This is a genomic window from Gilliamella apis (genome assembly GCF_002142155.1).
Lineage (GTDB): Bacteria > Pseudomonadota > Gammaproteobacteria > Enterobacterales > Orbaceae > Gilliamella > Gilliamella apis.
Genome location: NZ_NASD01000016.1, coordinates 1 through 57,671 on the forward strand (window position 1 = coordinate 1; position 57,671 = coordinate 57,671).

The following is a 57,671-nucleotide window of genomic DNA, read 5'->3' on the forward strand; positions in this document are numbered from 1 at the left end:
CAATAAGATAAGTATTAAACATTACATTTGTAATGTTTAATAATCCATCAAACTAAAATCACAAAAAATGTACATAGAATATTAATCTAAAATTGATGATATGTAATATTTTTTTATGTAAACATTTGTTAAGCAATATATTAAGCAATAATAAAAATGTTGCGAAACAGTTTTTTTGAGTGAGTTATTGTTCCGATTTTATAATTACTTACGATTCAAGCAACTTTAACAAATATTGCTTGCTAATAGCAAAGCCATTACAATGAAGCACAATTAACCATAACTCTTTTATTCCTATGATTACTTATGTTAATGCCACTTTAGATGATTTACCTTTTATTGTTGATGTTTATAATTCAACCATTGCTAGCCGTCAAATTACCGCCGACTTACAACCTGTTTCAGTCGAAAGTCGCTATGCTTGGTTTGAGCAACATAATCCGCAAAAACGTCCGCTTTGGTTAATCAAATATCAAAATCAACCTTGTGGCTGGGTCAGTTTGTCATCTTTTTATGGTCGTCCAGCTTATGATAAAACAGTTGAAATCAGTCTATATCTTCATCAAGATTTCCGAGGTAAGAAAATTGGCCAAACCACGGTGGCACAGATTGAAGCTTTTGCCAAACAAGCGGGTATTGATGCTATATTGAGCTATGTTTTTGGCCATAATATTCCAAGCATTAAGCTATTCGAAAAAATGCATTATCAACAATGGGCATTATTACCCAAAATTGCTGAACTTGATGGTATTAAACGTGATTTGGTTATTTTAGGTAAACGATTTGATTAAACTAATTATCTAATTTAATGTGAGTTTTTCAACGGAAACTTTAGCATATGTCTATCTTAAAAAATGTTCAACCGCTCTATAATCAAGCGAAAATTACCAGTATTTTGATACTGATTAATATTGCCTGTTTTTTTATTTCTCGACTACTTGATGAGCGGGGATTCTCAACATTCAGTCAGAATAGATTCCTGATTGATTGGGGTGCTGATATTGCTCAATTAACTTTTTCTGGGCAATATTGGCGCTTATTTACTAATATTTTCATGCATGTTAGCTTAACCCATCTTGCCATGAATATGTTAGCATTGTGGAGTATTGGCACTATTCTAGAACGCTTGATACCACCATTAGCATTTATTGGCATTTATCTATTATCAGGATTATTTGGTAGTTTAGCCAGTGATGTTGCCACTATTAATTATAATGTCATTAGTTGTGGCGCATCAGGTGCAATTTTAGGGATTATTACCGCATTACTTGCTTATAGCTTAATTAATCGTACTGACTTACAAGAGATGCCAATCAAATCAATCGTAGTCAGTTTATTACTGACCTTTGGTTTAGGGTTGCTACCTTCTATTGATAATATGGCGCATATTGGTGGAGCAATCACAGGGCTTATTTTAGGCGGATTAATTAGCTTTTGTTTAGAAAAATTCCGCAATCAAAAACAGATCTGCACAATATTAATTATCACGATATTAATAGTTTCATCTTTACTTTTATATTGGGGCTATCAGCATTATCAATTGATAAGTGGCTATCTATATTATTAAAAATAAGGCGCAAATCAGATATTGCGCCTTGTTTATATTCTGTTTAATTGTAAATTAATAACTACTTAACACTCTGGCCGGATCGATTTTACAAGCTCTTTGCGCTGGATAATAGCTGGCAATCAAACTTAGTAACATAGCCGTAATAAATACCAAGATGACATCCAAAAGATGAATTTCTGATGGTAAAAAATCAACAAAATAGATATTGCTGTTTAAAAATTTGTGCCCCATTATTGATTCAACCGCTGCCATAATATTGGAAAGTTGCCATGCCAAAATAGATCCAAGCAATACACCAATCACACTACCAATTAATCCAGAAAGCACACCATACCAAATAAAAATGCGTTTTATTAGACGATTAGTCGCCCCGAGTGTTTTTAAAATAGCAATATCACGTTGTTTATCTTTTACCGCAATAACCAGCGTCGACACAATATTAAAACAAGCCACACCAATAACCACAATCATCGCTAAATACATAATTTGTCTAATCATTTGAATATCACGATACATGAAGCCAAAGGTATGTTCCCAACTGTTAAAACTAAGATCTTCTTCCAGATTCAATATTGCATGACCAATAATAGCACTAGCTTGATAGACATTATCAACATTAAGCATTAATCCCGTGACACTGTCACCAATAGCAAGTAACTTTTGTGAATCAGCTAATGGTAATAATGCAACATTGTTACTTAACGTACCACTTAGATCTAAAATACCGTGTACTTGCAAACGAACACGACGAGGAGGCTTAAGTTGCTCAGGATTGTTTGATACAGGAATAAGTAAGGTAACCCACTGCCCTTCATTAACTGCTAACGATTTAGCTAATCCGGCACCTAAAATGATTTGTTGGCTATCAGCTTTAAAATCTTGCCATTTATTATTAAGTACATAGCTAGGTAAAGAACTAATTTTCTGTTCTTGTTCAGGATCAAGTCCTTGTACTTCAACAGCACCAAGCTTACTTCCATTTTCAATCAATCCGGTAAAACTAACATAAGGCGTCACCGATAAGATATTTTTGTTCTCTTGTAACTCGGTTTGTACCTGTTGCCAATTATCTAAATTGCCATATTGTGAATAAATTTGGCCATGTGGTACTACCGATAACACCCTATCGTTGAGTTCTCGTTCAAAACCATTCATGGCGCTTAAACCAATAATCAATGCGGCAATACCGATAGCAATGCTCAAAGTTGAAATAATTGATATCAACGAAACCATGCCACTTTTACGGCGACCTTTACGAAATTTAATGGCTGTAATTAATGATAAATTCATGTTTAATTATCCATTCACCCTTAATTAACAGAATTACTGGCAGATAACTGACCATCACTCATAATCAACTGTTGATCAAGTTTGTTCGCTAAAACTAAATCATGAGTTACGACTAAAAACGCTGTGCCGTGTTCACGGTTAAGTTTGATTAACAGATCAAAAATGGCATCAGCGGTTGATTTATCTAAGTTACCAGTAGGTTCATCGGCCATCACTAAAGCCGGATTATTTATCAATGCCCTGCCTATTGCCACTCGTTGACGTTCACCTCCAGATAATTCTGCAGGACGGTGATTAGCTCGTTTAACTAAATTTACCGACTCTAGCATTGCCATAGCGCGTTTTTTAGCCTCATTTGGAGAGGTACCAGCAATTAATAACGGCATCGCCACATTTTCCAATGCAGTAAAGTCTGGAAGTAGATGATGAAACTGATACACGAAACCAATTTCTTGATTACGTAAATGTGCTTTTTCTTGTTCTGATAACTGATTAAGTTGTTGTGATTTAAATATAATTTCACCTGAAGTTGGTTTGTCTAATCCACCCAATAAATGCAATAAGGTACTCTTTCCAGATCCTGAGCTACCAATAATAGCGAGTAATGATTGCGGATAAATATCAAATGAAACATTTTTTAGTACTTCAGTGACCATTTTGCCTTCTTTATAGGTTTTATAAAGATTTTTAGCCGAAAGAAGTGGCTGTAAATTATTCATAACGTAAAGCCTCCGCTGGTTGAATATTGGCTGCACGGTAGGCAGGATAAAGTGTTGAAATTAGTGATAACATAAGTAATCCGAAAATAATAAATACTATCTGTGAAGGCTCAACCAAACTAGGTAATTCAATACCAGCAAAGGATAATCCAAGTACTGACATCAATTCATTGAGATAGGAAGCCAGTAACAGTCCTATAGCACTACCAAGTAAAGTACCAATGACACCAGAACTAGCACCTTGAATAATAAAAATCAGCATAATTTTAAAACGTGACAAGCCTTGCGTTTTTAAAATCGCGACTTCTCCTTGTTTTTCCATAACCAACAAACTTAATGAAGTAATAATGTTAAAAGCTGCCACAATTACAATCAAACTGATCAATAAGCCCATTACATTTTTTTCCATCTTGATTGCTTGAAACAATTCACCACGTTTAGCTCGCCAGTCAGTAAAAACTAAATCATCGGGTAACGAACGATTAGTTACTGATGAGATGTCCAGTGGATGTGTTAAAAATAATCGCCAACCACTAATATTATTCGCTGGATAACGTAATAAATTTTTGGCATCAGATTGATTGATATAGATTAACGCTTGGTTAATATCATGATTGACCGAAAATAAACCACTTATAGTAAACAAACGTTGTGAAGGAATGCGTCCAACTGGTGTTATCTGGCTAGCATCGGTAACCATTAAGCGAATTTTGTCACCAACCAAAACACCAAGTTGATTAGCCAATGTCTGTCCCAGTATCACATTATAGCTACCCGCTTGTAATGAATCGATTGAACCTGTATAAACATAATTTTCTATTGGATCATGATCCTCTGCGGTGATACCCATTAAGGTACTAACCGTAATACTTTGTTGACTTTGTAGTACCACATCACCGGTAATTATTGGCGTAATTCGTTCAACGCCAGGGGTATTTTCAAATTGTTTAGAATGAATGACTGTTGTATTGATTCTTCCGGTTTTTGAAGTAATTTGCGCTTGGGGGAAAAACTTTAAGATACTATTTTGCATCTGATCTTCCAATCCATTCATTACCGACAAAACCACAATCAAACCGATAGAACCGAGCATGATGCCAATCATAGATAGCCAAGAAACAAAGCGACCAAACCCATCGGTTTTTTGCCCGTATACATAGCGTAAACCTATATAAAATACTAATGGACGAAATATTTTTGACATAATAGTTATAAAGTACCTAAAGTTTTCAATTAAGTTTAACCAGTTAAATTTTAACTGCTTATCATACAGGATTAAACAGTTATAGAAAACAACCATATAATTACGTTATAATCTTAGGCTAACTTTGTCGCAATTATCTATTATTCTAACATGTCAAAAAAATACAATATTTCTAACATCATTCCTAAAAAATCAGGTGAAGTAAAACAAGTCGGTCAACTTGTTGGTTCTTCCCTATCCCAATTTTGTGCACAGGCTATTGCTGCGCACGATGGTTTAGTGGTGATTGTTACCGATGACATGCAACAAACAACTCGTCTTCATGAAGAGTTGAAACAATTTTCAACTTTCCCATCGATTTTTTTCCCCGATTGGGAAACACTACCTTATGATAGTTTTTCACCGCATCAAGATATTGTTTCCGAGCGGCTATCTTGTCTTTATCAACTTGGTCATTTAACTAAAGGTGCCTTAATCCTACCAATTAATACTCTTATGCAAAAAGTATGTCCACAAAACTACTTAGGTGGGCATGTATTTATGATGAAGAAAGGCTTAGCTATAAGCCGTGAAAATCTGCGATTACAACTTGAAAATGCCGGTTATCGTTCAGTAAGTCAAGTCATGGAGCATGGTGAATATGCTACTCGCGGTGCGCTATTTGATATCTACCCAATGGGCAGTGAAAAACCATATCGTATCGACTTTTTTGATGACGAAATAGATAGTATTCGCACTTTTGATGTTGAAAGCCAGCGAACACTCGATGAAATTAATGAAATTCAACTTCTTCCAGCCCATGAGTTTCCATTTGATAAAGCATCCATTGAACTGTTTCGTAGTCAATGGCGAGAGCAATTTGAAGTAAGACTCGATCCTGAAAGTATCTATCAACAAGTCAGTAAAAATATTTTACCTACAGGTATCGAATATTGGCAGGCACTATTTTTTAACGAGCCACTCACGCCACTATTTTCTTACTTTTTATCCAATACGTTGATCATTAACACAGCCAATATTGAACAATTTGCTAATAAATATTGGCAAGATATCACGCAACGTTATGAGAGTCGCAAAGTCGATCCGATGCGACCATTGTTAACGCCAGCGGTAATCTGGTCAAAAACCGATGAGATCTTTGCCCATTTTAAACAATACCCTCGAATCACAATATCACATACTGAAATTAGTGATTCGAACAAAAGTGTTAATTTACCATTTAGTTTTTTGCCAGAGATTGCGATACAAATTCAGCAAAAACAACCTTATTTACATTTTCAGCAATTTACTCAAGATTTCCATGGTAAAATCATTTTTTCAGTTGAATCGGAAGGCCGTAAAGATGCCTTACAAGAGATCTTAGGCCGAATGCGAATACATCCGACATCCATCTCGCAACTTGATCAATTAGCCAATACCGAAAATCGCTACTTTTTAATGATCGGTGCCAGCGAACAAGGTTTTATCGATCAGCAACAAAATTTCGCTTTTATCACTGAAAACGAACTATTAGGTCGTCGGGTTATTCGGCGAAAAAAAGAGAGCAAACAGGCGATCAATACCGATAGTTTAATTCGTAGCTTAGCCGAATTAACCCCTGGCAAACCAGTGGTACATTTAGAGCATGGAGTTGGTCGATATGCGGGTTTAACAACATTAGAGACCGGTGGTATAACAGCCGAATATCTTATCTTGCTCTATGCGAATGAAACTAAACTCTATGTACCGGTTTCATCACTAAATTTAATTAGCCGTTATTCAGGTGGTGATGAAGATAATGCCCCGCTAAACAAATTAGGAACGGATACATGGAGTAAGGCACGACAAAAGGCAGCCGAAAAAGTACGAGATGTTGCCGCTGAATTACTTGATATTTATGCTGAACGAGAAAGCAAACCTGGCTTTGAATTTAAACAAGATCGTGAACAATATGAGCTGTTTTGCCAAGCTTTCCCGTATCAAGAAACTGACGACCAACAAAATGCCATTGGTGCAGTTATTGGTGATATGTGTTCACCTTACGCAATGGATCGATTAGTCTGTGGTGATGTTGGTTTTGGTAAAACCGAAGTGGCTATTCGTGCCGCATTTTTAGCAGTGATTAACCATAAACAGACCGCCGTATTAGTTCCGACCACATTACTGGCTCAGCAACATTATGAGAGTTTTTGTGATAGATTTGCCAATTGGCCAATCCGTATCGAAAGTTTGTCTCGATTTAAAACCGCTAAACAGCAGCAAGCCATTATTCAAGAACTTGCTGAAGGTAAAATCGATATTGTCATCGGTACCCATAAATTATTACAAGAAGATGTAAAATGGCAAGATTTAGGCTTATTAATTGTTGATGAAGAACATCGCTTTGGTGTTCGTCAAAAAGAACGAATCAAAGCAATGCGCGCCAATATCGATATACTCACTTTGACCGCCACCCCTATTCCGCGTACCTTAAATATGGCAATGAGTGGTATGCGTGATTTATCAATTATTGCCACACCACCTGCACGTCGATTAGCTATAAAAACCTTTGTTCGAGAATCTGATGATTTAGTTATTCGTGAAGCAATTCTACGGGAAATTCTCCGTGGTGGTCAGATTTATTATCTACACAATGATGTGTCGGACATTGAAAAAGTGGCAGAAAAACTAACGGAATTGGTACCTGAAGCTCGTGTTGCTATAGGCCATGGTCAGATGCATGAACGTGATCTTGAGCGAGTTATGAATGATTTTCATCACCAACGATTCAATTTATTAGTATGTACAACTATTGTCGAAACAGGAATCGATATTCCTAATGCCAATACGATTATTATCGATCGTGCTGATAAATTTGGTCTTGCACAATTACATCAATTGCGAGGTCGAGTTGGGCGTTCATATCATCAAGCCTATGCTTATTTATTGACACCACATCCAAAATTATTAACTAAAGATGCTAAAAAACGTCTTGACGCTATTGCTACTTTAGAAGATTTAGGTGCTGGATTTGCCTTAGCCACCCATGATCTTGAAATACGAGGTGCCGGTGAGTTACTTGGTAGTGATCAAAGTGGTCAAATTGAAACAATAGGTTTTAATTTATACATTGAATTACTTGATGATGCGGTTAAATCACTTAAAGAAGGCAAAGAGCCTACCCTCGAATCACTACTTAATAATCAACAAACTGAAGTTGAATTACGGTTACCAACACTGATTCCAGATGATTTTATTCCTGATGTAAATACCCGATTATCACTATATAAACGAATTGCGAGTATTGAAAACCTAGATGAACTTACCGATATACAAGTTGAAATGCGAGACCGTTTTGGTCAATTACCCGATCCAGTGCTATTTTTATTAGAAACGACTAAAATCCGCTATCAAGCAAGTAAATTGGGCATTACAAAAATCGAATATGGTGAAAAAGGCGGCTTTATAGAATTTGGCTCTAACAACAAAATTGCGATAGATTATTTAATCGAAACGATTCAAAAATCGCCAAAAAATTATCGCCTAGAAGGAACAAATCGATTAAAATTGCTTAAATCTGATTTACAGCGAGTTGATCGCATTGATTATATTAAAAATTTATTAGCTGATTTTGCAGAGCATCAAGAAAAATAGCTAAAAATATAACAGAATATAAAGAGTAAAAATGAAAAAGACGACACTGGCTGTTGGCGTTATCGCTATATTAGGTTTAAGTTATGTCGGTATTGTCTGGCATACAGGAAACCTAATTGAAAGCAATCTTGATAAATCATTAACGCAAGTTACTGAGCAATTTAACAATAGTCAAAATGTGTTTAAAATCAACATCAGCCATTCTAATGATGAAAAACAGCTATTTTCAACCAAAACTCATATTAATATGACCCTATCTTCCAAAGATGGCAGTTTTGCTGATGTTTTAACGCTTGCTGATAAAGATTTCACAATCCATCATGGTCCATTACCAATCGCGGGCTTAAAACAAGGCATATTTTCACCGCAAATGGCTTGGGTGGAATATGAAACTAGCGAAGAATCTAATCCATTATTATGGAAGACTAATGGTAATCGCCCCTTTATTACTGGTTATATTAGTTTAGATTATAGTAATAATATAATTATAAAACTTTTCAGCAGGAAAATAATTCATCATAGAGAAACAGATAATCATATTAAATTCGAATCCGAATTAGGCAATGGTAATTTCACATTTATTAGTAATATTGATTCGGCTATCCCTTCGATAACACTAAATTTAGATAGATTTCACACTAAAAAATCAGTTCAATATATTACATTAGATAAGCTTCACATTGATCTTGATGGCGAAAAACAGTCAAATATGATTCGTTATAATTTGAATTTAGATTCTTTAAAGACTAATTTAAAAGATATTTACTTCAATTATGAATATGACTATGACAAACCTGATAACAATACCTTTTTAATTGAAAATTTAAAAGCAAATGGGATTATTGATTACGTTAATCAAAATATAACTTTAAATACTAATCTTGATAAATTCAGCTTAATGGCTGAATCAGATGAACAACTACCCTCTACTAAATTAGACAAACTATCTATTAAGCAAAAAATCGATTTAAGTGATACTCGCGTTCTTAATGGCTCGTTCACTTGCAGTGTTGACTCAATCTTATATGGACAACAGAACTTAGGTAATGCAAATATAGATATAGATTATCAAGGTATAGATAAAGCACTGTTTGGTGATGGATTCATAAATGGAGATGCTACAGATAATCAACCTATTCACAGTAAAATTGAACTTAAACAACTAAATTGGCACAATCTTGATGGTGATATCAATATTAGTGGCATAACGACTATCAACAATTTTGATAACACCATGTTAGACGATGACAATTTAAATAGAATCAATAGTTTTAAATTAAATATTGATGCACCACTTAAAGTCTTAGCCCGTAGCTATGCTCAATTTCATCATCCAGAAAATAATGAACTAACTGAACAACAGCTTAACGAATCGAAACAAATCGTTAAAAATCTATACCAACAGATATTAAATAATTCACCACTATTCAAATATAATAAAGGTGACGAACAAGGAATATTTACTAATATTGATATCCCTAACAACAGTGGCCAAGCTAACGTTAATGGTGATATTTTTAACAAAGATGATATGCTTAGTCTATTTTAAACTAGCTTAGTCATAATTTAACTAAATAACTAAATCATATTTTAATGAAATATATTTATAAATAATTTAAAGAAAATAGAAGGTAAGAGAGTAAACATGAAGAAAAGTACACTGGCAATTGGCGTTATTGCAATATTAGGCCTTGGTTATGTTGGTATAGCTTGGCATACAGGCAATGTAATTGAAGCTGAGTTAGATAACACATTAAAAAACATAACAAAACAAGTTAATAATTTACAGAATGATGTTGAAGTACAAATCACCCATTCTAATGATGAAAAAGGTATTTTTTCAACTAAAACACATATAAAAATTATAGCTCAGCCAGATGATGAATTCGATCCTATTACACTATACGATGATGATATCATTATTCATCATGGCCCATTCCCACTAGCAGCCTTAAAACAAGGTACTTTTTCGCCACAAATGGCGTGGCTTGAGTATCAAGGTACAGAAAAATCTAACCCAATTTTATGGAAACTTGCTGGTAACCGGTCATTTGTAAATGGGCATATCAATTTGTCTTATTCTAATAATCTAACCTTTAATATGACCACCCAACCGCTTGTTTTGAGTGATGAAGATCTTATTTTCCAATTTCTTGAAGGTAAGCTTGAACTAGGCCAAATAAATTATGAGGTGTCTAGCAACCTAGACTATGAAAAACCTTCTTTTTCAATATTTATTGATAATTTAAATTATAAAAGACACGATGGTGATGAAATTAAACTAAAAAATTTAAAAGTTATTAATAAAATTGATTATCAAAATTATTTCTTCGAAGCACAAAATAGAGTTGATGATTTATTTATTAATTTAAAGGCTAATACCAACAAACCAACAATTGTGCTTAAAAATTTTGTAATGGACTATAAACTTGCCAATAAAACAACTGGCCTTGAAGGTAATATGGATATTGCAATTGATGCCTTTAATTACGGCAAGCAACAAATGGGAAATGGTACTCTTGAACTTAATGTTCAAGGATTAGATAAATCATTTTTAGACGATTATACGCAAATATCTTGGTTATTAGATTCAACTAATAACTCAAACATCACCAATACTAAAATAGACATTAAAAAATTTCATTGGCACAATGCTTCTGGTGATTTCAACTTTAGTGCATTAGTTGATATTGCTAACCTTAACCAAATGACAATTTATGATAGAGACATTGACAAAATTAACCAACTTTCAATAAATCTTGAAGCGCCATTTGCTGTAATGGCAAGATTTATGTCACAAATAGAAGCTCCTGAGTCAGAACAAATAACCGACAATCAGCTGCAAAAAACAAACAATAATTTACAATTAATGGCACAAATGGCACTGAGTACTTCGCCATTAGTCACCTTTAAAAAAGGTAATACCTCTGGTATATTTAGCGAACTTGATTACTCAAAATCAAAAGATCAAGTAACCATCAATGGCAATAAAATTAGCAAACAAGAATTTCTTAACAATTTAAACTTCTAATCTAAAAAATTCCGCCTATCATCAGGCGGAATTTCATTTAAAAACAATTTAATGAGTCAATATTTATATGAACACTAACTCTTCTGCTGTGCCTGAAAATCAATTTAAACGATCAATGAAGACTCGCCACTTAATCATGTTATCACTAGGTGGTGTTATAGGAACTGGATTATTTTTTAATACTGGTTATATCATTGCTACTGCTGGTGCTATCGGTGCAATTATTGCTTATTTAATTGGTGCAATTGTTGTCTATTTAGTTATGCTTTGCTTGGGTGAGCTGGCTGTCGCGATGCCTGAAACGGGCGCATTTCATACTTATGCATCAAAATTTATTAGTCCTGCAACGGGCTATACGGTTGCTTGGCTCTATTGGTTAACCTGGACTGTAGCATTAGGATCAAGTTTTACTGCTGCCGGTTTATGTATGCAATATTGGTTCCCACAAGTATCAGTTTGGATTTGGTGCTTAGTTTTTTGTGTAGTCATTTTCTTGTTAAATATTATTACCGCACAATTTTTTGCCGAAAGTGAATTTTGGTTTTCCATTATTAAAGTGATTACCATTATTGTATTTATTATCGCTGGTAGTGCGGCTATCTTTGGGTTTATTCCAATGAAAAATAACCTACCTGCGCCATTTTTGCATAATATTACTGAACATGGCTGGTTTCCTAATGGTATTATACCGATTGTTATGACCATGGTATCAGTGAACTTCGCATTTTCAGGAACAGAACTTATCGGTATAGCCGCTGGCGAAACCCATCAACCAGAAAGAACCATTCCCTTAGCGATTAAAACCACTATTCTAAGATTGATTATCTTTTTTGTTGGTACCATTTTTGTGTTAGCTGCCCTGCTACCAATGGAACAAGCAGGAGTTATTAAAAGTCCATTTGTCGAAGTATTTGAAAGTATCGGTATACCTTATGCTGCTGACATTATGAATTTTGTTATCTTAACTGCCATTTTATCCGCAGCTAACTCTGGATTATATGCTTCTGGTCGTATGTTGTGGTCGCTATCTAATCAGGGTACATTACCAAAATGCTTTGGTAGATTAAATCCCAAAGGTATTCCAACTACCGCTATTGCCGTTAGTATGATTGGTGGTTTATTAGCACTGTTTTCCAGTGTTATTGCACCAGATACTGTGTTTGTAGGCTTAACGGCAATTTCAGGATTTGCCGTCGTTGCTGTTTGGTTAAGTATTTGTGCCTCACATTACTTTTTTAGAAAACAATTATCTGCCTCTGAAATACAATCTCTAAAATATAAAGCACCTCTTTATCCATTAGTGCCTATTTTAGGGTTTATATTATGTTTAATTGCTTGTATTGGACTGGCTTTCGATCCTGAACAACGGATTGCCCTTTATTGTGGTATTCCATTTGTAGTGGTTTGCTATATCGCCTATCATGTTACCCGAGCTTATCAACAACGAGTAAATCGATAATGTCAAAAGAAAATCCTATATCGCAGCTATTAAACCAAAATAACTACGTAATTATTGACGGTGCTTTAGCAAGTGAGCTACAGCGCCGTGGTTGTGATCTTAATGATAGCTTATGGTCAGCTAAAGTATTAATTGAACAACCCGATCTTATTAGACAAGTTCATTATGATTATTTTAATGCCGGTGCTGATTGTGCTATTACCGCTAGTTATCAAGCGACACCATTAGGTTTTGCCCAAAAAGGGATATCACTTGCCGAATCAATAAATTTGATTAAACAAAGTGTAACATTAGCTCAACAAGCCAAACAACAATATCTAGATCAAATTAAGTCAGATAAGTTATTAGTTATCGCTGGTTCGGTGGGGCCTTATGGAGCCTATTTGGCAGACGGTTCAGAATATACAGGCAATTATCAACTCAGTGAAAATGAATTTATCGATTTTCATCAGGCCAGAATGCAAGCACTTATAGATGCAAAAGTTGATATTTTAGCTTGTGAAACCCTACCCAATTTTGTTGAAATAAAAGCGTTAGCTAAACTACTACAACAATATCCAACAATGACAGCATGGTTTTCGTTAACGTTAAAAGATGCCAATCACCTTAGTGATGGAACTCCACTTGTCGAAGTGATTGATTATCTAAATCAGATTGATCAGGTAGTTAGTATCGGTATTAATTGCATTGCCTTAGAAAAGGTCTCTCAGGCATTAACTGAATTACAAACACTCACGGCGAAACCTTTAATTGTTTATCCTAATTCAGGTGAGCAATATGATCCAACCACTAAACAATGGCACAAAGATCATCAACATAATTGTACCTTTGATAATCAATTGCCAGTTTGGATCAAGTTAGGGGCAAAATTGATTGGTGGCTGCTGTCAAACGACTCCAAATGATATTGCAAAAATTGCTCACTATTTAAAAGCAGCTAATTAAGTATAATCGATAGATTAAATTTATAGCCATAGACAAATAAATCAGCACCGTTAATTAAATCGCTAAGATTGATTAACGGTGTTTTTTATAAAATTAGGAATTTTATAACCTAAAAAACCCCTCTCCTCAATTTTTTTGCTTCAAAAAAGTGCTTTCCTCAAAATTTTTTCACCCACATTTAATAACATAACATTCATCGGACCTATCTAGCATCGGAACTACTGTAATAAGTAGAATTTTATATCAAGAATGTAAGTTTAGTTTGTATTCTATTCGATATTAGCATGACGGTTTTTCATTATTTCTGGCGTCTGTTGCAATTCGGTCATTAGACTGTAAATAATGCTGTCATAAGTGAGTAATGATAGTTGTTCAAACGTACTGCCCATCGGTTGATTTAGTTCAAGCACTTTTATTGGAATTGCCACAATATTATCCGCTAATTTGGCTAAGCTAGAGTTGCTATTGGTAGTAAATAATATTATTTTAACGCCGAGTGCTTTTGCTTGATTGGCATAAGCAATTAAGCTTTTGGTTTCACCGGAACTCGATCCTAAAATTAATAAATCACCAACATTTGCTCTTGGTTTACTAATTTCAGTTATCAAACTAACATTCAAGCCCAAATGCATTAATCGATTAGCAAATGCCCCAATCATTAATCCAGAGCGGCCTGTCCCAGCAAGAAAGATATGTTGTGCAGCAATAATGGCATTTTTAAATTGTCTGAGTTGTTCCTCATTGATAGAGCTTACTTGTGCTGATATTTCAGTTAATATTTTTGATAATACATCTTTAGTATCCATTATTATTTCCCTATTTGATTGCCGCTTTTAATCTTTCTATATTGCTTTCGAGCGGATTATTGTTAAAGATAAAGCCACCCGATACGATACTGTTGGCGCCAGCTGTAACACATAAAGATATGTTTTGATCGTTAATATTGCCATCAACCTGAATATCGTAATGGTAATTATCGATTTGCTTTAAACTTTTTAATTGTTCTATTTTTTGTAGCGTAAAAGGTAAAAAACTTTCATTTTTTTGGCCTGGATTGACCGTCATAACTAAAACCTGATCGACCTGAGGTAATAAGAGCTTCAGATTTTCAACTGGAGTACAAGGGTTTATAGCTATACCGACTTTAATATTACTATTTTTGATTTTATTAATAATATATGAATGATGCGCTGTCGCTTCATAATGAAAGGTAATAATATCAGCTTTAGCATCAATAAAATCAACTATAGCTAATTCAGGTCTTTCAACCATTAAATGGCAATCTAAAATAAAATCAGTATGCGCTTTTAGATTTTTAACAAAGCTAGCATTAAAGCCTAGATTTGGTACATAATGATTATCCATTACATCAATATGTAGTTGGCGAATACCTAAAGTTTGTAGATTTTCTAGAGTTTCTTTGATCTGATAAAGATCAGAATTAAATAGTGATGGAGACAGTATCATAATTATCTCCTTTTATTAAAGACCCATCAGCATAAAATTAACATTACGTTTCCTTTCACGTAGTGCATCCCAATCAACAAAATAAATTCGTCCTAACTGCCCTAATAACGGCTGACCATCTTTAATAATTAATACAATTGAAAAATGACCAAACAGTGATGATTTGATATGAGCATCGGTATTTAACATAACCCATTTTTCAGCTGGATAATTAGGATCACTAAGACTTAAACCAAATTCAACATGCTTTGGACCTGGTGAGTTATATTGATTTTCGCTGGTCATCCGTGGAGCAATTTTTTCTAATGTATTGTTGATATCCACTTGCAGAAATTCATCACCAAAAAAATTGGTATCATGCATGCATTCTTCAAAAAAAAGTGAACATGTTGTATGGCTAGTAGCTATCGTTAATTGACCATTTTGGATATTGGATTGCTTTACAAACTGTTTTAATTGCTCAGTAATATCGTGGTATGAATGCCTACCTGCAACTGTGTTGATTTCAATGGCGTGATGAATAATATTCATAATAGTTTATTCCTTGTTATAGCCCCATCTAATTTGTAGTTAAGCTTTACAAAATAAATGAGGCGATCATTATCAATACTTAAGATTAATTTGGATTAAATAGCTAAACGCTTTTTCAATTCAGCAAAAAATTCATTTAATCCAACACCAGTAAGTAGTGGTAATCCATTAATTACTTTCGCTTTAATTGAATCAGGTACAATAGTAGTGCTTACAACCACATCATAAGAGTCTATCTTATTAAGTTCATCAGCAATCTTAGATTGATAGATTTTTACCTGATCTGTTAATTTTTCATCACTAAGCCATTTATTCACTTTGCTTACTGCGATGGTTGAAGTTGCATGCCCTGCACCACACATGATAAGTAAATTCTTCATATGATTATTTCCTTTTAATACATTTCAATTTTTTTGATTTTGTTGATATAGATAAGTAAGCAAAGAATAACTAGCGCTAAACCAATTAAACCAATAAAACCAAGATGGGTTAACAATAGTACGAATAAGGTTACTGGCCATAATCCACATAAAATCACAGTAACAATACCAGCAGTACCTACATCGTAATTAGCCAAATGGAATACATCAGTAATAACTGGAGCAAGCCATGTTGCCATATATAAGCAGACGACCAAATAGATGGTGCCACCTAAAATTGAACGAATAATATTACCTTTGAAAAACGGTACCATTAAACAGATGCCAAAGGCATAGAAAGCTAAATCACCAAAAGGTAGCACTTTATTACCCGGTAAAATTAAGGCTAATAATAATGAAACTGGCACCATAATTAACGCAGTTGCCATTACCGCAGGATGACCAACAGTTAACGCAGCATCCATACCGATGTTAACTTGTTTGCCATTGAGTTTTTTACTGGTAAATTCACGAGCAGCATCAGCAACAGGAAGTAAGCCTTCCATAAACATAGCCACCATTTTCGGCATAATTTTCATGATTGCTGCTGTTGAAATTGCTAATTTACCAATTTGTGGAACATCGTAATTAGCTAAGATACCAACAACAATACCGATGATTAAACCAATTACCACTGTATCACCGAAAATCCCAAATCGTTTGGTTAATGTTTCTGAATCAGCATTTAATTTGTTTAGTCCTGGAATACGGTCAAATATCCAATTTAATGGGATTGCAACAATTGCCCCTGATAACGCCATAAGGTGAGTAACGGCAATACCCGGATATCCAAAGAATGAACTAATTGGTTTTTGTAAAAGATCAGCCAAAAACCATTGCAACATTACAGCAGTGATACAACCAATAATACCAACCCAATATTCACCAGTTACTGAATAAGCCACCAAGCCGAGGAAAATTGCAAACCAGAAGTTCCAAATATCAACATTTAACGTTCTAGTCCAACCTAGTGAAATAAATAAAAAGTTGATAATTAATGAAGCAGGAATGAGTAATAATCCCAATGTAGTTGAGAATGCTAACGGACCACCTACTCCACAACCAATATCCATGATGCTTAATGACGTTCCATATTGCTCACCCATTTTTTGAATCGCAACACCTAACGTATCTGATAATAAACCAATAACTAAACCAAGACCGACAATACCAATACCGACGGTAATACCAGACATTATTGCTTTGGAAAAGCTAACTCTGAAAAACAAGGCGATAATAAAAATGATGATAGGTAAAAAAACGACCCCACCTAAATTTATTAGCCATTGAAAAATATTAATGACACTATCCATTTGTAACTCCTTAATAAAAATAATCCATCCTATTTAACACCAGCGCTATTTAAAATAGAGATAAATTCGTTAGTTGACTGACATTGTTCTAATAATTTTATTTGCTCCTCATTTTGAAATAAGCCGATTAAATTTTGTAAATTCTCAACCTGTTCATGTGGTTGCTTCATTGCTAACATGAAAATAAATTTGACTGGTATTTGCTCTTTATCATCGGTCATACCAGAAAAAATCACCGGATGTTTTAGCGATGCAAAACAAATTTGTGATTGATTCACTTTTGAGGAATCGGTGTGGGGAATTGCAAAACCAATCGAATTAACTAATAAACCAGTCGGGTATTGCTGTTCTCTTTCTAAAATACCTGTTAAATAATCTTGTTTAACAATGCCATGTGACAATAACATTTGTGCCATTGTGGTTAAGATCTCTTCTTTGGTTTTTGCCTCAATGTTAAATAGGCATAAATGTTGATCAAAGTACATTCTTGATTCCTCTTTGATTATCCAAAAATTGTTTAAGTTGTTTAAAATTTATAAGATTTTTTAAGGATGAAATTGCTTGTTTATTTGAAACAATTTCATAAATTTCGGTAAAAACGTCATTAATGCTATTGATATTGTCTTCGGAAAGACTAACCATAATAATAATACTGACATCAATCATGCCCCATTTTATTGGTCGTTTGAGGGTCATAATTGAGATACTTGATTTAATAACAAACATTGGCGAACCATGCGGTAAAGCAATGCCGTTTTCGATTGAAGTGTCGCCGATTTCTTCTCGATATAAAACTGAGTCACGATAGTTTTTAGTCACTAAGCCTTTATCTTCTAACTTACTTATCAGCAAATTAAGGCAGTCACTTTTATGCTGAATATCAACATTTAATTCAATTAAATCCGCATTGACAAATTTGGCGGTAGATGGGTAATAATTACCTTTGTCTGAAAAATCGGATTGTTTATTCAAGACATAGTTAGCGTAAGCTTGAATAATATTTTGATAGTCTTGTTTGTTCAACAAAGATGATATTTTGACCATCGGTTTATTAATATTTTTGATATCGAGAGTGGTGATGATCAAGTCGACATTACTAAGCTTAGTCGAATTCAGTTTAGCCACAGAATAGACTTCAATATTGTCTTTAGATGGCAAAAATTTGCGGACTTTATTTAAGATTAAATTTGATGATGAACATCCATATTGACATATAATAACGATGTTATTGGCATCAGCGGCTTTATCTAAGGCTATCTGGAAATGAATCAATAAAAAAGATATTTCATGATCATTTAAATGAATATCAAATTTACGTTCTAAGTCTGAAAGTGCATACCATAACACACTAAATAATTTCGAATATTCCTGTTTTATTTCATCTAATATTGGATTAATAATACGAATTTGCTTTTGTAACCGAGTAATCATCGGTGGAAAATGCGACAATAATGAGTGAAATAATTTTCCATCACCCGAGAGATCGACACTTTCAATATCGCCTATTTTTTTGATGATCCTACGAATAATTTGCTCATAAAAACTATCATCAACAATGACATTTTCATCAATAATACGATGAGCAAAAAACAATTTACTTAGGTATTTAATATCATTGGTCGAAAACGTCACATTAAAAGTCAACTCTAACGTTTTAGCCAGTTCCGAGGCAATCAAATAAGATTGCATATATCGGATATGATTAAATAAGAAATCACTCTCTTCCGGAATTGAATAACCTAAACACAATCTTTTTAGCTGAATGGTGATAGATATCAGTAATGAAGATAAATAATGTTCCGAAGATTGTACGACTACCGATTCAAAACGTTCAAATAATAACTGAGTTATCTGTTCAAAAGAGTCATCGCCAATAAATGATTTCATCAATTGATTGAGATAATAATCATCTTGTTTATGAATATACAAAGATAAGAAATGTTTAATCGCTCGTTGAATTTGATTTTCATTACCGTCAATATAAATTCCTTTATGAGTGACATTTAATAGAATATTTTCTTGTTCAAGAGCCCGATTAATAAATTCAATATCTTTGTGTAACGATGTTTTACTGACTAAATAATCATCCGATAATTGTTCCAGTGATACTGATTCACTTTTAAGTAAACAGCGTTTGACGATATCTAATCGACGGTATTCAGGACTTAAGCGTCGTGATTTTTGATTAAAATAGCTATGACTATTTTTTTGTTCTAAATAGCTAATAATCGGCTCAATATCGGTTTTTTCACCTACTAGCATTAGCCCTTTACGGGGAGACTTTTCGATTCGAATATCCGTATTCGGTACCGTTATTAACTGTTCATTTAGTTTTTCAATATCGTAATATACCGTTTTAGTTGAAATTGATAATTTTGAACTAAAAAAAGCAGCCGGTTTAAATTCCGATTGGCTAAAAAGTAGTTTAAGTAATTTGATTTGTCTTTCCATTACTCAACTCCTTTTCTAATTGTTGTTGCAATACATTCATAACTTGATGATTTAAAGTATAGTTAGTTAAATAAATAAGACGATTACATTTTTTTCCAGATTAATCTGGAATAGAATGTGATCTTAATTAATGTAGAGTGATGAGATTGACTGAATATCAAGCTTAAAATAGGGTATTTGTTTTAATATAGATAACCAATAATTGGTAGATATTAAAATAGAAACTTATGCAGAACGTAACATCTTAGGCGAAATACCAAAACGTTTTTTAAAATAATAGGCAAAACGAGAACCACTATCATAACCAACTGATTGGGCGATAAGTTGGCTTTGCACAGGAATATTTACCACCTGCCAATGCCACCAACCGGATCCCGTCGGTGCATCAGGATCATACATGGTCAATACTAAACTTTTAGCATTAGTTGGAACATTCTGCCATTCAATTTGCGGTGAGATGTTATCGCCAGTACAACCAAATTGATTGGCAATAAATTTACTAGTAAATCCATCTTTAGCTAATTCTGGAATGATTAATTTTAATTGATCGGCTAAACAATCAAAAGGTGCAAGCATCGCCAAGCTTAATAATAATGGTTTAAAGTGTTTTGCTATAAACATGTTGTTTCCTTTTTTATTAACATATGAATGTTTAACAATAAACCATTATTAACGAACAATCAGTACACTATCAGCCAATTTAGGTACAAATTAGCTTAACTTTATTTTTTTGTTGCTAATACCCTTTCTACCGTATCAACGATAGCTTGAGTTTGTGAGTCAATTTCAATATTTACTTCATCACCAATCTTTTTACTATCTAGAGTGGTAATCGCTAATGTTTCAGGAATTAGATGGATATTAAATTGATTATCTTTTACTTCTCCTACCGTTAAACTTGCACCATCTATACCAATAAAACCTTTGAATAAAACATATTTTATAAATCTTTCTGGTATAGCTAATGTCATTTGACAATTAGTTGCTGTTTTCTGGATGTCAATAATGGAAGCACGGCAAGAGACATGCCCAGACATTACATGACCACCAATTTCATCGCCGTATTTAGCACTTCGTTCAATATTTACCAAATCATTTAACTTTTTACTGCCGAGAGTTGTTAAGGCTAACGTTTCTTGCATAATATCAAAAGTAACCCAATCATCTTGAAAATCGGTCACGGTTAAACAACATCCATCGTTAGCAATGGATGCACCGATTTCGATATGTTGTGTTAATTTTGCTGGTAATTTTACCTTATAAGTACGTAATTTATCTTGATCGATGATATCAATAATTTGACCAACACCTTGAACGATTCCAGTAAACATTATTATAACCTTTATTATTCATCATGATTATCAGCTATTTTAGCGCAAACGATAAAAAAATAATAATGATTACAATCAAATGATTTTGGTTAACCTGCCTGATAAATGAAATAATTTACTCTGTAAAAAGATACCCATTTTATTAGTCTACTGATATGATCATGGTTAATTAATGATTTAAAGGTTTTCCATTTATGTTAAAACTTATTTTAGCTATTTCGGTCGGTTCAGTTGCTGGAGGCTTATTGCGCTGGTTTTTATCGTTAAAGTTAAATGTGATTGCTTTTACTATTCCGTTAGGAACCTTAGTTGCTAATTTAATTGCTGGTTATATTATCGGTTTAGCCATTGCCTTTTTTAATCACACGCCCCTATCCCCTGAATGGCGATTGTTAATAATTACTGGTTTTTGTGGTGGATTATCGACTTTTTCCACCTTTTCAGCTGAGATTGTTAATTTTCTTCAGGAGGGACGTTTTGGTTGGGGATTAACTACCATCGTGATTCATGTCGCAGGTTCAGTATTGATGACCTTTTTAGGTGTTTTAACCTATCAATATTTTCGCTCATGAAGATATATTACTCCATAATAATCTAAAAAATGAGCATAAATAGTATTTACAACCGCAAAATACTGTATTAATATACACTGTATAAGTAAACAGTATAGAGGTTATTATGCTTATTGAACATTCATCACCACAACTTATGGCTATAAATTTTGAAACACCTTTTCAACAAGTGTTGCAACAGCAGAGACCTTTATTACGTTCATTCAATAAAGAAAAAAAATGGCAATTATGGCTATCAGATCGTCCAATGTTAAAACGTTCATGGTTAAATATTGCCGGGCTTGATAAACAAAAAGTCGTACATTTGGCTAACTTAACTAATAATAATTTAGTCTCGACTATAGAAAAGGCACTACAAAGTAAAACCTGTAGTTATGTGGTTGCTTGTATTAACGATCTTAATGAGCAGGACAAACAACGTTTACAACAGGCCGTATTAACTAGCGATACATGTTTATTCTTAGTTCACGATGAACAAAGTCAGCCAGCTATTCAATACCATTAATTTGAAAATTAACCGTTCAAATAAAAATAGTGTTTGGCATACCATTTAATTATTTTTTATTAACAGCCGTTGTTATAAAAAGACACTATCTAATGTGGTAGTGTCTTTTTTTATTTATACCACTATCATTAATGTTAAATCACCGAATAAGTTAAATTGTTTACTGTAGCAAAATATAAGCGAACTTTTATAAAAGTTGTTGAATCAAGTTAAACTGCTAGTTGGAATTGTAAGTTAAATGAGTGAAAAAAATTGTTAACCGAACTCAGAGCAATCAAGATTCGGTCATCGATTCATCTTGCGCTTCTTGTTTAGCTTGATTGATGATAGCTTTAACAATCCATTGTGAAAGATCTATCACTTGCTCACTCTCAAAGTTCCAAATATCTTTTAGCACCATGAATATTTCAGAACCATATATGATTGAAATTGAGTAGATAACTTTATCAAAAAGCTCATCAGAGAATTGAGCTCTGAGTGGCTGTAATAAATTGGTAAGAATTTCCTTACGATTACCTCGCACAAGTTTTTTAGTCTTTTCCGTTATTTGTGAGCGTTCATCTGCCCATTGTTTTAAAGAAAGGCTTAAAGCTGCACGTAATGTTCCCTCATGTTTTAACATTTGCGGCAAAGCAAAAGCTAAAAAATCATTTATCCGATCTTCGACATTTTCTCTATCTGATTGCCATAAGAATATTGGACTAAGTGATTGTTCAACAGCCGCTGATATTAAATCGGTTTTAGTCGGGAAATAGCGATAAGCAGTAGCTCTAGAAATACCTGTTCTATCTGATAATTCAGTAATAGATATATCTTTACCCTGCTCTAAAGCCTCAATCGCAGTTTCGATAAGACGATCGTAAGTTCTTTTTTTGGCCCCAGAATATTTCTTAGAGTTCATTAAGCTATTTATATTCATATTGTTATTTATTGCCAACTAGTAAACTTTTGTAAATTATACAACTTTTTTTAACAAACTATAATATTTAAAAAATTTTCAAAAAAATTTAAAAAAAATGAGACTAATGTCTCATTTTTAGCTTATAATTATCAAAGTAGTAATCGCTGATAGTTGAGTAAGAAGTATCGAGTTCTATTTTATCTGTTAAGGAGAAATAAATGGCATCGCATAACATGGTTTACTTAGTCGCGACACTAGACACAAAAGGAGAAGAGATTGTTTACGTCAAACATTTACTTAGTAAAAGAAATGTTGAAAGTAAAATAGTTGATATCTCTACTAAACAACCGCATTCTTTTAATCACATTGCTGATATTAGCGCCAGCACTGTTGCTAAATATCATCCCGAGGGTGAAAAAGCTGTTTTTGCCACCGATAGAGGAAAGGCTATCGTTGCAATGGCTAATGCATTTAAACAATTTTTAATAGCGCAAAATGATGTTGACGCTATCCTCGGTTTAGGTGGCTCGGGTGGTACCGCATTAATCACTCCAGCTATGCAAGCACTGCCTATTGGCGTACCAAAGTTGATGGTTTCAACCATGGCCTCAGGTGATATATCTGGGTATATCGGTGCAAGTGATATTGCGATGCTCTATTCCGTTACCGATATTGCTGGCGTAAATGTTATATCAAGAAAAGTACTCGCCAATGCAGCTAATGCTATCGCAGGTTCAGTGTTATTTAAAACACAAGAACAAGTCGAAGATAAACCAGCAATTGGATTAACCATGTTCGGAGTTACAACCCCGTGTGTTCAATCGCTTTCAGCAAAATTAAATGATAAATATGATTGCTTAGTTTTTCATGCAACGGGTAGTGGCGGTAAAGCAATGGAAAAATTAGCTGATAGCCATTTATTAAAAGGTGTACTTGATATTACTACAACGGAAGTTTGTGATCATCTATTTGATGGAGTACTTGCTTGTGATGATGACCGATTTGAAGCCATCGCAAGAAGCGAAGTCCCATATATTGGATCATGTGGCGCCCTTGATATGGTTAATTTCGGTAGTCCAGATACTATTCCAGAAAAATATCGAGATCGTCTGTTTTATCCTCATAATCCACAAGTTACTTTAATGCGAACCACGCCTGAAGAAAATAAAATCATGGCAAATTGGATCGCTACAAAACTAAATAAATGTCAAGGTGAAGTAGTTTTTATTATTCCTGAAAGTGGTTTTTCTGCCCTTGATATTGAAAATGGGGATTTTTGGTCACCGCAAGCGGATCAAGCTTTCATAGATGAGTTTGAAAAAGTCTTTATTCAAACTGAAAAACGACGGTTAATAAAAACCTCGCATCATATTAATTCACCAGAATTTTGTAATTTAGTTATTAACGAATTTAAAAATATAATTAAATAAAGTAATGGAGAAAATTATGAGTAGTAAACGTGCTCAATTATTAAAAAAATTCCATGATATGATTGCTAAAGGTCAACCAATCATCGGTGGAGGAGCTGGTACAGGATTATCGGCAAAATGTGAAGAAGCTGGTGGTATTGATCTGATTGTAATTTACAATTCTGGTCGCTATCGTATGGCGGGTCGTGGATCACTAGCAGGCTTATTAGCTTATGGTAATGCCAATGAAATTGTTATGGATATGGCAAAAGAAGTATTACCGGTTGTAAAACATACCCCTGTGTTAGCTGGTGTTAATGGCACCGACCCCTTCTGCCAATTCGATCAGTTTTTAGATCAAATTAAAGCTACCGGATTTGCTGGCGTACAAAACTTCCCTACTGTTGGTTTAATTGATGGTAATTTTAGAGCTAATCTTGAAGAAACGGGTATGGGCTATGCGTTAGAAGTTGAGATGATTCGCAAAGCACATGAAAAAGATCTGCTAACTACACCATATGTATTTAGTGAGCAAGATGCTATTGACATGACCAAAGCTGGGGCGGATATTTTAGTTCCACATATGGGCTTAACCACCGGTGGTAGTATTGGTGCCCAAACTGCATTAAAACTTGCGGATTGTGTTCCTTTAATCAATCAATGGGCCAAAGCAGCTAAAGCAATTCGTCCAGATATTATCATACTTTGCCATGGCGGACCTATTTCATCCCCTGAAGATGCAGAATATATTTTACAAAATTGTCCTGATTGTAATGGTTTTTATGGCGCAAGTTCAATGGAACGTTTGCCAACAGAAACAGCATTAACTCAGACGACAGAAAGATTTAAAGCTATTCGACACCAACAATAAGTAAGCAATAACGGTGCGACCACTCGTCGCACTGCTATTTTTTCTATTCTCCAACCTAAGCAAATTATACTTATACCATCTTAATTTTCAGTGATAAAAATTGATGATAATTGTCTACTACTTTACTATTGATTGTTAACTGTGAGACAATCGTAACTGCAGTATCCTATGTTTTAAAAAAGTAATAACGTTTGTAAGAAATTTTTATGAGTTTCATTATTGTTATTTTGCTAACTTAATATAGGAAACACAAAATGAGAGAATATCAAACTGATGTAGCTGCATTTGTATTACGAATTGCTTTAGGTATGATGTTTTTGGCCCATGGGTTTACCAAATTACTTGTTCTAACCCCAGAAGGTACCGCAGAGTATTTTCATACTCTTGGCTTTCCCGGTTTTTTTTCTTATATCGTTATCATTTTTGAAATTGGTGGCGGTGCACTATTGTTACTCGGTATTTTAACCCGTGCGGTAGCGCTAATTGCTTTCTTTCAATTAGCAATAATAACTATTGTACATTGGACTAATGGTTGGTCATTTACTAATCCAGGAGGTGGTTGGGAGTATCCAGCTTTTATGTCATTAACTGCTTTTAGTTTGGCATTATTAGGGACTGGTCGGTTTAGTGTTTTAGCAGGTAAAAAATATCCACAAATAACTCAACAATAAGATGCTAAATATTTAGGAAAGGTAGCGCCAATTATTTATTACCTTTCCTAAAAATTGCATAGTTAAAATTAATTATTAATTTCAATTACTAAAAGATCACCTTGATCTTTTAAGAAATATTCATCATCTTGAGGCGCTCGTAATGACATCATACGATTATCACCCATTTCCATCGTATCACCAGGATTCATTGTCGCTTGACTTTGTCGCAAATAATTTAAAATGTTACTAAACATGTCAAAATAATACTCACTTTCCTGATAACTATTGGCTAATGCTGCAAAATTAGGTAAACCAAATTTATTAGCGCCATAAGTGCGCATCCAAATCCCTTTAATATTTTCTATTTCATATTTAACAAAACCACAAAACAATAAAGGTAAACATTCCCCTAAAGTGGCTAAACCATCTTTTTCCGAAGCTAGTGAATTAATAAAGTTAACTGGTAATGAAGTATGAGCATCTTCATTAATTACTGCTAACGCATTAAATTGTTCAAAGCATGCTACTAAACGAGTTAAAGCTAAGTACTGCTCTAATACATCTTGTTCATAGCCAACATAATATAATAATAAATGACTATCACTTTCATAAACTTGTTGTTTTATTTCTTGACTATAACTAGCAGGAGTAACACATGCTTCTAATACAGCTTTAGGATAAGGCGCATTGAGACCAACTATTCTAATAACATGTTTACCCCAACTTACTAAAATACACATACCTTCTTCAAGTTGTCCGAACGGTGTTTCATATCGAATATCTTTTATGATCGGATTAATCGATTTAAGTTTTGTTAATAATTCATCGTTATTAATATTAAGCACACCGCTAAAAACAACACTTAAGCTAACGGCATTTTCAATATCAGGATTTGGGACAATCGAATTATCCATCTGTTTTGATTCTGTTTTTTTACCAAAAAAACGAGAAAATATACCCATTTAATATTCCTTATGACAACTATTTTAAATTAAATCCAATTTAGTACACTTTATGGTAATTGGCGCTATAAAACTTTAGCAATAATATCTACTTACCTATATTAAGTAAATATTTTATTTATCATTTTTCATCATTGTAAATTTTTTAATTCAATAATTAAAAAATCAATCAAATATCAAGTTCTAAGTGGTAATAATTTGCAACTTAGGTAAATGGTATAAATATTTAAATGCTCTTAATTAATAAAATATTATAATTTCCATGATTTAATCGAATGTTAATACTTGTTCTGGTCTTCCAAATTTTCTATAAAATAATGCAGCATTCAAGTTTTCTTATTCCTATTTTGATATTTACTATGACTAAAAAGTATAATATTAATTCATTTCACACTTAGACCTTCAATGAAATCTTCAACTATTTGATGAGCTTTTTGCGCACCTTCTAAATTCATATCAATGAAAGTTTGATCATAAACTGGCATATTATTATCGTCATTTTCATTTTCGATACTATCGCCAATATTGAATATATAGAAAACTGATACATTCCAATCTTGATTATACTCATAATTATAACTACACCTTAAAACACTTTTACGGTAGCAATTAATTTCTAAAGCTTCTGTTTGCGGTGGCAACCAATCTACTTGAGGAATGATTAGTGTGTTTTCATGTTTATAAAATCTATGTAATTCTATGCCATTATTGAATTGTTTTGTCTCAAGCCAATCTCCATACCAATCTTCTGAATTTCTATTTCTCTTTATCTCCTTTATATTTTCTAATCTTTTCTGAAATGATTTAAGCCGAATACCACTAACTTCATCTTTATTTTTTTTCACAAATTCGATGTCTAAACTATCCAATTTTAAAAGTTCATTTTTTAGATTACTGCAATAAGCTATTATTGCTTTAGATGTTGGATGAATGCATAAATTCCCTGAATTAATTCTAATTTCACTGATTTTGTCAATTTGATAGGCTTGAGTATGGGAAAACTGCTCACAAAAATCTTTTTCAGAATTATTTACAGAAGTAGAATCATGTAATTTTCTAATCCAAAATGGTGAATATTTGGAATTAGGATAAACTCGCAGAATAGTATCTTTAGACAATTCAACTAAACGTCCATTTTCTCTACATTCACTACTGGGTCTACTTTCTACAAATTCTACAACTATAGGAGCTATTAAATAGGCAGGCCAAAAGAAAGTACAAAATAATGGTAATAATACATAACTAAATATTGAAGCGAATTTACGTTTTATACCATAAGATTTTTTTGCTTGTAATTGGCATAGTCGAAGTATTATTGGAAAAACCATACCTGTTAATGTAAATAGAAAAATAATAAGATTGGTATGCATAAAGCAAAATATTAACCAAACAACCATTGGAATTGTAAAAATTGCTTTGATAATCCAATGCATCCGGACAAAAACAAATATTAACGAAAACGTATAAATACCATAAAAAAATGGTAGCATGAAAAACCAAACAAAAATGTAACTATCGATATGATTAGCAGGATGATCCATATAAAATCCAATTTATAAAACTAGCTATAACAAAATTCCTTTCAGTTATGATTATCACGGATAAATATTTATGTCAAAAAATGAGGATTTTTTATTAATCCTCAAAAATTAAGAAAAAGTATTTTAACTTATTAATTTGTTTCAATGAATGATTCAATATCCATTACTGTTGCAAATTGCATCAATGCTGACATAAAGCTATTATGAACATCTGACGATGAAATAATATTACCGTTAAATTCAAGATCACGGAATGAATTAAGACAAAACAGATAATTAAAAAATTTGAATTTTTTATATTTTTTTAATAAATCGACAAAATTAAGTTGCTAGTTAGTCATTTATATTATATTTTGTACAACAGTTAAATTTAAAGGTTTTATTTTTTATGAATTGTTTTTGTGTTTTCGTTACTAAACATCATCATCACCATCATTCCTGAATAGTCTTCGGGCGATTGGTGCTGGAAGACAAAAGGTCTTCCGGTGATATCGCAAAAGCATTTAGAGAACCCTCGGAAGATCAGTCTTCCGAGGGTTTTTTATTTGTGGTTTATAAATTTATTTAAACAAGTTGGAGAAGAATATGTTGGATAATTCACGTTTACGTATAGCAATGCAAAAATCGGGACGTTTAAGCGATGAGTCGAAAAAATTATTGGCTCAATGTGGCATAAAAATCAATTTGCAAGAACAACGCTTAATTGCTTTTGCCGAAAATATGCCAATTGATATTTTACGCGTTCGCGATGATGATATACCCGGACTAGTCATTGATGGCGTTGTTGATATTGGTATTGTCGGTGAGAATGTGTTAGAAGAAGAAGTTCTTGATAGACAAGCCGAAGGTGAAAACCCACAATATAAAACCTTACGTCGCCTTGATTTTGGTGGCTGTCGCTTATCAATTGCTGCTCCTCGTGATTTTGTTTATAGCGGACCAGAATGTTTAAATAATTTACGCATTGCAACCACTTATCCTCACCTACTCCGCCGTTACCTTTCACAATACAATGTCAATTTTAAAACCTGTCTACTTAATGGTTCTGTAGAAGTTGCACCACGAGCTGGCCTTGCTGATGTAATTTGTGATTTAGTATCCAGTGGAGCCACACTTGAAGCTAATGGTCTACAAGAAATTGAAGTTATTTATAAATCGAAAGCTTGTTTAATTCAACGTGAAGGTGAAATGTCTGCCACCAAACAGGCGTTAATCGATAAAGTGATGACGCGTATTCAAGGTGTGATTCAAGCTCGTGAATCTAAATACATTATGCTGCACGCGCCAACAGCCGTTTTAGATCAAGTCGTATCACTATTACCAGGAGCAGAAAATCCAACCATTTTACCATTAACTGGCGAACAAAATCGGGTAGCACTACATATGGTGAGTACTGAATCATTATTCTGGGAAACCATGGAAAAACTAAAAGCATTAGGTGCAAGTTCAATCCTTGTATTACCAATTGAAAAAATGATGGAGTAATCAAATGAAACTATCATATTGGCAACAATGTTCTAAAGAAAAACAAGCAGAATTACTAACTCGTCCTGCTATAGCTGCTTCTGATACTATTAGCCAAGCGGTTAAAGATATTTTGACGCAAGTAAAACAAAATGGCGATGAAGCTCTAAAAGAATTAAGTAATAAATTTGATAAAGTACAAATTAAGCAAATCAAATTAACTAAAGATGAGATAAAAACAGCAACTAGCCGTGTTAAACCAGAATTAAAACAGGCAATGCAATTAGCGGTAAGTAACATCGAAAAATTCCACCAAGCACAAGTAAGACAAACTATAACAGTGGAAACGATGCCTGGCATCAAATGTCAATTAGTCACTAGACCAATTGATTCGGTAGGTCTGTATATACCGGGTGGTTCGGCACCTTTATTATCTACCGTATTGATGCTAGCAATACCAGCTAAAATTGCTGGTTGTCGTAAAGTGATTTTATGCTCACCGCCACCAATTGCTGACGAGATTCTATATGCTGCAGAACTTTGTGGTGTAACAGAAATTTATCAATTGGGTGGCGCACAAGCGATTGCAGCAATGGCATTAGGTACCGCATCAGTACCAAAAGTCGATAAAATATTTGGTCCCGGTAATGCTTATGTTACCGAGGCGAAACGCCAAGTTAGCCAACGATTGGATAGCGCAGCAATAGATATGCCAGCCGGCCCGTCAGAAGTCTTGGTGATTGCTGACAGTTTTGCTAATCCAGCATTTATTGCCGCTGATCTACTTTCTCAAGCTGAACATGGCCCCGATTCACAGGTTGTACTACTTACACCAGATGAGAAGATCGCCCAAGCAGTCTCAATCGAAGTTGATAAGCAACTTGCTCAACTTTCACGTCAAGGAATTGCTGAAAAAGCGTTACAAGAGAGCCGACTTATTGTTACTAAAGATTTAGAAGAATGTGTGAATATCAGTAATCGCTATGGACCGGAGCATTTAATTATTCAAACGCAAAATGCTGATGAATTAGTTGATAAAATTAATAGCGCTGGCTCGATATTTTTAGGTGATTGGTCACCGGAATCAGCAGGTGACTATGCTTCGGGTACTAATCACGTTTTACCTACTTATGGTTATACCGCTACTTACTCGAGCCTTGGCTTAGCCGATTTTCAAAAACGTATGACAGTACAAAAATTAACTGCTGAAGGGTTAAAAGCAATCGGTAATGCTGTTGAGCTAATGGCTCAAGCTGAGCAACTTACCGCCCACAAAAATGCCGTAACAATTCGTTTAGCTAAACTTAACTCAGATTCTGAAAAATAGGTGAATAAAATGGACATTAATCAATTAGTCAGAAAGAACGTACAAAAATTGACGCCTTATCAATCCGCTAGACGTATAGGCGGTAATGGTGATGTATGGCTAAATGCCAATGAATACCCTGTTGCGCCCAACTTTCAGTTAACTGAACACAACTTAAACCGCTATCCTGAAGCACAACCCGAACAAGTGATTAATCGTTATGCGCAATATGCTGGAGTTACCCCAGAGCAAGTGATTGTTAGTCGGGGTGCCGATGAAGCAATAGAACTATTAATGCGGGCTTTTTGTGAGCCAGAAACCGATACTGTGCTTTATTGCCCACCAACTTATGGTATGTATCAAGTCAGTGCCGAAACACTAGGTATAAAAACCAAAACCGTACCAACTAAATCTAATTGGCAACTCGATTTAGACGGAATTAAACAAAATCTAGACAATGTTAAATTGATCTATGTATGTTCACCTAATAATCCAACAGGTAATTTAATAGACCAAGATGATATTAAAACTTTACTTAAATTAGCCGAAAATCGCGCTTTAGTAATTATTGATGAAGCTTATATTGAGTTTTCTCCAAATTCAACCGTTGTGAGCTGGCTTGCAAATTATCCTCACCTAGTTATTTTACGAACTTTATCGAAGGCTTTTGCGCTAGCAGGATTACGGTGTGGCTTCACTTTAGCAAATAAACCAGTAATAGATGCTTTACAGAAAGTGATCGCTCCATACCCTCTCGCTACCCCAGTAGCGGACATTGCCACTCAGGCATTGAGTAAAGAAGGTATCGAAACGATGAGATTGCATGTCATCAATCTAAATAATCAAAAAGAGAAGTTTGCTAAACAACTTACTGCTTTACCAATTGTCGAAAAAGTTTATCCTAGTGAATCAAATTATTTATGCGTTAAATTTCAAAGTAATAAAGAGGTATTTAGCAAATTATGGAATCAAGGCATTATTTTGCGAGATCAAAGCAAATCAATTGGCCAAAATGGTTTTGTGCGAATTTCGATTGGTACACAAGCAGAATGTGAAGCAGTAATAACCGCACTCAAAGCGATAAAATAGGAGCAAGTATGTTACAAAAATATTTATTTATCGACCGTGATGGAACATTGATAGTTGAACCGCCTATCGATTTTCAAGTTGATAGTTTTGCAAAACTTGCATTTGAACCTAATGTGATCCCGGCGCTACTAAAACTACAAGCAGCTGGTTACAAATTAGTGATGGTGACCAATCAAGATGGATTAGGAACCAGTAGTTATCCGCAAGCTGATTTTGATGGACCGCATAATTTAATGATGCAAATATTCGAATCACAAGGTGTTAACTTTGAAGATGTACTGATCTGCCCTCATTTTCCTCAAGATAATTGTGAATGTCGTAAGCCGAAAATCACTTTAGTTCTACCTTATTTAACTAGTGGTAAGTTAGATAAACAAAATAGTTATGTAATCGGTGACAGGGTCACAGATATGCAGCTTGCTGAAAATATGCAAATAAAAGGATTACAATATAATCCAGAATCACTTAATTGGAATGAAATAGCACAACGTTTAACCACAGCAGATCGTTATGCTAAAGTTGAACGAAATACCAAAGAAACCAAAATTTTAGTTGAAGTTTGGTTAGATAGACAAGGTGGCAGTCAAATTAATACCGGCATTGGTTTTTTTGATCACATGCTTGACCAAATCGCCACTCATGGCGGTATCAAATTAAACATTCAAGTAGAAGGCGATTTACATATAGATGATCACCACACTATTGAAGATACTGGTCTTGCCTTAGGCGAAGCACTAAAAAAAGCACTTGGCGATAAACGAGGTATCACTCGTTATGCATCTGTTATTCCAATGGATGAGTGTTTAGCAAAATGTGCAATGGATATTTCAGGTCGGCCTTACCTCAAGTTTTCGGCGCAATTTAGTGATCCGAAAGTTGGTGATATGAGCACGCAAATGGTCGAGCACTTCTTCTATTCTTTGAGTTATGCGATGGCAATTACTTTACATATTGCAACAACTGGCGACAACGACCATCACCGAATCGAAAGTTTATTTAAAGCTTTCGCGCGTACGCTTAAACAAGCGATTAAAATTGAAAGTGACAGATTACCTAGCTCGAAAGGAGTGTTATAGATGAAAATTGTCATTCTAGATACTGGCTGTGCTAATCTTTCCTCAGTCAAATATGCAATACAGAGATTAGGCTATAATCCAATCATTAGCCTTGATCCTGATACTGTGCTTGAATCTGACAAACTCTTGTTACCTGGAGTGGGATCAGCGTCAGCTGCAATGCAAAAATTAGAAGAACGTAATTTAATTAAGCTTATCAAAGTCTGTACTCAACCGGTGTTAGGTATCTGCCTTGGTATGCAACTTTTAGCTGATTATAGCAATGAAGGTCATGTCGATACCTTAGGTATTATTCACGAAAAAGTAGTGCAAATTCCTGATTGTGGATTACCACTACCACATATGGGCTGGAATCAAGTCAACCCAAAAGCCGGACATCATCTATTTAGAGATATTCCTGATGGTGCTTACTTTTACTTTGTACATGGATACGCCTTACCATTATGCTCATCAACTATCGCAGAAACCAATTACGGCGAAAGCTTTACTGCTGCCGTACAAAAAGACAACTTTTACGGTGTGCAATTTCATCCAGAGCGTTCTGGCTTAGCCGGTGCAAAATTGCTCAAGAACTTTTTGGAGATGTAACTATGGCAGTTTATCCTATTATCATTCCCGCGCTTGATTTAATTGATGGTACTGTTGTGCGGTTACATCAAGGTGATTATGAGCAAAAACGAGATTATGGTAATGATCCTTTAACTCGTCTACAAGATTATCAAAAGCAAGGTGCGAAACTATTACATCTAGTTGATTTAACTGGCGCTAAAGATCCGCAAGCTCGACAAATCTCATTGATAAAATCACTGATTAACGGCGTACAAGTTCCGGTACAAATTGGTGGAGGAATTCGTACAGAAGATGACGTTAAAGCATTATTATCCGCAGGTGCCACCCGCGTAGTTATTGGCTCTACCGCTATCAAACAACCTGATTTGGTAAAAAAATGGTTTAATACTTATGGTCCTGAATCTTTGGTATTAGCCTTAGATGTTCGTATTGACCAACAAGGTAACAAAAACGTCGCTATTCATGGTTGGCAAGAAGATTCTAAACAAACCTTGGAACAAGTTATTGATGATTATCTACCCTATGGCTTGAAACATGTACTATGTACAGATATTTCCAAAGATGGAACGCTAAGTGGCTCTAATGTAAAACTATATCAAGAGATCAGCCAAAAATATCCCCAAATTGCGTTGCAAGCTTCTGGCGGTATTGGCCAAATAGATGATGTTAAAGCATTAAAAGATAGTGGTGTTGCCGGCGTTATTGTTGGTAGAGCATTATTAGAAGGCAAATTTACAGTTCAGGAGGCAATTGCATGTTGGCAAAAAGGATAATACCTTGTTTGGACGTTCGTAATGGGCAAGTTGTTAAAGGTGTACAATTCCGTAATCACGAAATCATAGGTGATATTGTACCATTAGCCAAACGCTATGCCGAAGAAGGGGCCGACGAATTGGTATTCTATGATATTACGGCCTCATCCGACGGTCGGGTAGTAGACAAAAGTTGGGTGGCAAAAGTTGCTGAAGTAATAGATATCCCCTTTTGTGTCGCTGGCGGTATAAAAACGGTTGAAGATGCAGGAAGAATTCTCACTTATGGTGCGGATAAAATTTCAATTAACTCCCCTGCTTTAGCTAATCCGGGCTTAATTACTGAATTAGCGGATTGTTATGGAGTGCAGTGTATCGTGGTGGGGATTGATACTTGGTATGATAAAGATTCAGATAGTTACCACGTTTATCAATTCACTGGCGATGAAAAACGCACAGTCGCCACCAAATGGAATACGATTGATTGGGTGCAAGAAGTACAAAAACGCGGTGCCGGTGAAATAGTGCTAAATATGATGAATCAAGACGGTGTCCGTAATGGTTACGATCTAAAACAACTAAAAACAATTCGAGAAGTTTGCCATGTACCACTGATTGCATCTGGCGGCGCTGGTACTATGGAGCATTTTTTGCAAGCTTTTCAAGAAGCCAATGTTGATGGTGCATTAGCGGCTTCCGTCTTTCACAAACAAATAATTAATATTGGTGAACTTAAACAATATTTAGCTCAACATGGAGTAGAAATCCGATTATGTTAACTCAACATTCCCAAATACAAATAGATACCAAACAACTTGATTGGCAAAAAGTTGATAATTTAATGCCGGTTATCATACAACACTATGTTTCTGGTGAAGTGCTTATGCTTGGCTATATGAATCAAGAGGCATTAACTCAGACACAAACGAGTGGCAAAGTAACCTTCTATTCGCGTACCAAACAACGCTTATGGACCAAAGGTGAAACCTCGGGTAACTTTTTAAATGTGGTAAGTATCTCGACCGATTGTGATAATGATACTCTACTGATTTTAGTTAATCCAATTGGCCCTACTTGCCATACTGGAACAAATAGCTGTTTTAACAATAACCAAACTGAATGGGGCTTTTTATACGATCTAGAACAATTACTTGGTGCTCGTAAAAATGCTGATCCTAAATCATCTTATACGGCAAAACTCTACCATGATGGTACCAAGCGTATTGCCCAAAAAGTGGGAGAAGAAGGTGTTGAAACTGCACTTGCAGCTACAGTACACGACAAAGAAGAGTTAAAAAATGAATCAGCCGATTTAATTTATCACTTATTGGTCTTACTACAAGATCAAAATCTGTCAATGCAAGATGTCATTGCTATTTTAAAAGCTAGACATAAATAACATTAGTCACCAAGCATAATCTGTTGTGCTTGGTGTTTAAAATTTATAAGCAAAATATTTTCCTACTACCTAACTGGTAACTTGATCCCATTAAACATAGCCTGTACTGCCACATTATTTTCACATAAGATAAGTCTATCAACTGTTTGCCTATTTAAATGCGCCGAAAACTGATTAATAAAATCATACATATAATTGCGTAGAAATAGCGAACGAGCAAAGGCAATATAAGTGGTACTATATGGAAATATATGCCCAGCATTAAGTACCACAAAATCACTATCAGATCTTTCATTAACCGCCATTTTAGCGACAATGCCAACACCTACCCCTAACTTAACATAAGTCTTAATCAGTTCCGCATCAGTGGTACTAAAAACAATATTAGGAATTTGATTGGCTTTAATAAAAGCTTGATTCAAATCAGATCCATCATTAGAAAAGTCATAACTGACTAAAGGATATTTAGACAATTCGTCGATAGTAATTAAACTGCTTTTAGCTAATGGATGATCTTTCATTACAATCACCGCTTGGTTCCAATGATAGCAAGGTATAGCAATCATATCATCGCTAAGTTCAGATAAATCAGTAACGATAGCAAAATCAGCTTGGCCGGTTTGTGCTTGTAAGAGACATTGCGGCGATGATCCTTGCTCCATATGAAGGGTGATACTTGGATATTGCAGCATAAATTGCTGGATAACCAACGGTAAAGTATACCGAGCTTGAGTATAGGTTGTTGTAATGGTTAATGAGCCTTGATTAGGCTGGCTAAATTCTTTAGCAATAATTTTAATATCTTGCGATTTAGTTAAAATCTCTCTAGCTAAAGCAATAATTTGCTCACCAACTGGCGTAACTTCTGAAAGATGTTTACCTACTCGGGTAAAGATTTGTACATTGAGCTCATCTTCCAATAATTTAATCTGCTTACTGATCCCAGGCTGAGAGGTATAGAGTTTTTCAGAGGTAAGAGACACATTTAGATCGTTATTGACGACCTCAACAATATAACGCAGTTGTTGCAACTTCATGACAAAGGCTCCTTTAACCATATACCTTTCCCTCTTTTTAAAACTATTCAAAAAGTTAAAAAGAGGGAAATCGTAAGGTAATTCCTTTCACACTTTAGCACAAACAAAAAACAGCTTTTTATACTAAAACGATTCCTAAACCTAAGCGATTTTAAACAAAATCATCAGGTGTTCTTACCTATTTTTTACTATTAACCCACTTACCATCAACGTATTGCATTACCCAGCCAGTCGATTTGCCATTGACTTCCGAAGTAACATATTGCTGTTTACTTTTACGGCTAAATCGCACAATAGCTGGATTACCTTCTGGATCTTGACTCGGCGCTTGCGTTAAATAAATAAATTTTTCCGGTAAACGATCTTTAAAACGTTGCAGTTCTTCAATTAGTGGTGCACGAGTTTCTCTTGATTTCGGGAAATTATGTGCCGCTAAAAAGATACCTGAAGCACCATCTCGTAATACAAAATGTGCATCTGACTTAGTACATTTTAACTCAGGCAGATCAACAGGATCTTCTTTAGGTGGCGCTACATCACCATTTTTTAAGATCTTACGAGTATTTTTACAATCTTGATTGGTACATCCCATATAAAGTCCAAAACGGCCTGATTTAAGATGCATTTCTGATCCACATTTTTCACATTCAATAATTGGACCTTCATAGCTTTTTACCTTAAATGTGCCTTTTTCAACCAACGAACCATCACAAATTGGATTATTACCACAAATATGTAATTTACGCTCATTATCCAGCAAATAACTATCCATAGCCGTATGACATTTAGGACAACGTTTAAGTGCTCTTAGCGCGTCAGTTTCGGCTGTCTCTGCCTCTTCCAAAATATTTAATGTTTCATATTCTGGAATTAAGTTAATTGTTTGCTTACAACGCTCTTTAGGAGGTAATGCATAACCCGAACAGGCTAAAAATACACCAGTGCCGGCAGTTTTAATACCCATTTCACGGCCACAATTAGGACATTTAATTTCCGGCGTTAAAACGAGTGGATTTAATTGCATGCCACCACGATCAGGATCTTGTTCTGCAATGGTTAAATGTTGGCTGAAATCATCAAAAAATTGATCTAAAACTTCACGCCATTCTTGCTTTTTATTGGCAATTTCATCAAGGGCATGCTCCATGCGAGCAGTAAAATCGTAACTCATTAAGTCATTGAAATTTTCACTTAAACGATCTGTGACAATTTCGCCAATTTTTTCCGCATAAAAACGACGATTATCTAATCGTACATAACCACGATCTTGAATAGTTGAGATAATCGTTGCATAAGTCGAAGGACGACCAATCTCCCGTTTTTCAAGTTCCTTAACTAATGACGCTTCGTTGTAACGCGCAGGAGGCTTGGTAAAGTGTTGATTAGGATCTAAGCCAATTAATTCCAACATATCTTGCATAGATACTGCCGGCAACAGCTTATCTTCATTATTTTTAGTTAATTGTGGTTGCACTTTTGTCCAACCATCGAAACGTAAGGTACGACCTTTAGCTTTTAAGGTAAAATCACCCGCTTTAACTGTAATAGTTGTTGAGTTGTATTCGGCAGATGTCATTTGGCAAGCCACAAATTGACGCCAAATTAACTGATATAATTTAGCCGCATCAGCCTCAACATCGCCAAGACTATCCGCAAGAATATTCACGTCCGATGGACGAATTGCCTCATGCGCCTCTTGCGAATTTTTCTTACTGCTATAAACGTTAGCGGATTTAGGCAAATACTTTTCGCCGAAGTTTTGTCCAATGTAGTCCCGAACCATAGTTAACGCATCCTGACTCAAATTAGTCGAGTCGGTACGCATATAAGTAATATAACCAGCTTCATATAGGCGTTGTGCTAACATCATTGTCTTTTTAACACCAAAACCTAAACGAGTACTTGCCGCTTGTTGCAAAGTTGACGTAATAAACGGCGCAGTTGGATTACTTTTAGTCGGTTTTTCTTCAATATTAGTAACTTGATATTGGCTTTTATTCAATTCATCCAAAGCAATATCAATAGCAACACGATCCTTAGGTTCAAACGCATCATTTTTATAATGCGTTACTTGCATAGTTAATTGCTCTTGATGAGCGGTTTTTAAATCAGCATAAAGATCCCAGTACTCTTCAGGAATAAATGCATGAATTTCTCGCTCACGTTCAACCACTAGGCGCACCGCAACTGATTGAACACGACCAGCTGATAAGCCACGCGCGACTTTTTTCCAAAGAAGTGGTGATAACATAAAGCCAACCACACGATCCATAAATCGTCTTGCTTGTTGAGCGTTAACCCGATCCATGTCCAACATTGCTGGATGATTAAAAGCATTTTTAATCGCCGTTTTGGTGATCTCGTTAAATACAACTCGACGATACTTATTATCATCACCGCCAATAACATCTTTTAGATGCCAAGCAATAGCTTCCCCTTCTCTATCCAAGTCGGTTGCCAGATAAATCATATCGGCATCTTTGGCTAACTTTTTAAGTTCGGCAACCACTCGTTCTTTGCCAGGTAAAATTTCATAATGCGCTTGCCAGCCATTGTAAGGATCAACGCTCATACGATCGACTAACACTTGTTTTTCTGATCGTTTAACTTTTTTCTCGGCTTTATCTTTACTTGTTTTTTCAGTGCGTTGACTACTACCACTCACTGGCAGATCGCGAATATGTCCGACACTTGATTTAACTACGAAATCTTTGCCAAGATATTTATTAATCGTTTTTGCTTTGGCTGGTGATTCCACAATAACAAGGGATTTTCCCATAATTAAACCTATTTATCCTGTAGTTTAAGTTATTTACCGTCTATATTGACATCAAGTAATGACAGTAAATCATCTTTAATTGTCGATACTTTACTAGCATACTGCTCTTTTTGCTCAGCATCTTCAATTAGTTGCGTAATTGTTTGTGACAACGTACATCCTCGGCGCTTAGCTAAATTAGCCAATCGTTGCCAGACAAGAAATTCCAAATCAATAGACTTTTTACGTGTATTTTGCTGTTCGGCATTAAAATGTCGTTTTCGTCGTGCTCGAATGGTTTGCTTCATGCGATTATCTAAATCTGGATTTAAATGCTGCTTAATCCAATCAATAACCGCAGTCGGTTTGTGTTCCAATAACAATAATTCATTTACGGCTTGCTCTGCTGCACTCTTCTCAATATAACGAGTGATAAGCTCCCCTTCCAAATGTCTTTTTACTAAATAGTGCCACTTCCAACCGCATTCAAGGTTTTCTAACTGCTGGTATTTCATCGGTTCACCTTGTGACGCTGTAACTAAATATGTTAGTTGTAACATAATCTTGACACACAATAAAGAAAATTATTGCATTTGACAAATTTTTTATAAATCTGCTATCGTTCACCCTTAACTTTAGATCTTTTTTAAGGAATCAAAAATAATGGCAAAAGCCGATGTTATTTATATTAATGGTTACATCTACACTGCTGACCAACACGATACGGTTTGTGAAGCGATTGCAATTCAAAATGGCTATATTATTGCAATCGGCTGCACGCAAGAGATAAATAACAGTCAATATGTTGATAATTCCACGATAATCTATGACCTACAAGGTAAAACTATGATGCCAGGGATTATTGATGCCCATTTACATACCTTTTGGGGCGGCATGCAATTATCCTCATGTAATCTAAATTACCAGAGTTTAACTGTAGATGATACTTTAGCCATTATTCAACAATATTTAGACAATGATTCCGTTCACAATAGTAGTAGTTGGTTACAAGTTCGAGGTTGGTTGCGCCAAGAAGTTTTACCAATTGGTACAGATATTACTCGATTCGATTTAGATAAACTTAATACTCAGCGTCCTATCATTCTATTTTCAAATGACTGTCATACGCTAGTTGCCAACAGCATTGCATTAGAAAAATTTGGCCTTGATCGTAATACACCTGAACCATCTGATGGCAAAATTGGGCGTACTGAGGATGGTGATTTAAACGGTATATTAGAAGATGCCCCTGCAATGCGTGCATTTGACAGTATTTCCAAACTTACTGACGAACAAGCAGTAAACATTGCTAAATTAACACAAGAAGAATTAAATAAGCAAGGTGTAACAGCGGTAATGGATGCGCGGATAACAGAAACCCAAGCCGATGCATTTCTAAAATTACAACAACAAGATCAACTGTCAATCCGATTATTTGGTGCTCGAGAATTACCACCTGATGATGTTGGTAGCATTGAAGATATCCCAGCTGTTATTAATCGCGTAAAACAATTTGCTGAGCGTTATAATGACCAAAACTGGCAACCAAAACCAGGAATTAAAGTATCTCATACCAAATTATTTGTCGATGGTGTAATGCAAGCGCCACTAATGACCGCTCGTTTATTACAACCTTATCAATTAGAAAATGAAAAAGATCGCTATGGTGACCTCTATTATTCGATAGAAATGCTTGATGCATTAATTTTAGAATCATCACGGGCAGGCTTTCATCCTCACATGCACACCGTTGGCGAAGGCGCCATTGAAGTGGTGCTTAATGCGATTGAAAAAATGCGTAAAGCACTACCCAATGCGGATATTCGACCAAGCACGGCTCATAATGAACTTAGTGCGATGCATCAATTTGACCGTTATAAACAATTAAAAGCCAGTGTGGTATTCTCATTCCAATGGGCTGGCTGTAGCTCGGCAATGGTTGAACAATACCAAACTCTGTTTGGTGCTGAACGTTATAATGGTTTAGAAGCACACGGTCAATATATTGATGCTGGGGTAACTTGTGCTTTTGGTAGTGATTGGCCAATTGATCCGCTTAATGAATGGTATGATTTCCAAATAGCTATGACTAGACAGATTGATGCTGAACATCCACGTTTAAACAGTGATCGCAATTTAACAGCACTTGAAGTACTACGCTGTGCGACCATCGGTGCTGCTTATGTTTTAAAACAAGAAGACTATATCGGATCTATTGAGAAAGGTAAGTTTGCTGATGTAATTATTTTAGATCGTAATCCATTTACCATTCCGGCAACAGATATACAAAACGTCAAAGTATTAACCACAATTGTAGGCGGCAAAACAGTTTACCAACAAGCATAATTGAACTAACCTATTGTTTTAAAAAATATAACACCCTGCCATTGTCAGGGTGTTTTTTTATAACTAATCAACATCAAACCTGTGCAACAATCGATTGGAAAATACATTTTTCAAACAACAATAAAGCCATCAAATAGCCAATTAAATTATTCAACTTTAGTATTTATTGAACACAATTAACAAGCTGACTTATTTTTTTTATCAAAAAAAGCTCACAAATTACGCGGACTTATGATCTTTACTAAAAATTAGCTTGCATAATTATAATAATATGGGAGAATTCCCTGCCGCTTTAAGCGGGTAAAAAGGCAAAACTATACTTAGTAGTTTTTTATTGTTTTTTGGGACAGAGGAGCAAATTAAATCATGTCCGCAATAAAAATGAAACGAGTTTTAACCACACCTGCATTGATTGCATTTGGTTTAGCTTATATGGTTCCTTTAGGGATCTTTACCACTTATGGGGAAGTTACCGTTGTCAGTAATGGACACTTGCCTGTAGCCTATATCATCACCCTTGCCATGATCTTTTTCACAGCATTAAGTTATTGCCGAATGGCAAATAAACTGCCTATTGCTGGTTCGGCTTATACCTATGTACAACGAACGTTTGGTGGAAAAGCAGGTTTCTTAGTTGGTTGGGCACAAATTCTTGATTACCTATTTTTACCAATATTAAATTATTTGGTTTTAGGGATCTATCTACATGAACTATATGATAGTATTCCAGCTTATGTATATGTATTGGCATCGATTATAGGTGTAAGTGTATTAAATTACCTTGGAATCAAGTTAATTAATTGGGCCAATATTACTTTGAATTTCTTTCAAGCATTATTCATCGTATTGTTTATTATTTTGACATTGACAAATGTTCATTTGACACCTGAAACAATGTTAAAACCAATATCCGTCACAACCGATGATTTTAGTGGTTTATTTTCTGGAGCTGCCATATTATGTCTTGCCTTCTTAGGTTTTGATGCTATAGCAACACTAGCAGAAGAATCCAATGATGCGAAAAAAACCTTACCAAGAGCAATTATCGGCACCGTATTGATTGCTGGTTGTATATTTTTAGTTGTCTCATATTGTGCACATTTAGCTTACCCACAATGGACAGATTTTGTTGATAATAAAGATACTGCCAGTTTAGATGTAATGCGTAAAGTTGATAGCATAAGTCATCTAACCAGTATACTTGGCAAATACGGTAATGATTTTATGTATAATTTCTTCCAAACCGCTTATTTGACAGGTGTATTTGCCTCTACAATGACCGCACAAACTAGTGTGTCACGAATCTTTTATGCGATGGGACGTGAAGGTGTGTTACCAAAACAGATCTTCTATAAAATTCATCCACGTTTTCGAACACCTTATTTATCAATTATTTTTGTTTCCTGTTTTTCCCTACTCTCTTTGGTACTTGATTTAAGCTTAGTCGTTTCGATGATCAGTTTTGGCGCCTTAGTAGCCTTTACCTTCGTTAACCTATGTGTAATAAAAAGCTACCTAAGTGGTACGAAAAAAACAGTACCAATGCTTTTAAAATATGGATTAATGCCAGCAATTGGCGTATCACTTTCGTTATGGCTATGGACCAGTCTTGAAGCGACAGCGATGACGGTAGGTTTAATATGGTTAGTAATTGGATTTTGTTATTTACTTTATCTAACTCGATGTTTTACCAAATCACTACCTTCTATTGATCATACAGAATTGGATTCAATCATCAAAGATTAGTAATCTATTAGGTCTACTTAAAAGTATTTAGTTGATGCCCTTTTAAAACAATTCCGTCGACCAAGGTCGACGGAATTTTCATTTCTCAGTAAATAAAATAAGCTAAATTAAAATCGCTTAAAATTATTCACCAAAGCCTGTAGCAAATAATTCACGGATTTCATCCATTGCTGCTTGTTCATCTTCACCATCACAGATGATTTCAACAGTTGAACCACCTTTAACGCCAGCACCAAGTAAACCCATCATGCTTTTTAATTTAATGGTTTTATCGTTATAAACAAGTTCAATTGATGATTTATAACGGCCAGCTAATTTAACCAGAGTTGTAACTGGTCGTGCATGTAAACCAGTTGCATTTTTTACTACCATTTGCTCTTTTAACATATTATAGTCCTTACATATATATAACGTTAATACAATGCATGTATTTATATCATAAATTAACTTTTTTTGCTCTTTTTTAGCATCAATTTTTGAAATTATTTGATTATATTTCAGTTTTAATATAATTTTTCATCACATAAAAAACTATACTAACCAAAAATACCTTACGATATGAAAAAATATCGGCGCGGCAAAGCAAATAGAATCAAAACGATCAAGTATTCCACCGTGACCACCTATTAGTTTGCCCCAATCTTTTACTCCGCGATCACGTTTAATAGCCGACATAACTAGACCACCCATAAATCCTAACAAAGTGATCATTAAAGAAATAAGACCTGATTGCAGAAAAGTAAACGGAGTGATCCAACACATACAGGCACCAATAAAACTAGCAGATAAAACGCCACCAATAAAGCCTTCAATCGTCTTTGATGGTGATACGTTTGGGCTAATTTTATGTTTACCAAACAATTTACCAAATACGTACTGCAACACGTCAGATAACTGAACGATTAACACTAAATAAGCAATGAGTAATAGATTACGGCCTTGGTAATTTTCGATATCTAATACTAATAATGCCGGCACACACGAGATACTATATACCGTAATCATCAATCCCCATTGCACATCGGCTATTCTCGCCAAAAAATTAGTGGTTGAACCAGTTATTGTGGCAAATATCGCCAAAAACAAGAAAGCATAAACTGGAATAAAGATACTAAATAGACCATACCATGCTAAGGCGACCAAAATATATTGCACGGGTAAAGCAACTGCAAAAGCAAAGATTAGGGCAAAAAAGTCAGAGCGATTGATAGGAGTTAAAATAAGAAACTCTCGCAATGCTAAAGCAGAAATAACAAAAAACAAAAAAATTACTGCCAGTTGTCCAAACCAAAACGCTAAACCAATAATGGCAACCATTACCCACCACGCATTGATGCGAGTATTTAAATTATCGATAACACTATTAGGTGATGTAAGACGATATTTTAACAATTGACCAATAATTGTTGCCACTAACAAAAACAAGCCGATGCCCAAAAATAATAATAGCGTATCATGTTGGAAATGGGACATCTCAGCGCTCCTTATATTGCTGTAGTTCTAATCTATTAACTTGTGATAATAGCATTAATCACCATAAAAACGATTAAACAATTTTGTAATAAAAATAGAATTATCTGCTTTTTAAACAAGGATAAAATCCCTTTTTGCCGTTCAGCGACCGTTCTTGATGATTGATAAGATTTGATTAATTGCAAATTGACTAATGCTTTATCCATAGCTAACAGCTCTTCTGACAAATGATCAACATGCTCAGATAAATATACAAACAATTTTCTATCAAAATCTATCCTTATTGCATAATACTTACTTATTAAACCGAGAATAAAGATCATCAAACAAATAATGGTTAATAGTATTGCCCAAGAACTTAGCAAGGCAACAAAAACAACTAATAGCGATAATAGCATCGAAAAAAGATCAATCTGTTTACTTATCGATAAAAAACAACAAAACGTTACTAAATCTAGTTTAGTTACACTATTTTGCCAACTATTATTACTACTCAACATATCACTGTCTCATCTTTAAAGTTAGCCAACCAATTGGATAAAATCAGTTGTTGCTGGCGAGAAATCACAATTGAATTCCGTTGTTCTTTTACTATTCCTATCGCCTGTTGCAGCGTGTTAGCTCTTTTAGTCCACAATAACCATGCAATAACTGCAGTTGCACTCCTCGAATAACCTAAAGCACAACAGACTAATAATTTACCCTGCTGCCGATAATATTCGATAGCTTGTGCAGCCTGCTGACACTCTTGTTGTGATAAGGGCGTCATATCTAAAACCGGAATAAGCTTATAATTACCGTCAAAACATCCAATTGGCAACTCGGCACAAAGATCGACAACCGATATAAAATGATTTTGATTTAGCGATTTTGAGGATGGAATACGACCTAAATAGACTTCATCAATAATCAAATCATCAGTTGGATGTTTAATTGTCCATAACCTTGAATTGAGCCACATAATAGCAAAAAATGGCAAATAGAGCAGATAAACGGCTAACTTAAAATGACCATTTTGCTGTTTTTGCAAACCGCAGGCGCCAAACAACCAATAATTAGCTGCAATCAATAACCAGGCACCAGCCAACCATAACAACCAAAGTGCCCAGCCAGAAACATAAATAGCTATAGTGAGTGACAGTAGGCATAAACAAAAATAGATCATCGCCCAAGTATAATTTTTAGTTAATGGTCGATGTTTTAATGGCGTCGTCATATTATCTGGCCATAGCCAAATAGAAAAACACCCTACCCATAATCCAGTTGGAATATCGAAAAAATGATGCTGCCAAGTAGTTAAAACCGAAAGTGCAATTAACAAACACCAAATATGTAAAAGATAACGCCCCATCCCCCGAAAATATTGCGCATAAAATTGCCACAAAATCACTAATAACGTGATATGTAATGATGGTGCTTGATTAAACGGCTTATCAAATCCCATTAAAATATCAAACATCAAGCCAAAAAAGCCATCCAAAGCAGGCCGTTCAAAATAGAACTTAAGCGGAAAAATTAGAAAACAGATGATACAAATCACTTGTGCCGTTAACAGTCGCAAACCAAGAGTTTTCAGGGATTGCCAAGAAGTTGTCAATAAAATAGCAAGACCATACATCAGATCGATAGACCAATAAGGAATTATCGTCCATGACCAAAGTGGAATAGAATATTCCCAACTAAAAAATAGACTTGCAACATCCTCACGCTGAGCTGATAGCCAGTTGGCAAAATTATAGCTAGCAAAAAAGAACACTGATAAACCGGCTAACCATACACATTTATAGACATTAAGTCGGCTAAACAGTTTTAACATAATCAATGCCAAGTTCGTTGTGCCAGTGATACGGTAAAAATCCCCCACTGGTCTACTAACATGGTCACTTTACTAAAACCTGCTTCAGCAACTAACTGATCCATCTCGATCTGTGTTCGGCGTCGCATAATCCACGGTTGTCCTTGTCGATGTGAAGTTAACGCTCTGGCAATAAATTCTAATTGCGGATGCCAAGGTTGATTGGTGTAAAGTAAATAGCCACCTTGTGGTATTACATCAGCCAAGCCAGCTAAAGATTGCTGTAACAGTTGATTATCACCAAATAATTCATACAGTCCTGATACTACCGCTAAATTAGGCTGCGGTGATAATTGTGCAAGTTGCTCACGGTTAAATGCATCACCTTTTTCAAAACGGACAATATCACTTAACCCTTGTTGCGCAATTAATGCTTGTCCATCACGGATATTAATATCACTATAATCCCGCAACAACACCGAATTAGGTTTATTAGCGATTTGATTAATGGTTTCTAGAATGTATCGACCATGCCCTGCGGCTATATCAACAATATTTACTTCAGTAAATTGTTGTTGTAACTGTTCAATAGCTTGCTTTAAGAGCTGTTCAAGATGAATTTTTCGTTGCCGAATCCCTCGCCAACCAATAGATTGCAAATAGAGATAATCAAAAAATTGCCCCAATTTTGAAGTGCCGGATGGCTGATTTCGATAAACATAATCAAGTGTACTACCGGAATCAAAACCGGTTTCAAAGCCTAGTTTAATTCCCTCCGACAGATTACTCGCATATTTCAAGGTCGCTTTAACTAACTTCCAATACCATGGTTTAAGCCAACCAGAAGGCGGTAAAGCTAACTTATCGGATTCAGATCGAGTATAACCAACCCGATCGGCATTGGTTAACGTTGGAACATCGGGTTGATTCGCAAAACAGCCTTGAATAAATCGCCTTGCTCTATCAATTGCCATATAACGATCTTTCTCACCAAAGGTATCATGATAAAATTTTGGGAGGATATGAAACTCTTTTTGATTGGTTCCTAAATTATCATAAAACGCCTGTTGTGGTTTGCGTCGCACCACAAAATCACAGCCAGAAACTAATAACTGAGTGGGTACAGTGATCGCGTTGGCATCCTTAACAATTCGATCCGCTACCGCATACAAATCAAGTAGTAATCTCACCGAAATAGGTTTAGTAATTAAAGGATCTTTATTAAAAGAGTCTGCTCGACTGCCATCATGGGTTAACAAGTTCGGTTTAACATAACTATTTACAAAGAAATTGCCCTTCAAGTTATATAATAACTTAAGTCCAGGCACCGCTAATGGCACATATAATTTAACGCTAAAAGCTGGAGCACCTAAAACTAAAGCGCGAATATTCGGTACATAATCATGCACCCAACCAGCAGCAATTACGGCACCAACACTTTGAGCGATAATAGCAATATCTTGCATATCAATCGTATATTCTTTAATGATATGTTGTATAAAACAGTTAGCATCTTTGATTAACGTAGCAAAATTAGGGGCATCACCACGTTGACCATCAGATTGGCCATTTCCTCGTGCATCCCAAGCAAAGATATGGAAATCAGGTAATTCCAGCTCTTCGGCTAAATGCGCCATTCGTCCCGAATGTTCATGCCCACGATGAAAAAGTACAATTGCTTTTGAAGCTGTTTTCGTATCACTATCGACTGCTGGCCAATAACGATAAAATAATTGACAGCCATCATGACAAATAAATGTGTTTTGCTGCTGTTCGCGCATTAATTATTCCTTATTATATTTCGCTTCTAGCAATCCTTTTCTCACTCTATTAATCACCGTAATTAGTAGCAAAAAGGAGATAAACCATAATAGAACATTTAGCCATTCAAGCGGCAATAGATAGGTTGCAATGCCTAAACTAATTAGGCTAAAAGCTAAAGCTCGATCGCTTTTCCCCATAGGTCCATCATAACGTCGAGAGCTACCAATCATCACACCGAGTACACCCGCGTATTCGGTTAGAAATGATAATAAGATCACTAATATCATTAAATTGGTATTAACTTGATTTATTTGAGTAAAGATTAACAGCAGAGCACTATCGGAAATCACATCACAAATCTCATTTAAATAGGCACCTAAATTGGATTTCTGACGATATTCTCTGGCTAACATACCATCAATAGCATTAAGAGCCATCCGAATAAACATCCATATGGGTATTAACAAAAATAACCATTGATGATCGGCAAAAAAGCCAACTACTAAAGCAATCAATATCGACCCAGCACAAGCAGCTAACGTAACTTGATTAGCAGTTATTCGTGAATAATAAAGCGAATTCACATAAGGACGAAGCAGTGCTTGAAAGCGAGATTTTAATTGATAAATAGAAAACACAGATCGTCCCTTAATAGGTAATTATACAATTCGTTGTAGTTGAGCATACTTTAATGAACTTACCATAAAATGCAAACGGTTAAGTACATTGACCTCACCTGCACCATCATCAAAATCCAAATAGAGCAGATTCAGTTTTGGATTAAGATCGCGCATCCGCTTCTCAACCCCTTTAGACACAACATGATTAGCAATACAGCCAAACGGTTGCAAACTAATAACATTATTGATGCCATGCTCAGCAAAGGTCATAATTCCAGCAGGAATTAACCAACCCTCGCCATATTGATTGGCTAAATTCAAAATTTCCTCTGCTTTTTTCGCCATATCACGAATATTATGAAATGGTTGATAATGTTTAAAGCCAGATAAAATCTGATTAGTTTTATCAATATACTTTTGTGCCACCTTTTCAAAAAAGTGCACAAAATAAGCGACAAAACTCTTGTTAACAATATAATTGTCAACATTACTATCATAGTTAACAAAACATTGCGCAAAAAATTCAATCATTGGCGGAATAACAGGTTCAATACCCTGATCGACAAGCCAATCAACACTATGTTGATTACCAAAACTGTTATATTTAACATAAATTTCACCAACAATACCAATTTGTGGGCAATCTTTATTCAATGTCTCGATTTGATTAAAATGATCGACCGCCTCTTTCAACAGCGCAAAGATCGCCTTTTTGCCTTTATGTTGATTGATAAGTTGTTGTAATTTTCTAATATAAAGATCTTTCGCTTGGTTAGCTTGTTGTTTAAATTTGGCTCTAGGCGCAATCGAGTAAAACATCTTCGAAATCGAATCAGTAAATAACATCGCAAAAAACGTCGTTGGTAAAGTTTTTAGCCAATTAATTCTAAAACCTGGTTGCTCAATTTCATTAATATTACCAGTACTGAGCGACACGATAGGAATATCTTCAAAACCATTACTAATCATTGCTTTCTTAATCAAAGAAAGATAACTACTCGCTCGACACTGGCCACCCGTTTGAGTAATGCCGATTGCCACTTCATCACGTTGATATTTACCGGAATTTAGCGCTTTAATAATATCACCAACAATAATGGTTGCTGGATAGCATATCTCGTTATTACAGTATTTAAGTCCCCACTCAACCGAACTTTTATCTGGTTTTGGCAAGGTTTCAAGTTTATAACCTGACAACTCAAAAATCGGTGGTAATAATGGTGAATAAAAATCGGAGATATAAGGTGCTAAAATAGTCCTTCTCTGTTTATCTTGTTTAGCAAAAATAGCCGTCTTTTTACGCTCAACAACTTTTAACGGTTGTTGGTGATTCATACGGATTGACTCAATAATCGAACGTAAACGCAAACGCACCGAACCAGTTGCGGTGATCTCGTCGACCCGAATTATTGTACATGTCTTACCTTTCGACTCTAAAATCGCCTTACACTCATCGGTGACAATCGCATCAGGCCCACAACCAAACGAATTAAGTTGTACAAATTGAATATTTTTTGGTTGTTCAGCAACAAAACTAGCTGCTGCATATAAGCGATTTGGATAACTCCATTGTGAGCAAATTTGTAGTTCGGGCGATAATTGACTGATCGCCCCTAACACTGAATCTTCGGTTATTACATCGCAACCAAGCGCATTTAAAATCTCTGGCGTTTTATGATTAATTAAACTATCACTATGATAAGGACGACCTGCCAAAATAAATACATAACGCCCCGTTTGTTTAGCATTATTTAGTACTTCAACCGCTTTGTTATACAGCGATTTTTTATATTCAGCTTGAGCCACTAATGCATCAGAAAATGCTTGATTAGCTATCTTTTCTGTAATACCAAGCGAAGTTAAATAATTAATACAGCCCTTTTTCAATAATTTTTGATTACTGAAATTGATTACTGGATAATCCAGTGGCACGTCATATTTTTGGCTAGGATTGATAGCACTATTCACCACCTCTGCATAGCTACTCACAATTGGACAGTTATAGCTATTAACTGTATTAGTAAACTGATCAGATTCAAACACCACCATCGGCATAAAAATACGATCAACCTTTTGCTCAATCAGCTCCATAATATGCCCATGAACTAATTTGGCAGGAAAACAGATACTATCCGACATTACTGTACCGGCGCCCTTTTCATAAATCTCATGCGTCGAGTATGGTGATAACGTTACATTAATACCACTATTGGTTAACAACGTGTGCCAGAATGGAAAATTTTCGTATTGTCCTAAAACACGAGGAATACCAACATTAAGCTTAGCTTGAGCATTATGGATATTGGTTCGATCAAATAACAACGCATTTTTATAATCAAACATATTAAATGCATTTTTATCTTGATATTGATTATTACTCAAAAAGCGTTCACATTTATTACCAGAATAATAGCGCTGCCCATTGGCAAAACGATAAATCATAATATCGCATTTATTCTCACACCCCTTACAGCGTGATGGTTTCGCTTTATTATCTTCAGCTTTATGTAAATTATCCAATCCAATAAATTGCGAAGGAGTTTGTTGTTGTGCATAATTGTTTTTGGCCACTAATGCTGCGCCATAAGCCCCCATCAGTTCAGGAATATTGGAGCTAGCAATCTGTGCGCCAGTTAACTGCTCTAGGGCACGAAACACCGCCGGATTTTTAAAAGTTCCGCCTTGCACCACAATATGATCACCTAATTTGCGCATATCATGTAATTTCAGTACTTTATGAATGGCATTTTTAATCACCGAAAAAGCTAGACCCGCTGAAATATCGCCCATTGTTGCATTTTCACGCAGTGCTTGTTTCACTTTTGAGTTCATAAAAACCGTACAACGGGTACCCAAATCACAAGGATTATTGGACTTACACGCTGCATCGGCAAAATCAATCGTATTTGAGTTAAGTGATTTTGCGAAAGTTTCAATAAATGAACCACAGCCAGAAGAACATGCTTCGTTTAACTCAATATGATTTACCACGCCATTAGCAATAAAGATGGCTTTCATATCTTGGCCACCAATATCCATGATAAAACTGACCTTAGGATCGATATGTTTAGCGGCAGCAAAATGCGCCATTGTTTCGACTAAACCATCATCGATGGCAAAAGCGGCTTTTAGCAGTTCCTCACCATAACCAGTAACGCCAGTGCGAGCAATAATAATCTCTTTACCTGATGCCGCAATCTCATCTTTTAATACCGTTAAACCTTTAATTAATGCGGTAATTGAGTGGCCATTATTCGGTGCATAATAAGTAAAAAGTAGCTCGTCATCCTCACTAATTAAGGTAATTTTAGTGGTAGTTGAACCACTATCAATTCCCAAATACGCTTTCTGCTTTTGATAAGCAGTTAAAGCTAGACGAGGGATTTGAATATATTTGCGTTTTTGTTGCCAATCATCAAAAGACAAAGCTTGATTAAAGAGCGGTTTTAACCTAAAAGACTGATTAACTTGAATCTTGGTTGAGGCATTTAATCTATCAATAAATTCAGTGAGTGTAAGTTGACTACGTTCAATAGCATGAATCGCTGCGCCCCAAGCGGACAACAAAGTAGGATGCTCGGTGGTAACTATCTGATCTTCATTTAACTTTAGTGTCTCTAACGCGGCCTTGCCTAACGTTGGAATAAACGAAAACGGTCCACCAATCAACATTACTTTCGGTACAATATCATAACCACGAGCTAACGTATTGACCAATTGAATACAAACGGCATGTAAAACTGAATAGGCAATATTCTCTTTTGATACATTACGGCTAATTAAATTTTGCACATCAGTCTTAGCAAATACACCACAACGTGAAGCAATCGGATAGACTTTATCATGTTGAGTTGCCAGCAGATCAAACTCCTGCACTGGGGTATTAAGCAAGGTCGCCATCTGATCGATAAATGCCCCTGTGCCTCCAGCACAACTACCATTCATTCGAATATCAGGCGGACGATCAGGAAAAAAGAAGATCATCTTACTATCTTCCCCGCCAATATCGATTAACGTTCTAACCTCTGGATATTTGCGCTGCACCACTTCCGATGCGGCAACTACCTCTTGAATAAAGGCAATATCAGCTTTTTCCGAAATCCCCATCCCAGCAGAACCAGTCACCTTGACCGATAATACAATCTCTTCACCCAATTGCTGTTTAATTTCATCTAATAGCGATAAAACTGTAGAAACAATATGGGTATTATGGCGAACATAATTGGTATAAACAAAATTATCTTGCTCATCAAGCACAACACATTTTGCAGTAGTAGAACCAACATCCAATCCAAGTCTATACATTTTTGACATAAACAAACTCACATTTGCAAAATTAGACTTAACCTATAATAGGGTCACAAATATTACTAAATAACTATATTTTTATTATGGGATTATTATAGCGAAATCTTTCTAATTTTTAATCTATTTGTTTGAAAAATGACATTTTTGGATATTTTTTAACTAACAGAAACTAAAGAAAATAAATCTTATTGGCGCTAATCCTGCGCCAAACCTTGCTTAGCCGTAGCAATAACATTCTTTAAATCGATCCCTTGTGCTTTTGCAGCAAAAATACAACCGCAATAACATTGACGATAAACATCGTACTCCTTACAAAGTTCGATAGAACGCTTATAACCATTATTCTTCTTAAAATCAGAAGGTAAATAATTAACCGAAAAAAGCTCTTGAATTTCAAAACCAAGTTGGTTAATTTTTTGACTATTCTTTTTCGGACTCAGTGTTAATGCACTAGCAAAATAGTCAAAACCCAACTCCTGAGCCTTGATTGCCGCCAAATCTAAGCGCATCTTATAACAAAGATGACAACGTTCACCGCCTTCTGGAGCATCACGTAGATGCTCAACCTTTTTAATAAATTCTGCTGGTTGATACGGAGCTTCTAAAAACTGTACATTGTTGCCGGTTTTTTGATTAAAGTCGGCAATAAACTTCTGCTGAACCTTACTGCGATATTCATATTCCACGCGCGGGTGAATATTGGAATTAGCAAAATAAATCGTAATATCGGCATACTGCGCCAAATACTCCAGTACATAAGTACTACACGGGGCACAGCAACTATGAATCAACAATTTTGGCCGAGCCGACGCCAACTGCCAATCAGCAATCACCTCTTGCAAAACTGAATCATAATTCACTTTATTATGTGGATTTAATTTTTCGAGAATATCTTTGGCATTAATTAACATTGGGATTCTTTCAGTATCAGACTGATTGATGAATTTTAACGCGCGTATAATATAGCGATCTGCTTAAGCGTTCAAGTTTAAGTTACAATTTTGTTTTTCCGGATTAACATTTAATTTTTTCACTAAATTTGCGGTGATTAAAAACCCCGTTCCTCAATTTTTTAAATGCCAATTTCACCATTTTGCAGCAGTCAAAAAGTGACAAATGCCTAAATCATGAGTTAGACATTTTTAATAAAGTGTTTCAACAGAATTTTTTGACTAACTATGCGGCGGTGAACTAGTCACAGACGATATCATTATCACCGCTAACTTTCTAAACTAACACTTAGGCAGTTTGTAATATTTTTTTATTTTTATCCCTTTATGTATAGGGAACTCGGATTGGTTTTATTTCTCAATAATATCGGATCCGGTTTATCACTATGCATATAGGGAACATGTTATAAAACCCTTTTAGAGGGTTTGATTATAAGTGTGTAGCTATTTCTCTAGCCACGTCTAAAGCTATCTGATCCCACGCATACTCAATAACCGAAGTAACTTTTGCATCTTTTACTCCGCTATCATTCTGTTTAGTAGAAAATTCTTTAGTCCATCTATTGCCTGATAATTCAAATGTTACATTTAAAATTACGCTCGCACTATCAATATTCGTTACTCCATAAGTGAATTTTGTTTTAGCATTATTAACTATTAATGTTAACTTTCTACCGCCAGAATTTAAATCTGCGTACGTGCTAATTGCTTCTTCAATTCTTGATGAAAGACCTATTCCAATCGGAATTCTAGTACGAGTCCCACCACCAACAAATCCTGAGGCCCCTTGTATATCAATTCGTGACGTAAAATCACTAGGGATCCATGTAATATCTAAGCTTTGTTTTTTAGTAATATGTATCTCTGATTTTATTTGCTTTAATGATTGATAAGACAACCTATCATTAAATTGATGATGAACACTACAACCAGAGAAAACAAAACCTAAACACGTTAATAATAATAATTTTTTCACCCCATTCTCCTATAAATAATTTTGATAGATAGTATAAAATTTGTTAGCCAAGTGCAATAAAAGTTATTAATTCAATCATTCTCATAATAGAGGAAATTATTTTTATCAATCTGGTACGATATTTTATCGACAATACTTATTTTTCCAATATCAAATAAAGAAGAATGAAAATGTTCTATTGATGCCATTAAATCAATATAACTATATATTTTATTTGAGATCGCCATTTTATCAAAATCTGGGAACATAAAATAATCATTCCTTATTAAAATAGAATAAAAATAACATATTGAAGTGTTTTTTAAATCAACACCAAAATCATTTTTAGCTTCATAATCAACAAACAAGGTCACTCAATATTGAAACAAATTTCCATTCTCATAATCATCTTTAAAATAATCCTTACCTACAATTTTTACGTAGCTTATCGTTGCTTTTTTGTACATCAATGATAATTTTAGCTCTTTGTAAAAGTTTGGTTACTTCATCTGCTGAGTGGTCGAATGACAGGCATAAAAAAACCGCCTACACGGCAGTGAACCGTGTTCTGCAATTTGAGGAGTTGTAACTCGATTTCTAAACTACCTACACGGTAGTGAACCTTTTCGGTTATTTAAGCATTTATGCTCGGCATTTCTAAGCTACCTATACGGTAGTGAACAACGAGTGGTTTTTGTCGGTGGTAGTCATAACTTTCTAAGCTACCTATACGGTAGTGAACTTTTTGGCAGCAAGCCTCAATTCATCAATTGATTTCTAAGCTACCTATACGGTAGTGAACTATAGTTTTCACCGCTGCCGACCGCTACCACATTTCTAAGCTACCTATACGGTAGTGAACTCCGATGCATTACCAAGCACATGCTGGCTATGTTTCTAAGCTACCTATACGGTAGTGAACTATTTAATTATTTCGAAATTACCGCCGAACAGTTTCTAAGCTACCTATACGGTAGTGAACTAGAATCCCATATACTATAAATGCAGTTGGCAAAAAGAAAAAGCGCAATTTTACTATTAAAAACCCTTTTTTTAAGTGATTTTTTAATATATTGATTTTTAATTATTTTATTTTAAGTTAAAAAAAAGGGTTAGTAGTAGGATGTTTTAGATTTCAAAAACCCCTTTCCTCAATTTTTTTGGTTGTTTGAGTTTCGGACGTTTTGTTGTTTTGTGGTTGTTTTTATACGGCGATTACGTCCGAGTTAAGAGGGTTGGCGCCAACCCTCTTTACAATCTCCCGCGGCGACCACGCAAGTGGTCACGATGTGACTGCCTTCCGCCTTCGTTCGCTCTTAACGCTCCTTGGCAAACATCCCTGTTTGCCATGCTAACCTCACTCAGTTGTCAGCACATTGCCAATGTCGCTAAATAAGAAGCATCAAACTGATTGATAAAAATAAACTTTTATTATTGGAATTAGCTGATGTTATAACTAACGTTAACGATTTATTGGATGGGTTTTGGCTTTAAAAACCCCGTTCCTC

49 protein-coding genes, 1 CRISPR repeat array and 1 other annotated feature are annotated in these 57,671 nt (G+C 35.1%); of the genes, 22 read left to right on the forward strand and 27 right to left on the reverse strand.

Annotated features, from left to right (window positions below):
- Positions 1–296 precede the first annotated feature (296 nt).
- Positions 297–791, forward strand: a complete 495-nt coding sequence (locus tag B6C84_RS08100) for a GNAT family N-acetyltransferase (RefSeq protein WP_086320692.1) — start codon at positions 297–299, stop codon at positions 789–791.
- Positions 792–838: 47 nt separating this feature from the next.
- Entirely contained in the window at positions 839–1,567 is a 729-nt protein-coding gene (locus tag B6C84_RS08105) for a rhomboid family intramembrane serine protease (RefSeq protein ID WP_086320693.1), read from the forward strand.
- A gap of 54 nt (positions 1,568–1,621) precedes the next feature.
- Here B6C84_RS08105 and lolE read toward each other — a convergent pair whose 3' ends face one another.
- From lolE to lolC, 3 genes are read right to left on the reverse strand one after another with little or no spacing between them, the layout of a single operon-like run.
- Positions 1,622–2,860: a lipoprotein-releasing ABC transporter permease subunit LolE gene (gene lolE / locus B6C84_RS08110; RefSeq protein ID WP_065651073.1), complete on the reverse strand. Its 1,239-nt coding sequence runs from the start codon at positions 2,858–2,860 to the stop codon at positions 1,622–1,624.
- 20 nt (positions 2,861–2,880) lie between these two features.
- Positions 2,881–3,579 carry a lipoprotein-releasing ABC transporter ATP-binding protein LolD gene (gene lolD / locus B6C84_RS08115; protein WP_086320694.1) on the reverse strand — a complete coding sequence of 233 codons (699 nt, stop codon included), beginning with the start codon at positions 3,577–3,579 and terminating at the stop codon, positions 2,881–2,883.
- Positions 3,572–4,774 carry a lipoprotein-releasing ABC transporter permease subunit LolC gene (lolC, locus tag B6C84_RS08120; protein WP_086320726.1) on the reverse strand — a complete coding sequence of 401 codons (1,203 nt, stop codon included), beginning with the start codon at positions 4,772–4,774 and terminating at the stop codon, positions 3,572–3,574. Before lolC ends, lolD begins: the two co-directional genes overlap by 8 nt.
- A gap of 159 nt (positions 4,775–4,933) precedes the next feature.
- Here lolC and mfd point away from each other — a divergent pair, with 159 nt between their 5' ends.
- The 5 genes from mfd to mmuM all read left to right on the forward strand — a co-directional run bounded on the left by mfd (position 4,934) and on the right by mmuM (position 13,829).
- Entirely contained in the window at positions 4,934–8,395 is a 3,462-nt protein-coding gene (gene mfd, locus B6C84_RS08125; RefSeq protein ID WP_086320695.1) for a transcription-repair coupling factor, read from the forward strand.
- A 31-nt stretch (positions 8,396–8,426) separates the two neighbouring features.
- Complete coding sequence (locus tag B6C84_RS08130; RefSeq protein ID WP_086354289.1) at positions 8,427–9,944, forward strand: DUF945 family protein; 1,518 nt, start codon at positions 8,427–8,429, stop codon at positions 9,942–9,944.
- 96 nt (positions 9,945–10,040) lie between these two features.
- The gene (locus tag B6C84_RS08135) at positions 10,041–11,426 is read left to right on the forward strand and encodes a YdgA family protein (protein ID WP_086320697.1); all 1,386 of its coding nucleotides are present in this window, start codon (positions 10,041–10,043) and stop codon (positions 11,424–11,426) included.
- 67 nt (positions 11,427–11,493) lie between these two features.
- Positions 11,494–12,885: an S-methylmethionine permease gene (gene mmuP, locus B6C84_RS08140; protein WP_086320698.1), complete on the forward strand. Its 1,392-nt coding sequence runs from the start codon at positions 11,494–11,496 to the stop codon at positions 12,883–12,885.
- Positions 12,885–13,829 (forward strand): homocysteine S-methyltransferase, encoded by a 945-nt coding sequence (gene mmuM / locus B6C84_RS08145; RefSeq protein ID WP_086320699.1) that lies wholly within the window; start codon positions 12,885–12,887, stop codon positions 13,827–13,829. Before mmuP ends, mmuM begins: the two co-directional genes overlap by 1 nt.
- Positions 13,830–14,098: 269 nt before the next feature.
- Here the strand turns inward: mmuM and hxlB are convergent, their stop codons facing one another.
- From hxlB to B6C84_RS08190, 9 genes are all read right to left on the reverse strand, one after another.
- Positions 14,099–14,635 (reverse strand): 6-phospho-3-hexuloisomerase, encoded by a 537-nt coding sequence (gene hxlB, locus B6C84_RS08150; protein WP_086320700.1) that lies wholly within the window; start codon positions 14,633–14,635, stop codon positions 14,099–14,101.
- Positions 14,636–14,645: 10 nt separating this feature from the next.
- Entirely contained in the window at positions 14,646–15,296 is a 651-nt protein-coding gene (gene rpe, locus B6C84_RS08155) for a ribulose-phosphate 3-epimerase (RefSeq protein WP_174565013.1), read from the reverse strand.
- Between the two features lie 15 nt (positions 15,297–15,311).
- Complete coding sequence (locus tag B6C84_RS08160; RefSeq protein ID WP_065613023.1) at positions 15,312–15,827, reverse strand: YjbQ family protein; 516 nt, start codon at positions 15,825–15,827, stop codon at positions 15,312–15,314.
- A 95-nt stretch (positions 15,828–15,922) separates the two neighbouring features.
- A complete protein-coding gene (locus tag B6C84_RS08165; RefSeq protein WP_034901958.1) occupies positions 15,923–16,207 on the reverse strand; it encodes a PTS sugar transporter subunit IIB in 285 nt (94 codons plus the stop codon).
- A 14-nt stretch (positions 16,208–16,221) separates the two neighbouring features.
- The gene (locus B6C84_RS08170) at positions 16,222–17,559 is read right to left on the reverse strand and encodes a PTS galactitol transporter subunit IIC (RefSeq protein ID WP_034883654.1); all 1,338 of its coding nucleotides are present in this window, start codon (positions 17,557–17,559) and stop codon (positions 16,222–16,224) included.
- 29 nt (positions 17,560–17,588) lie between these two features.
- Positions 17,589–18,044, reverse strand: a complete 456-nt coding sequence (locus B6C84_RS08175) for a PTS sugar transporter subunit IIA (RefSeq protein WP_086320702.1) — start codon at positions 18,042–18,044, stop codon at positions 17,589–17,591.
- Positions 18,034–20,010 (reverse strand): BglG family transcription antiterminator, encoded by a 1,977-nt coding sequence (locus B6C84_RS08180; RefSeq protein WP_086320703.1) that lies wholly within the window; start codon positions 20,008–20,010, stop codon positions 18,034–18,036. Before B6C84_RS08180 ends, B6C84_RS08175 begins: the two co-directional genes overlap by 11 nt.
- Before the next feature lie 225 nt (positions 20,011–20,235).
- Positions 20,236–20,631, reverse strand: a complete 396-nt coding sequence (locus B6C84_RS11735) for a YbhB/YbcL family Raf kinase inhibitor-like protein (RefSeq protein WP_425319293.1) — start codon at positions 20,629–20,631, stop codon at positions 20,236–20,238.
- A gap of 101 nt (positions 20,632–20,732) precedes the next feature.
- Complete coding sequence (locus tag B6C84_RS08190) at positions 20,733–21,341, reverse strand: riboflavin synthase (protein WP_065651062.1); 609 nt, start codon at positions 21,339–21,341, stop codon at positions 20,733–20,735.
- A gap of 194 nt (positions 21,342–21,535) precedes the next feature.
- On the opposite strand from B6C84_RS08190, the gene crcB reads away from it, so the two are divergent.
- On the forward strand, positions 21,536–21,913 hold the full coding sequence (gene crcB / locus B6C84_RS08195; RefSeq protein ID WP_086320705.1) for a fluoride efflux transporter CrcB: 378 nt from the start codon (positions 21,536–21,538) through the stop codon (positions 21,911–21,913).
- A gap of 106 nt (positions 21,914–22,019) precedes the next feature.
- Positions 22,020–22,418 (forward strand): cell division inhibitor SulA, encoded by a 399-nt coding sequence (locus B6C84_RS08200; RefSeq protein ID WP_065578678.1) that lies wholly within the window; start codon positions 22,020–22,022, stop codon positions 22,416–22,418.
- Positions 22,419–22,692: 274 nt separating this feature from the next.
- Here B6C84_RS08200 and B6C84_RS08205 read toward each other — a convergent pair whose 3' ends face one another.
- Positions 22,693–23,319, reverse strand: coding sequence for a TetR/AcrR family transcriptional regulator (locus B6C84_RS08205; RefSeq protein WP_217332239.1), 627 nt, complete (start codon positions 23,317–23,319; stop codon positions 22,693–22,695).
- A gap of 218 nt (positions 23,320–23,537) precedes the next feature.
- Here B6C84_RS08205 and B6C84_RS08210 point away from each other — a divergent pair, with 218 nt between their 5' ends.
- The 3 genes from B6C84_RS08210 to B6C84_RS08220 all read left to right on the forward strand — a co-directional run bounded on the left by B6C84_RS08210 (position 23,538) and on the right by B6C84_RS08220 (position 26,270).
- Entirely contained in the window at positions 23,538–24,749 is a 1,212-nt protein-coding gene (locus tag B6C84_RS08210) for a Tm-1-like ATP-binding domain-containing protein (RefSeq protein ID WP_086320707.1), read from the forward strand.
- Positions 24,750–24,765: 16 nt separating this feature from the next.
- Positions 24,766–25,599, forward strand: coding sequence for a phosphoenolpyruvate hydrolase family protein (locus B6C84_RS08215; RefSeq protein ID WP_065578675.1), 834 nt, complete (start codon positions 24,766–24,768; stop codon positions 25,597–25,599).
- A 254-nt stretch (positions 25,600–25,853) separates the two neighbouring features.
- Positions 25,854–26,270 carry a DoxX family protein gene (locus B6C84_RS08220; RefSeq protein WP_086320708.1) on the forward strand — a complete coding sequence of 139 codons (417 nt, stop codon included), beginning with the start codon at positions 25,854–25,856 and terminating at the stop codon, positions 26,268–26,270.
- A 68-nt stretch (positions 26,271–26,338) separates the two neighbouring features.
- Here B6C84_RS08220 and B6C84_RS08225 read toward each other — a convergent pair whose 3' ends face one another.
- Both B6C84_RS08225 and B6C84_RS08230 read right to left on the reverse strand, forming a co-directional pair.
- The gene (locus B6C84_RS08225) at positions 26,339–27,214 is read right to left on the reverse strand and encodes a DUF4261 domain-containing protein (RefSeq protein ID WP_086320709.1); all 876 of its coding nucleotides are present in this window, start codon (positions 27,212–27,214) and stop codon (positions 26,339–26,341) included.
- Between the two features lie 383 nt (positions 27,215–27,597).
- Positions 27,598–28,755, reverse strand: coding sequence for a hypothetical protein (locus B6C84_RS08230; protein ID WP_086320710.1), 1,158 nt, complete (start codon positions 28,753–28,755; stop codon positions 27,598–27,600).
- A gap of 420 nt (positions 28,756–29,175) precedes the next feature.
- Positions 29,176–29,301 (forward strand) — a sequence feature (His leader region).
- A 39-nt stretch (positions 29,302–29,340) separates the two neighbouring features.
- Between B6C84_RS08230 and hisG the strand changes: the two genes are divergently transcribed.
- The 8 genes from hisG to hisIE are packed head-to-tail and all read left to right on the forward strand — an operon-like array spanning position 29,341 to position 36,411.
- Positions 29,341–30,240 (forward strand): ATP phosphoribosyltransferase, encoded by a 900-nt coding sequence (gene hisG / locus B6C84_RS08235; RefSeq protein WP_065578671.1) that lies wholly within the window; start codon positions 29,341–29,343, stop codon positions 30,238–30,240.
- Positions 30,241–30,244: 4 nt separating this feature from the next.
- Entirely contained in the window at positions 30,245–31,546 is a 1,302-nt protein-coding gene (hisD, locus tag B6C84_RS08240; RefSeq protein WP_086320711.1) for a histidinol dehydrogenase, read from the forward strand.
- A 9-nt stretch (positions 31,547–31,555) separates the two neighbouring features.
- Positions 31,556–32,614 (forward strand): histidinol-phosphate transaminase, encoded by a 1,059-nt coding sequence (gene hisC / locus B6C84_RS08245; protein ID WP_086320712.1) that lies wholly within the window; start codon positions 31,556–31,558, stop codon positions 32,612–32,614.
- An 8-nt stretch (positions 32,615–32,622) separates the two neighbouring features.
- The gene (gene hisB, locus B6C84_RS08250) at positions 32,623–33,690 is read left to right on the forward strand and encodes a bifunctional histidinol-phosphatase/imidazoleglycerol-phosphate dehydratase HisB (protein ID WP_086320713.1); all 1,068 of its coding nucleotides are present in this window, start codon (positions 32,623–32,625) and stop codon (positions 33,688–33,690) included.
- On the forward strand, positions 33,691–34,278 hold the full coding sequence (hisH, locus tag B6C84_RS08255; RefSeq protein ID WP_065578667.1) for an imidazole glycerol phosphate synthase subunit HisH: 588 nt from the start codon (positions 33,691–33,693) through the stop codon (positions 34,276–34,278).
- Between the two features lie 17 nt (positions 34,279–34,295).
- On the forward strand, positions 34,296–35,033 hold the full coding sequence (gene hisA / locus B6C84_RS08260; RefSeq protein WP_086320728.1) for a 1-(5-phosphoribosyl)-5-[(5-phosphoribosylamino)methylideneamino]imidazole-4-carboxamide isomerase: 738 nt from the start codon (positions 34,296–34,298) through the stop codon (positions 35,031–35,033).
- Positions 35,015–35,791: an imidazole glycerol phosphate synthase subunit HisF gene (gene hisF / locus B6C84_RS08265; RefSeq protein ID WP_086320714.1), complete on the forward strand. Its 777-nt coding sequence runs from the start codon at positions 35,015–35,017 to the stop codon at positions 35,789–35,791. The genes hisA and hisF overlap by 19 nt, the downstream gene beginning before the upstream one ends.
- Before the next feature lie 20 nt (positions 35,792–35,811).
- A complete protein-coding gene (gene hisIE, locus B6C84_RS08270; protein WP_086320729.1) occupies positions 35,812–36,411 on the forward strand; it encodes a bifunctional phosphoribosyl-AMP cyclohydrolase/phosphoribosyl-ATP diphosphatase HisIE in 600 nt (199 codons plus the stop codon).
- A gap of 65 nt (positions 36,412–36,476) precedes the next feature.
- On the opposite strand, the gene cysB is transcribed toward hisIE, so the two are convergent.
- The 3 genes from cysB to matP all read right to left on the reverse strand — a co-directional run bounded on the left by cysB (position 36,477) and on the right by matP (position 40,721).
- Positions 36,477–37,448 (reverse strand): HTH-type transcriptional regulator CysB, encoded by a 972-nt coding sequence (gene cysB / locus B6C84_RS08275; RefSeq protein ID WP_086320715.1) that lies wholly within the window; start codon positions 37,446–37,448, stop codon positions 36,477–36,479.
- Positions 37,449–37,626: 178 nt separating this feature from the next.
- Positions 37,627–40,227: a type I DNA topoisomerase gene (gene topA / locus B6C84_RS08280; RefSeq protein ID WP_086320716.1), complete on the reverse strand. Its 2,601-nt coding sequence runs from the start codon at positions 40,225–40,227 to the stop codon at positions 37,627–37,629.
- A 29-nt stretch (positions 40,228–40,256) separates the two neighbouring features.
- Positions 40,257–40,721, reverse strand: a complete 465-nt coding sequence (gene matP, locus B6C84_RS08285) for a macrodomain Ter protein MatP (RefSeq protein ID WP_065651254.1) — start codon at positions 40,719–40,721, stop codon at positions 40,257–40,259.
- Between the two features lie 148 nt (positions 40,722–40,869).
- Here matP and B6C84_RS08290 point away from each other — a divergent pair, with 148 nt between their 5' ends.
- Positions 40,870–42,552 carry an amidohydrolase gene (locus B6C84_RS08290; protein WP_086354290.1) on the forward strand — a complete coding sequence of 561 codons (1,683 nt, stop codon included), beginning with the start codon at positions 40,870–40,872 and terminating at the stop codon, positions 42,550–42,552.
- Positions 42,553–42,915: 363 nt separating this feature from the next.
- A complete protein-coding gene (locus B6C84_RS08295) occupies positions 42,916–44,298 on the forward strand; it encodes an APC family permease (RefSeq protein WP_086320718.1) in 1,383 nt (460 codons plus the stop codon).
- Between the two features lie 123 nt (positions 44,299–44,421).
- On the opposite strand, the gene B6C84_RS08300 is transcribed toward B6C84_RS08295, so the two are convergent.
- The 9 genes from B6C84_RS08300 to B6C84_RS08340 all read right to left on the reverse strand — a co-directional run bounded on the left by B6C84_RS08300 (position 44,422) and on the right by B6C84_RS08340 (position 56,184).
- Positions 44,422–44,685 (reverse strand): HPr family phosphocarrier protein, encoded by a 264-nt coding sequence (locus B6C84_RS08300; protein ID WP_065578657.1) that lies wholly within the window; start codon positions 44,683–44,685, stop codon positions 44,422–44,424.
- A 144-nt stretch (positions 44,686–44,829) separates the two neighbouring features.
- On the reverse strand, positions 44,830–45,771 hold the full coding sequence (locus B6C84_RS08305) for a phosphatidate cytidylyltransferase (protein WP_086320719.1): 942 nt from the start codon (positions 45,769–45,771) through the stop codon (positions 44,830–44,832).
- 35 nt (positions 45,772–45,806) lie between these two features.
- Positions 45,807–46,271, reverse strand: coding sequence for a hypothetical protein (locus B6C84_RS08310; protein ID WP_086320720.1), 465 nt, complete (start codon positions 46,269–46,271; stop codon positions 45,807–45,809).
- A complete protein-coding gene (locus tag B6C84_RS08315) occupies positions 46,265–47,587 on the reverse strand; it encodes a phosphatase PAP2/dual specificity phosphatase family protein (RefSeq protein WP_086354291.1) in 1,323 nt (440 codons plus the stop codon). Before B6C84_RS08315 ends, B6C84_RS08310 begins: the two co-directional genes overlap by 7 nt.
- 2 nt (positions 47,588–47,589) lie before the next feature.
- Positions 47,590–49,347, reverse strand: a complete 1,758-nt coding sequence (locus B6C84_RS08320; RefSeq protein ID WP_086354292.1) for a bifunctional alpha/beta hydrolase/class I SAM-dependent methyltransferase — start codon at positions 49,345–49,347, stop codon at positions 47,590–47,592.
- Positions 49,348–49,350: 3 nt separating this feature from the next.
- Positions 49,351–49,968: a CDP-alcohol phosphatidyltransferase family protein gene (locus B6C84_RS08325; RefSeq protein WP_086354293.1), complete on the reverse strand. Its 618-nt coding sequence runs from the start codon at positions 49,966–49,968 to the stop codon at positions 49,351–49,353.
- A 21-nt stretch (positions 49,969–49,989) separates the two neighbouring features.
- Positions 49,990–54,264: an acyl-CoA dehydratase activase-related protein gene (locus tag B6C84_RS08330; RefSeq protein WP_086354294.1), complete on the reverse strand. Its 4,275-nt coding sequence runs from the start codon at positions 54,262–54,264 to the stop codon at positions 49,990–49,992.
- Between the two features lie 188 nt (positions 54,265–54,452).
- Positions 54,453–55,169 carry an epoxyqueuosine reductase QueH gene (locus B6C84_RS08335; RefSeq protein WP_065651038.1) on the reverse strand — a complete coding sequence of 239 codons (717 nt, stop codon included), beginning with the start codon at positions 55,167–55,169 and terminating at the stop codon, positions 54,453–54,455.
- Between the two features lie 469 nt (positions 55,170–55,638).
- Positions 55,639–56,184, reverse strand: coding sequence for a hypothetical protein (locus tag B6C84_RS08340; RefSeq protein ID WP_065578649.1), 546 nt, complete (start codon positions 56,182–56,184; stop codon positions 55,639–55,641).
- A gap of 573 nt (positions 56,185–56,757) precedes the next feature.
- Positions 56,758–57,146: direct repeats of the CRISPR family, unit length 29 nt; unit sequence TTTCTAAGCTACCTATACGGTAGTGAACT.
- The last annotated feature ends 525 nt before the right edge of the window (positions 57,147–57,671 follow it).

Coding starts and splice junctions, on each gene's coding strand:
- mmuM (WP_086320699.1), top strand. CDS start 12,885: ATGTCAAAAGAAAATCCTATATCGCAGCTATTAAACCAAAATAACTAC.
- B6C84_RS08300 (WP_065578657.1), bottom strand. CDS start 44,685: ATGTTAAAAGAGCAAATGGTAGTAAAAAATGCAACTGGTTTACATGCA.
- mmuP (WP_086320698.1), top strand. CDS start 11,494: ATGAACACTAACTCTTCTGCTGTGCCTGAAAATCAATTTAAACGATCA.
- B6C84_RS08105 (WP_086320693.1), top strand. CDS start 839: ATGTCTATCTTAAAAAATGTTCAACCGCTCTATAATCAAGCGAAAATT.
- B6C84_RS08165 (WP_034901958.1), bottom strand. CDS start 16,207: ATGAAGAATTTACTTATCATGTGTGGTGCAGGGCATGCAACTTCAACC.
- B6C84_RS08205 (WP_217332239.1), bottom strand. CDS start 23,319: ATGAACTCTAAGAAATATTCTGGGGCCAAAAAAAGAACTTACGATCGT.
- B6C84_RS08130 (WP_086354289.1), top strand. CDS start 8,427: ATGAAAAAGACGACACTGGCTGTTGGCGTTATCGCTATATTAGGTTTA.
- B6C84_RS08330 (WP_086354294.1), bottom strand. CDS start 54,264: ATGTCAAAAATGTATAGACTTGGATTGGATGTTGGTTCTACTACTGCA.
- B6C84_RS08220 (WP_086320708.1), top strand. CDS start 25,854: ATGAGAGAATATCAAACTGATGTAGCTGCATTTGTATTACGAATTGCT.
- B6C84_RS08135 (WP_086320697.1), top strand. CDS start 10,041: ATGAAGAAAAGTACACTGGCAATTGGCGTTATTGCAATATTAGGCCTT.
- B6C84_RS08180 (WP_086320703.1), bottom strand. CDS start 20,010: ATGGAAAGACAAATCAAATTACTTAAACTACTTTTTAGCCAATCGGAA.
- B6C84_RS08210 (WP_086320707.1), top strand. CDS start 23,538: ATGGCATCGCATAACATGGTTTACTTAGTCGCGACACTAGACACAAAA.
- matP (WP_065651254.1), bottom strand. CDS start 40,721: ATGAAATACCAGCAGTTAGAAAACCTTGAATGCGGTTGGAAGTGGCAC.
- B6C84_RS08170 (WP_034883654.1), bottom strand. CDS start 17,559: ATGGATAGTGTCATTAATATTTTTCAATGGCTAATAAATTTAGGTGGG.
- B6C84_RS08320 (WP_086354292.1), bottom strand. CDS start 49,347: ATGCGCGAACAGCAGCAAAACACATTTATTTGTCATGATGGCTGTCAA.
- B6C84_RS08335 (WP_065651038.1), bottom strand. CDS start 55,169: ATGTTAATTAATGCCAAAGATATTCTCGAAAAATTAAATCCACATAAT.
- hxlB (WP_086320700.1), bottom strand. CDS start 14,635: ATGGATACTAAAGATGTATTATCAAAAATATTAACTGAAATATCAGCA.
- B6C84_RS08305 (WP_086320719.1), bottom strand. CDS start 45,771: ATGTCCCATTTCCAACATGATACGCTATTATTATTTTTGGGCATCGGC.
- rpe (WP_174565013.1), bottom strand. CDS start 15,296: ATGATACTGTCTCCATCACTATTTAATTCTGATCTTTATCAGATCAAA.
- B6C84_RS08290 (WP_086354290.1), top strand. CDS start 40,870: ATGGCAAAAGCCGATGTTATTTATATTAATGGTTACATCTACACTGCT.
- cysB (WP_086320715.1), bottom strand. CDS start 37,448: ATGAAGTTGCAACAACTGCGTTATATTGTTGAGGTCGTCAATAACGAT.
- hisG (WP_065578671.1), top strand. CDS start 29,341: ATGTTGGATAATTCACGTTTACGTATAGCAATGCAAAAATCGGGACGT.
- B6C84_RS08175 (WP_086320702.1), bottom strand. CDS start 18,044: ATGTACTTTGATCAACATTTATGCCTATTTAACATTGAGGCAAAAACC.
- B6C84_RS08315 (WP_086354291.1), bottom strand. CDS start 47,587: ATGTTAAAACTGTTTAGCCGACTTAATGTCTATAAATGTGTATGGTTA.
- hisB (WP_086320713.1), top strand. CDS start 32,623: ATGTTACAAAAATATTTATTTATCGACCGTGATGGAACATTGATAGTT.
- topA (WP_086320716.1), bottom strand. CDS start 40,227: ATGGGAAAATCCCTTGTTATTGTGGAATCACCAGCCAAAGCAAAAACG.
- B6C84_RS08225 (WP_086320709.1), bottom strand. CDS start 27,214: ATGGGTATATTTTCTCGTTTTTTTGGTAAAAAAACAGAATCAAAACAG.
- B6C84_RS08100 (WP_086320692.1), top strand. CDS start 297: ATGATTACTTATGTTAATGCCACTTTAGATGATTTACCTTTTATTGTT.
- hisF (WP_086320714.1), top strand. CDS start 35,015: ATGTTGGCAAAAAGGATAATACCTTGTTTGGACGTTCGTAATGGGCAA.
- B6C84_RS08215 (WP_065578675.1), top strand. CDS start 24,766: ATGAGTAGTAAACGTGCTCAATTATTAAAAAAATTCCATGATATGATT.
- B6C84_RS08160 (WP_065613023.1), bottom strand. CDS start 15,827: ATGAATATTATTCATCACGCCATTGAAATCAACACAGTTGCAGGTAGG.
- hisD (WP_086320711.1), top strand. CDS start 30,245: ATGAAACTATCATATTGGCAACAATGTTCTAAAGAAAAACAAGCAGAA.
- lolD (WP_086320694.1), bottom strand. CDS start 3,579: ATGAATAATTTACAGCCACTTCTTTCGGCTAAAAATCTTTATAAAACC.
- hisH (WP_065578667.1), top strand. CDS start 33,691: ATGAAAATTGTCATTCTAGATACTGGCTGTGCTAATCTTTCCTCAGTC.
- crcB (WP_086320705.1), top strand. CDS start 21,536: ATGTTAAAACTTATTTTAGCTATTTCGGTCGGTTCAGTTGCTGGAGGC.
- hisC (WP_086320712.1), top strand. CDS start 31,556: ATGGACATTAATCAATTAGTCAGAAAGAACGTACAAAAATTGACGCCT.
- B6C84_RS08310 (WP_086320720.1), bottom strand. CDS start 46,271: ATGTTGAGTAGTAATAATAGTTGGCAAAATAGTGTAACTAAACTAGAT.
- B6C84_RS08190 (WP_065651062.1), bottom strand. CDS start 21,341: ATGTTTACTGGAATCGTTCAAGGTGTTGGTCAAATTATTGATATCATC.
- B6C84_RS08200 (WP_065578678.1), top strand. CDS start 22,020: ATGCTTATTGAACATTCATCACCACAACTTATGGCTATAAATTTTGAA.
- B6C84_RS11735 (WP_425319293.1), bottom strand. CDS start 20,631: ATGTTTATAGCAAAACACTTTAAACCATTATTATTAAGCTTGGCGATG.
- lolE (WP_065651073.1), bottom strand. CDS start 2,860: ATGAATTTATCATTAATTACAGCCATTAAATTTCGTAAAGGTCGCCGT.
- mfd (WP_086320695.1), top strand. CDS start 4,934: ATGTCAAAAAAATACAATATTTCTAACATCATTCCTAAAAAATCAGGT.
- B6C84_RS08230 (WP_086320710.1), bottom strand. CDS start 28,755: ATGGATCATCCTGCTAATCATATCGATAGTTACATTTTTGTTTGGTTT.